The following is a 56,725-nucleotide window of genomic DNA, read 5'->3' as shown; positions in this document are numbered from 1 at the left end:
CGGCAAAGGTTTTTTTGTTGAATCCGGCGATAAAAAGATACGGTTTGTTGGGATTTTTCCCGCCGTCAAGTTTTGCGCAGCCGATATTTTCAAATGTTGCGGTATTGGCTACTTTATCATTGCTTGCCTGTTTCGCCGCGAAAGAAGAATTCACATCCTCAAACTCGACATGCCAATCGCCATATTTCTGGGCTGCGCCCTTTGCCATATAGTTCAGCAGAGAAACGCCAAAGGTAGTGACTGCCGTAATCAGGGCGGCGGACAGGATAACTCCGATCACCGTTACAATCGTTCGTGTGCGGTTTTTTTTCATGCTTTGCAGGGTAACTTTGTGGAAAATGTTCATGATCTCACCCTCTCGTCTCGCACGACTTTGCCGTCAGATATGCCGATAATGCGGTCTGCTTGCAGGGCGATAGTTTCATCGTGGGTGACGACGATAAGGGTCTGCCGATATTTTTGATGGCTTAATTTCAGCAGCTTGATAATTTCATGTCCATTTCGGCTGTCCAAACTGCCCGTGGGTTCGTCGGCAAGCATGACCGCCGGGGCGTTCATCAAAGCGCGTCCTATGGAAACACGCTGTTGCTGACCGCCGGAAAGCTGATTTGGCAAATGAGTTTTGCGGTCTTTTAGCCCAAGCAGCTCCAACAAGTCATTCAACCGTTCCTTGTTGACCTTTCGCTTGTCCATCAGAATCGGCAAGGTGATGTTTTCCACCACATTCAGAGTGGGAATGAGGTTGTGGAACTGGTAAATCAGCCCAACCTGCCGCCTGCGGAAGATGGCGAGCTTTTCATTGTTTTGGGCATAGACATCCTGCCCGTCCAAATAGACTTTTCCGCTTGTCGGCACGTCCACGCCGCCAATGATGTGAAGTAATGTGGATTTGCCGGAGCCGGAGGAGCCGATGATTGCAGTAAACTCCCCCTTATCGATGGTAAGTGAAACATGGTCAAGGGCGGTAACTTGATTGTTGCCCTTGCCGTAGACTTTGCATAAATTTTCAACTTTTAAAAACTCCATTATGTGAGCCTCCTTCGTCACGGTTTACCCATATAATAAAGCTTTCAACTTACATCTCAGTGACGTTCCGGTGAGAGATTCGTCACTTTGGGAAACGGATGGCAAATATCGCGCCGCCCTGCGGGTGATTTTTAGCGGAAATCGTCCCGCCCTGCCGGGTTATAATCATCTTGCAGAGAGCCAAGCCAATCCCGTATCCTGTCGCGCCTGAGTTTTTCCCGCGATAAAACCTGTCAAACAGGCAGGGTAAATCTTCTTTCTCAAAGCCCGCGCCGCTGTCGTGGATGGTAAGCTCGGTAAACAGTGGGTTATCCATGCAGACAATCTCAATTCTCCCATTCTCGCCTGTGCTTTCCAGGCAATTTTTGAGGATGTTTTGAATGGCTTCCGAAAGCCAAGCGGAATCGCCCTGAATCATTACCCCTTTCGGTGCATCTATTTGCCAATCAATATCGTGCAGTTCCATTGGGATTAGGAACGGGCGCAGCGCGGCACCCAGCAAGTTGTTTACTTCAATTGACTCGCTTTGAAACTCCACAATGCCCGCATCCAAGCGGGATAATTTCAATAGAGAAGTAATCAGCCAATCCATCCGTACAAGTAATTCCTCTGTTTCCCGGACAAATGCTTTCCGCTCATTTTCGCCAGGGTTGTTCGCTAACAATGACAGAATAAGGTTCGCGGATGTGAGCGGGGTGCGGAGTTGGTGGGCTATGTTGGCCAGCGAATTGGCAAGATGTTCTTTTTCTTTTTTCAGCGCGTCGTTTTGCTCACGAATACGCAGCATCATTTTTGTGATCTCGCTTTGCAGAATGGAAAGTTCGCCCTCATCCGATTCACCAATATACAGATGGTCAACATTATGCAGCACAAGGTCGATTTGATTTGAAATCCGCGCAAGGCTTTGGTATCGGGCTTTAGTAAAGGCAAAAAACGCTGTGCCAAAGGCGGCGGCAGAAGCAATAGCAAGGATTCCCGCCGCCATATTGATTGCAAATCCCAGCATTACTGCAGCGGCGGTTATTAAGGCGAACAAAATGACTAACTGCCGAAACTCTCTATTCCGTAGCATATTTGCCACCTAATTTATACCCCGTCCCGCGAACGGTCAGAATGATTTGCGGGCTTGCCGGGTCATTTTCAATCTTCTCCCGCAAGCGTTTGATGTACACAGTCAAGGTATTGTCATTGACAAACTCGCCCGCCACGTCCCACAATTCGTCAAGCAGCCTGCCCCTCGTAATAATGCTTTTAGGATTGCTGATAAACATCAGCAACAAGCGGTATTCTAAGGCTGAAAGAGAAACCTCGCTGCCGTTTTTTTTCACAACGCCGCTTGCCATATCGACATGAAGCCCGCTAACTTCAAAATTCGACCCGGAACGGCTGCTTTTGCGCAGGGCGGTTCTTATACGTGCAATCAATTCGCGCGGACGAAAAGGCTTGGTGATATAGTCGTCCGCGCCTATGTTCAGCCCGGTAACAACACTCGCCTCATCGCCGGAAGCTGTCAGAAAGATAACGGGAATATCTTGCGTTTCTTTGATTTCCGTGCAAACTGTAAAGCCATTTCCGTCAGGCAAAGAAATATCAATCAATGCCAAGTCAAATTTATTCCCGGCAAGCGCGGTAAGGGCGTCACCCCGCGTAGGGGCGTGGGTGACCGTAAATCCCTCCGAGTGGAGCAAAAGCATAAGGTTTTTGGCGATTGCCTTATCGTCCTCGACCAAAAATATCCGTGGCATTAGTCAGACCCCCGTTTGCTTATCCATTCTTGTAAGTCGCCTAAATCCTCGTCAGTCAATTCTTTGTCTTGATGAAGATGAGGTTATGACTCTTGCTGCTAATACAAGAGTGTTAGATTGATCGCATAATACATCTTGTATTAAAGGACTGTCAAGTGTTGTCGTTCCTGTTTCAATGTCAATTACCAAAAGAGGTCATTGCGTCACGGACTAATAATTCGTGCGCAATGACCTCTTTTAAAGCAAGAACAAACTTTAAGTATTATTTTTTTGTCAGATACTTTCGTATGTCAAAGGCTACGGCAGCTATGATGATCAAGCCTTTAATAATAAGCTGCCAGTAGGGGCTGACTCCGATATAAGTAAGCCCATAGTTGATGACTCCAAAGATAAGAACTCCTACGAGGACTCCAGGTACAGTACCTATCCCACCGGCAGTGGATACTCCGCCTACAACACAGGCAGCAATGGCATCTAACTCATACATATTTCCGTAATTGTTCGTGGCTCCGCCTGTTCTGGCGGCTTCCATGACTCCGGCCAAGCCATAGAGGGCTCCCGCGATGGCATAAACATAGAGTAAGACTCGTTTGACATTAATGCCGGAAACAATAGCAGCTTGAATATTTCCGCCTATGGCATACATGCTTTTGCCAAGACGGGTTTTGTTGAAGATGACCCACACAATTAAGGCGACGATGAGGGCAATAATAACAATGTAGGGAATGGAGTAAACACCGGTTCCAATATATCCGCTTCCCAAGTCGGTGGTGAAATCCGGTCTTAATCCACCAATGGGCTGGGATTGATTGGGTTTCATATCGAAGTAAAGAGAGTTTAGTCCATACACAGCAACCATTGAACCTAAGGTGGCAATAAAGGGAGGGACACTAAACCATGCAATAATCGCGCCGTTAATTATTCCAACAAGAAGTCCGGCAAAGATAGCAATTAAGACAGGTACTAATAAAGGCAGATTAGGCATTCCGGGGTAAAAACGATGAGAATATTCTTGGATTTGCAGCATCGAAGCGGACAAAACAGCAGCAAATCCAACCATCCGCCCGGCTGAAAGATCAACTCCTCCTGTGATTAGAACAAAAGCCGCGCCTAAAGCAATAATTGCTCGGGTGGAGGACTGTAACAAAATATCTCTAAAGCTGCTGAGGGACAGGAAGCTTGGATCAATGACCGCAATACCTAGAATAAGAATCACAAGGACAAAATAAATTGCATACTGAAAAAAGAAACTACCAATTTTCTTTGAACTGACATCCTTTGTCGTCATTTACAGACCTCCAGTCAAACCATAAACTTTGTTGCGAGGTGCATGATGTCTTCTTCAGTTTTGTTTTCTCCTTCCAAAATGCCGGACATTCGGCCTTCGCACATAACCATGATCCTGTCGGACATGCCTATAAGTTCAGGCATCTCTGAGGAAATCATAATGATGCTTTTCCCTTGTTGAACTAACTCAGTAATAATTGAATAGATTTCAAACTTAGCACCAACGTCAATTCCCCGTGTCGGTTCATCAAGCATGAGAATTTCCGGTTCAGTTAGGAGCCATCTTGCGATCAATACTTTTTGTTGATTTCCCCCTGAGAGGTTCTTGATTTGCGTCTTCGCAGAGGGAGTTTTTATGTGCATCTGGTCAATACTATGCTGGACGTCCTGGCTCATCGCTTGTTGTTTTAGCAAAAAATATGGGCTTATATAGCGATTCATATTGGCCATCACTGTATTTTCTACAATTGGAAGTACGGGGAAAATTCCAGTTGACCGCCGCTCTTCCGTAAGTAAGGCGATTTTGTGTCTTTTGGCATCAATAGGTGATTTTATTTTTACGTGTTTTCCATTGACAAAGATCTTTCCGGAAGAGACCGTTCTTAAGCCAAATAGGGCTTCGATCAATTCTGTGCGTTGGGCTCCGACAAGCCCTCCAATGCCTAAGATTTCTCCTTGACGTAAATCGAAGGACACATCTTTGAATCCTTTGGGAAAGGGCGACGTCAGGCCTTCAACTCGCAGTACTGTTTCTCCCGGGGCATGATGACGTTCAGGATATCGCTGAGCTAAATCTCGTCCCACCATTTTGGAAATAATAAGATTAGTCGTTAACTCAGAGGCAGGCCAAGAGCCAATACGCTGACCATCACGCATGATCGTTACTTCATCAGAAATCTCCAGGATTTCTTCGATTTTATGAGAAATGTAGATGATAGATACTCCTCTTTTCTTCAAAGAACGGATAATCTTAAAGAGTTGTTCTACCTCATTTCCTGTTAATGAGGAAGTGGGTTCATCCATGACAATCACTTTTGCTTGATAGGATACTGCTTTAGCGATCTCTATTGATTGAATTTTGGAGACGGATAAAGATCCCACAAGAACGTGGGGGTCCAAATCCATTTCCAGGTCTTTAAATATGGCCATTGAGTCTTCGTACATTCGCTTATCATCGATTAACTTCAGGGGCCCTATTTTGGTGAGGGGAAAACGGCCGAGCCAGAGATTCTCCATCACACTTCTGCGGGGTACAGGGTGAAGTTCTTGATGAATCATCGAGATTCCATGATCGAGGGCAACTCTGGAATTTTCAATTTCAATGGTTTTTCCGTTTAAGAGGATTTCTCCTGCGTCCGGCTTATAGATCCCAAACAAACATTTCATCAGAGTTGATTTTCCGGCACCGTTTTCACCCATTAAGGAGTGTACCGTCCCGGGGCGAACTTGCAGGGTGACATTGTCTAGCGCCTTTACGCCGGGAAACTCTTTAGAAATATTTTTCATTTGCAGTAAGAATTCATTTTCAGGCATTTTTACCCTCCTGTGATCCGTCCTTCCCAAAGATATATAAGGATACATAACGTAGTTTTGCAGATGGAAAATCTAAAGAAGCAAGGGGGAATCGTGAAACATTGCCCCCTTGCTTTATACAATGTAATAATTGAGCCCAATGGTTTTCGAAGAAGAGCATTATTGGGCGTCTGCCATATTAGCCTTAGTAATTTTCTTGTAAGGAACCCACACATATTTGCCGTCAGTAATATCGTATCCTGTATTTTCTTTGCTGGGAGTCAATCCTTTAGCGAGAGCAGCTGCCAGGTTAAGGGTCGCTGCACCTTGATTCTTGGCATCATTTAAAACAGTTCCTAAAAGAGTTCCGTCTTTCAGTGCCTGCAGGCCGGGAGCTGTTGCATCGACACCGACGACCGGCATATATTTATTATTTGTGAAATAACCTTTGGCTTTCAATGCTTCAATAGCACCTAAAGCCATGTCATCGTTATTAGCAAGAACGGCTTCGATTTTATCTCCTTGAGAACCTAAGAAAGCAGCCATTTTGTCCTGAGCTTTAGAACGATCCCACATTGCGGTGTCCTGAGCAAGTATGTTCACTTTGATTCCGGCATCTTCAATCGCTTTTACCGAATATTTGGTGCGGGCAATGGCATCTTGGTGTCCGGGTTCACCCTGGAGCATAACAATATCCATCACTCCGTCCTTGTTTTTGTCCATTTCCGGATGGGCCTTCCAATAATCTACGAGAATTTGTCCTTGCATGATGCCGGATTCCTCAGCTTTAGCACCAACATAATATACTTTGTCCCATTTATTCATATCATTAGTCTGAGGTTCGCGATTAAAAAAGACAACAGGTGTGTTTGCGGCTTTAGCCTTATCGATAATAACCCCGGCAGCGGTGAGGTCTACCGGATTTATTGCCAGAGCATTGACTTTCTTATTTATAAAGAGGTCTACTTTATCATTTTGCGTAGGCTGGGAGTTTTGACTATCTACGATGTCAACAGTGGCTTTCCCTTGAGCAGCATTGGAAATGGCATTGCGAACACCAGTCATGAACGTGTCATCAAACTTGTAGATAGCGACACCGATCGTTGGCTGTTTGTCCGAGGTGCCTGATGAACTTGAACTTGTCGTTGGGGTTGAGCCTGCACCGCAGCCGGCTAAAAAGAGCATGGCTCCGGCGAGCATCGCTGGAAGAAGTTTTTTCATTAGAATCCTCCCTTTAATTAGTTTTTTCACAAAATTGACTTAGTAAATTTAATTTCTTAAGTCTATTATAGTGTCCTCCATTCTGAGTAGTCAAGGACTTTATTTAGGCAATTAGGCAAGCTTGAAAAGGGATATTGTGCCAATAACCTCTCAAATTAAGCTCTTTCTAAACATTATTAGTTCGTTAAATTAACCAAGTTAGTTACAACTATAGTGTTTGCCCCTCGCTCGTAAGCAAGAGGACCAATGACGTTCTTGTTTACGGAAAACAGTCTTAAATAATTAAATAAAATGCATGTCTTGTTGAAGGAGAATAGTGACGATAAGGCGAATTAAGTGATATCTTGAAAAGAATAATAATAAAATAGACGGAGGATTTTAAATGAAGAGGATCGCACTGGTCACTGACAGTACGGCCGACCTGACCGAAGAACTAACTAAAGAGTATGACATTCACGTCATCCCCTTGAAGGTTAACTTTGGTGATCAAGAATTTTTAGATGATGAACTTTCCAGCGATGAATTTTATCGGCGCTTAACTATAGAAGAAAAGCTTCCCCAAACCTCCCAACCATCACCTGAAGTATTTCGACGAATGTATAGTAGGTTACTGGAAGAATATCAAGAGATTATATCCATACACATCTCTTCCGCTTTAAGTGGGACATTTAACGTGGCAAACCTGGCTAAAGAAAAGTTCAAAGAAAAGATACATCTCGTAGATTCCAAAACTATTAGTCTCGGTATGGGTTTAATGTTAATCGAGGCCGCACGAAACATCAAAGATGGATATGAAACTGGGTGGATTGTAAATAATCTGGAGAAAGTCAGGAAGAATATCGAAACACTTTTTACACTAAATACCTTAGAATATCTACAAAAAGGTGGTAGAATTGGCAGAGTCCAAGGCTTTATGGGATCTCTTTTAAACCTAAAGCCGATTATTCGAGTGGGAGACGATGGAGTCTATCATACTTATGCTAAGGCCCACAGCCAGAAAAAATCTCTTGAATGTGTTGTCCAAGCTTTTCAGGATCTAGCCAAGGGGAGAAAACAAATCCGACTGGCTGTTGCGCATGGAGCGGCTGAACAAGCTGGCCATTACCTAAAAGAAGCCTTAGAAAATGTATGTCAACTTCAAACAACGGTTTTCACACAAGTTGGATCTGTTGTAGGTGTCCATACCGGACCGGGAACAATAGGTGCGGCTGTTCAGTTTGATTAGTCGAGAATTAGGCATTAATTCTGATGAAGATTTCATCTTAAAGGTGATGACTATGAAGTATATAGAGTTGGCAATCGCGATAGGAATTGTTTTGCTTTTTGCTTGTTGGTCGAGATATTCGCGTCGTCGAGCAGAAAGGAAAAAGGTCAAGAAAGCCGCAAAAATATATCCTTTGAAAAGACAAACTAAATTGCGTAGAATTAAATAAGATAGTTCTAAATCTCTCTGTTACAGAGTTTCGGCAAACTTTAGCCTATAACTCCTGAAACGGAGTTTTTTTATCCACTCAATCACAAGCTGAGATAATTTTTTTTGTCACCGTAAAATATCAATAGGAAAATATGATAATTGGTCGAATATTTTAAAATTATCTCTCAATGTTGGTTGGAAGTCGTAAAGGGCGCACGAAAGGAGAGCTGCATTGTGGTAAATTTGTTGACGAATAAAGGGTTTTCTCGAGTCTTCTTTGATGCAATTCCTCAGTTGGCCTTAGTATTAGATTCAAATTTAGAAGTACATGCTATGAACCAAGCAGCATTGTCCAATTGTTCGTTAAAGCAAAGAGATTATCAGGGCGAACGCTGTGGTGAGGTTTTGGGATGTATTCATCATTTAGATGATCAAAAAGGATGTGGATTTGGTCCCTTCTGTCAATCGTGCCTTACCCGAAATATTGCCTTAGAAGCCGTTAAGGTGGGGAAAACCTTGCGTTCAAAGGGTAAATTAGAGTTTCTTTCGGGGGAAATAACTTCAGTATTTGTAAGCGCTTCGCCATTTAAATATAAGCATCGGTCTTACGTTGTGATTATTATCGAAGACATCTCTTTGATCAGCGAATTACAAGGTTTAATCCCGATTTGTGCCTCTTGTAAAAAGATTCGGGATGATAAAGGTTATTGGAACCGCGTTGAAACTTACATCGAAGCTCACTCTGAAGCAGAGTTTACCCATGATATTTGTCCAGAGTGTACTAAACGATTGTACCCTAAATTAAGCTCAAAATTAGGGTGAATTATATAATTTATCAAGATAAAAAGAGGACCTGGACAACTTTCTGGATAGATAGTTGTCCAGGTCCTCTTTTTGATAGATTCGATTTTCATGCAGTAGAGGCATTACTAATGAACGATGGCTATTGATCGTTAGAGATAGTTGTACTTGTCTTTTGGTTTTGCCTGGCTTTAACAATGAGATAGATACCGGACAGGATAAGCAAAATGGGGATTAAACAGCTTTTAAGCATATAGTAATAATCCCAATTTCTAAATAATAGACGTACAAGATAAGAATTTTCTATAACTCGCAATAGGCTGAGAAACCCAAGAACTGTAATAATGATGCCTAAGATGCGACGGTTCTTAAACAGCAACGAGTAATCAAACATTTGCTGCTCAAAGAGATCATGGTCGCACAGTAATTGACCTTCCGTCATTCTTCGTTTTAGACTATGGCTTTCAAAGAAACTAAAGAACCAAGTGGGGATTACGATTAAGGGGATAAAAAAATCTAAATTAATATAATCTGCTATGACGCATACACCCAAGGCGAGGATCATTAACTGCAAACCGCGCCGCATAAGCCCCATTTGCATATGCGCCGCACCAGGAATCAGACTTGAGCAGAAAAAAAGAAATTTCTGGGTAAAGGATGACTTACGTTCTTGACGCAATTCGGAGAAGAGATTTGTTTGAATACATTGATGGCAGAGATTTTGGCCATCTATTTGAAGAGTACACTCTGGACATATGGGGTTTCTGCATTTTTCACAAAGAACTTGGGCTTCTGCATTAGGGTGATACTTACATTTCATTAAAATTAGGCCTCCTTCGGGTTATTGGTTACTTTTATTTTGATTGTCAGTTAAAGCATCAATTTTTATAAGAAGAGTGTGGGCCAGCTGATTCATTTTGGTGAGAGGGAGTATTATTTGCTTACTAAATCCACTATCTAATTGAGTAACTTGAGTGGTCATCAAATTGCGAGATAAAGATGATAGGTTAAAGGCGAAAAGTAGGAATCCGGCTGCCATCATACTAAAGCCCCAATTTCTCAGTTCTAAATGACGTGATGAGGCCGTTTCTTTTTGAGTTGGTTCTTTGTTAGAATCTGCTTGATATCCGCTTCTAGTAATAGACTTCATGATGTTGAGTTTGAGGTTTGGTGGAGGATCGAAATTGATTCTTCCCTTTGCCAAAAGTTCGGCAGTTTCTTGAATTTGCCAAAGGATATTTTGACATTCAGGGCATTGTGTCAGGTGGCTGCTCATCTCATCAAGTTTTTGTCTATCTAAACTTTTCTTATAATAACTGTGCCAATCATCCTTGCTTAGATAACAAGTCATGACCATCACCTCCTAATACTGAGAGCCTTAATTTTTCTTTCAGCATTTTGCGGGCTCGGAACAAGCGGGTTTCAATAGTTCTTTTTGGGGTATCCAATATTTCTGCGATCTGCTGAGGACTAAAGTCTTGGAAGTAGTATAGAATAAGTACAGTTCTGTAGATCTCCTGTAAACTTCTAACCGCGGTCTGAATCTCTTCGGAAGATTCCTGGCGAAGAAGTATTTCTTCCGGACCTACACTTTTAACAAAGCGATTTTCTAAAGAAGCTGGCTCTATAAAGAGCGGCTTTTTTTTTCGGGACCAATCAAGGCAATGGTTAACTGCGATTCGGTAAAGCCATGTAGAAAAAGCCGAGCCTTGTTTAAATTTGGGAAGGCTGTTAAAGGTTTTGATAAAAATATCTTGAGTGATGTCTTGGGCATCCTCTACGCTTTGAGTGTAGTAATAAGCGGTCCGGTATACTCCTGTTTGATAACGTTCAATGAGATCTTCAAATAGCCCTGCATTTCCGTTCAGAATGCCGGTAATTAATTCGTTATCCTGCAAATATTTATCACCGCCTTACTACTGATTAGACGTTCTAAAGCTCAGATATACGTCAACAATCAGAAACAAATTTTCAAAAGAACGGATTGCCCTTGACCAGAAGGGATAGGGGTATGATTTACACGAAATGTGTTTAGCAAGTAAACATAGTGTACCTGAATAAAACAAAGAATTCTCGAACAGATGTTTAAGGACTTGCAAATAAAGAGTTTAAGTCATTTGGTGAAGCTAAACTGTTGGCATATAAATTGCAAGCAATACCATTGTAGATGGTTAATTCGATTAACAGGGGAGGAAATGTGTAGTTTAAGCGAAAAGGGGGATTTCGAAATGTGCTGGGTATGTGAAAAATATGGTAAGGGCGGGAAATGGTATCTTAATCCAGAAAATTACGCTCGCCGCCTTTATAAAATTCGTAAAGAAGGTAAAGAGGCTGCAGGGGCAGATGCAGACCCCCAAGCTGCGGGAATGGGAGCAGGTGTGGTGGCTGAATTAGTGAAAGCGAGGATCAGTGGAGACAGGGAATGGGAAGATGAAATTAAGCGGGAAGCTTTGGAGCAGGCTTATCAAACACATTTTGGACAGGTAGTTACCTTGGACGAATATTTACAGATTTTAGATACGGCCTACCCTTTGGCTAAAATGACTTGTGGATGTCGCCGTGTACAACGAGGTATGCCTGATGAAGAAAACTTTACCTGTATGGGGATAGGCCCCGGTATGTATAAATGGGAGCGTTGGCCTGAAACCTATCGAGGTGGTGTGGAATTTGTTACTCCCGCTGAAGCAAAAGAATGGGCAATGATGAATCACAAAGAAGGACGTGTTCAAACTGTTGACGTTTTTGGTACGCCCTACATTGGCGGATTATGCCAATGTGAATATCCGGGTTGTGTCGCAGTTCGGAATAGAATTGACTACGACTTTAAGTTTTTATTAAAGGGGCATTTTGTAGCCAAGGTTGATCGAGAAAAATGCACGGGATGTAAAAGCTGTTTAGGGCGTTGCCAATTTAAAGCTCTAAACCTGGAAGTCTATACAAGTAAAGCTTATATCGATTTGGACCAATGTTTTGGATGCGGACTTTGTGTGACTGCCTGCCCAAGCGGTGCTATACAATTGTTTGATCGGCAAAGTATGCCCGGATTAGCGGAAAATTGGTAATGGAGGGAGTTAAATGATTGCTCAAATAAATATTGACTATGCTTTATGTCGAGATCCCTTAAATTGTCGCAAGTGTTTAAGTGCCTGCCCTTCTGTTGTTTTTGTCTGTGGGCCTACCAAAGTATGGAAAGGTCGGGAAAGCGATTCTCGTGAGTATAAAATTTTTGGCCGCTATTATGATAAGTGTTCCGGTTGCGGTGATTGTGTAAAGGTATGTCCTGTAAATGCTGTTCAGCTTAACTTTGTCCCTCGTGAACAATTAGCCCGTAAGTTTCGGGAAGAACGAGCAGCTCAATTAAAGGAACGTTAGTTGTACACTAAGCTATTTCAGGATGGAGGAGTAGGGTATGGCTTTGGATTTTAAGGCCTTGCAAAAAATCAAGGGTAACCCCAGTGTCGAGGTGGCACCAAATCGACGTTTGAAGATAAACCCGGGACAAGACTATGTTTATGATATGCCTAAGGAATTGATTTATAAAGTTAATGAAGATTTTTCGATAGAAAATATGCTTAATCAAGTAACTAACGCCGGAGAAGAGTCCTTGTCTAGCCAAGGAACAAAATTCATGACTATTTTAATCAAAGAAGCTGATTCTGAAAGATTTCAGGATCGAACTGCTGCGATGATTGAAAAAGTTGCCCAACAAACCGGTATACGTTTTCCCCATGTATTTGAGAGGTACATTGAATTGGGAATACTTACGCTGCGTCCCCGAGATGCCTGGACGGTCACGGAGGCAACCACCAGGACATTGAACGTGCGCAGTTACGACTGCAGTTTAAGCAAACTTCTTGCTGAGAAAGGAGTTAAAAATTGTGGCATGTTTTGTTTGGCTGCAAGTAAAACTGCAGCCGAAAAAACCGGAATAACATTAGATATAACTTGCACTAATGACAATATGGGGATTTGTGAGTTTACCTATCGGCCGCAGTGAATAAAGGGGGGGACTTAAGTTGCATATTGGACATAACCACGATGACATTGACCCGGAAAGCTTAGCTTTGAGACATTACGGAGAGGGGATTTATCAAGAGTCATTGGGGAATTTCTCAGAGGCCTTAAATGAGTATATGATGGCAAATGTATTAGATCCCAAGTTAATGGCAGTTCAGAACAAACTGATTGGCTTGAGACAAAAATTAAGTCTTTAAATTACCGGGAATATCGATCGTAAGAAGGAAGGTAGAAGGCTTTTGCTAAGAAAAGAATTAATTGGCAGAGAGAGTGAGTCGGTTGTAGTAAAGATTAAGCCCGAAGAAGTGCGCCGTTTTGCCGAGGCTACGGGAGTTCCTTATAATGATCGAGTTCCGCCAACATTCGTAGGTACACTGTTGCATGCTTCCATCGCCGGAGTTGAATTGCCAATTGTCGGGATGATTCACGGTGAACAAAAAATAACCTATTATCGTCAACTTCGAATTGGCGAAGCTATTTCCTATAAAAAACGAGTTAAAGATATTTATGATCGAAGCGGTAAACTCGGGAAAATGACGTTTATTATCCTTGAGACGATTGGGTATGACTTAACCGGAGAATTAGTCTTTTCCAGTAGTTCTATAATTATTGCACCGGTAAAGGAGGAAGCTCAATGAAACGTTTGTCTGATCGTCAGGTATCAGAAAGGCTGCCTGTGCGTAAGTGGATACCCACTCCCATGCAAATCCGTCAGTATGCCGAAGCTTCCGGGGATTTTAATCCTATCCACTTAGATGACAATTATGCTCGTCAAGCCGGTCTTGGAGGGGTCATCGCCCATGGCATGCTATTAATGGCCCAAATGGCGGCAATGCTGACGGATTGGATTGGAGATGAAGGAATAATTTCGAAAATCGATGTTCGTTTTGAACAAATGGTGCGTCCAGGAGATACTATCCTGTGCTCCGGTTTTATAAGGGCACGTTCGGAAAAGGTTTTAGTCTGTGATTTAGCGGCCTTTAATGAGCGTGACGAAAGAGTATTGTCAGGCTTAGCACATATAACATTAAAACAGAGTTTAGAGTAATTCAAAAAGGAAGCAGTAACCGGAGAAAGTGTTCTTTACAGTTCCTGGTTGATAATTGTCTGGTGTATGAATTCCATACATTTTGTATCCCCCTTAAGAGTGTTAACCACCCTTAAGGGGGCTTTTTTATAAAAATATATGCTGGCATGTATTTTGCAAATAGATATTGATATAAGAGATTTTCGTTAAAATTCCTGATTTGATTTGAAGGAGGAAAACCAGATGAGAACAAGAGCTCAGTATTTAGAAAGGCTAAGCAAAATGAACAGAAATCTCTATTCAAACGGAGAAAAAATTGACAGGCTTGATCCGCGCCAAGAAGGCGCTCTGAATGTAATGGGATTGACCTTTGATTCTGCTTGGGATCCTGTCAGCAAAGACCTTTGTACGGCAACCTCCCATATTACAGGGGAAACTATTAACCGTTTTAACCATATTCATCAAAATGCCGAAGACCTGCATAAAAAGCAAGATATGACTCGTTTGTTATGCAATAAGGTTGGAGGATGTATTCAACGTTGTATGGGAATTGATGCGGCCAACGCCATCAACGCTGTTTCTTATGAGGCTCAAAAGTCACCTAAAGCGAAAACAGCCTATCATGATAATTTCCTCAAGTGGTTGGAAATGTTCCAGAGGGAAGACCTTGTGGCAAGCTGCGCGCAGACTGATGTCAAAGGAGAACGGCTCAAGCGCCCAGCGGAACAAATCGATCCCGACATGTATGTTCATGTTGTGGAAGAACGCAGTGATGGGATCATCGTTCGTGGCTCAAAGGTTCATATTTCAGAGGCCTCAATTTCGGATGAAATCTTAGTTGTTCCGAACAGAGCTCTGCAAAAAGGTGAAGAGTCTTATGCAGTGTGTTTTGCGGTGCCTTCAGATTATGAGGGGATTAAGCAAGTTGTTCATTATCATCTGAATCGTAAACGAGATTTTTTTCAAAAGGGAATTGAAACAGGGTATACAGACTCCTATATTATTTTTGATGATTGTTTTATTCCTTGGGAGCGGGTTTTTCTGTGCGGGGAGATTCAACACGGGGGTATTGCGGCCTTGCTTTTTGCCTTATTTCATCGTCATTCTTATTCAGGCTGTAAACCGGCAGCATTAGATTATGTTATTGGCATGGCAGGCCTGGCAGCAGACATTAATGGTATTGACAAGACTCATCACGTGCGCGAAATGCTCTCCAGATTAATCATGACAGGTGAACTTGGCTATGCAGCCGGGTACACGGCTTCGGCTTTGGCTAAGCCAGAGGTTTACATGCCCGGTATGGGAATGGTTCCTTATGGACCGGGGAGTTACATTCCAAATTCAATTTATGCTAATGTTGGGCGCTGTCTAACTGGTGAGGCGGTGTTTCATGAACAGGAAATCTTATGCAATATAGCGGGCGGAATGCCGGCAACCTTCCCATTTGAAAAAGATTTGATGAATCCGGAAACAAAGGCTCTACTGGAAAAATACTTAAATCGCAATCCAAAAATTCCTATTGAGGATCAAATTAAATTCTGGCTTAATTTCATCGATTTTGGGCTTTCGGGTTATGCAGGCACTTCGCAATATGGCAATTATCACGGGGGAGGGTCTCCTATCATGGAGCAGATTGCCATTACCACTCAATACGATTTAGAGTCAAAGAAGGACATTGTTCGTGAGATCGCCGGAATGTCACTGAGGAAGAAATAAAGGCAAAGAAGAGCTCCCCTGGCGAAAAGTTAGGGGAGAATCTCTTGTTTAAGCAAAATTATTTGTTACAATTGTTAAAAATAGACAATATCCAATTGAGAGGAGTTGACTAAATGTCTTATGCATCAGTTAAAGGAATAAATATCTTCTATGAATCTGCCGGCGGAGATTTTTTGCCTCTCATTGTAATTCACGGTGCCGGAGGCTCAAGCCAAAGCTGGTCAAAGCAAATCTCTGGATTACAAAAGCAAGGAAACCTGATTGTCCTGGATCTGCCCGGGCATGGGAAGTCCGGCGGCAGTTTGCTAGCAGATATTTCATCAATGGCTGATTTTCTAAATGATTTTGTCCAGACTTTAGGTATTGAAAAATTTTCCTTAGCGGGGCATTCCATGGGGGGAGCAATTGCTCAGGAGTTTACTTTACGTTATCCGGGAAAAGTGACTGGGCTGATTCTCCTTGGAACCGGAGCAAGGCTGAGAGTAGGCCAAGGGATCATAGATGCTGCTGCTTCGGGAATGTTTCCGTTTAAGAATGTCGATCATTTATATGGTTCCGCAACGTCAGATGAGGAAAAAGCTAAGGAGATGAAAGAACTGCAGAAGATTCCGGCAAACGTATTTTGGGCTGATTTTCAGGCTTGCAATACCTTTAATCGAATAGATGAGGTAGAAAAAATTCAAGTTCCCACTTTAATTCTCGTCGGAGAGGAAGACGTGATGACCCCGGTGAAATACTCTCAATTTTTGGCCGATAAGCTGACCAATGCGAACTTAAGAATTATCAAGGAATCAGGACATATGTGTATGCAAGAAAAAGCAACTGAAGTCAACGCGGCAATCCGGAATTTTCTTGAGAATTTAACCTCGTATGAAAGTACCGATGTTTAATTATTGCTAAAATAAACTCCATTCATTAGTTTTTTGAAAATCCGTTTAAAAATAAAGGATAAGAGGTGAAAGTCTGGTTATAATACCGGACGCATAATGGAGAGAAAATATGGAGAGATCATTAAATTTGAAAGACAAGATTATTGTGGAGCTATTATTTTAGATAATGCGGAAAAACTAAATGTCGTAGGAGATGATTTTCTTAACGAACTGGGAGCCCTGCAACAGGAAATTCTAACTATGGAGGACTTGCGGGCTTTAGCCATTGTTGCCAATGGTGACAACTTTTCCGCGGGGATCGATCTGAAATTTCTCCAGGAAGTTAGTTCGGAAAAAGTGAAAGCAGCTTTAACCTGGTTACAAGGACTATATGGTTTCTGGCAAACCCTTTCAATACCGGTAGTGATTGGGGTGCAAGGATTTTGTTTTGGTTCGGCAGTAGAATTAATGTTAGGATGTGACATTAGAATTGCCGCAGAAAACCTTAGATTAAGTTTACCGGAGGTCAAACTAGGGTTATCCCCCGATATGGGAGGGACAACGCGCTTAACAAAACTTGTTGGAACAGGGCAGGCTAAGAGACTTATAATGGCTTGTGAGGAGATAGGGGCTCAAGAGGCTCTGCAAATTGGGCTTGTGGAGAAAGTTGTTCCTGTTGAAAAACTGCGTGAGGTTACCATCCGTCTTGCTCAGAGAATGTCTGGATTTCCTCCTTCCAGTATTGCTTTTGCTAAGAAAGGCATTAATCTTGCTGAAGAAAGTAGTGTGGCTGCAGGTCTCTTATTTGAACAAGCCCAATCAACCTATTGCTGCGGGACAAAGGATATTAAAGAGGCAATCTCTGCATTTTTCGATAAAAGAAAACCCAGTTTTACAGGTAACTGATCTTTATCATTTCAATGGTCGATGTACATTATTAGTCACAACAGTGCATTAGTTGTTATTTGCCTAAGTTAAGTTTTTAAAAGAAGAAGACTATGATTGTAAATTGCGACAAAATAAAAAGAATCTTTGGGCGATTCATCGATCCAAGATTCTTTTTAGACATGTTATGTTAATTCTGATTGGTTGGTTAGGTTAAGTTTAAGTTGAGTTGAGATAGATAAACCGAGGTAATTAAAGTAAATTAAAGTATAGTAAGTATGGCTAAGCTAAGCGTGAAGATCGACAGATGTAGTAAGCTTATTTTTTTGGTCACCGACAGCATCCATAAATGTATTCCAACTATTAGAAAGATATTTTATCTCATTTACAATATCGGAGCGAGAAGCACCGTCAGAATCAGGTGTGTAATTTGATAATATGGTTTTATACACAGAATCTAATTGATTCTTTAAGGTGTCGGAATCTGTGACATTAACGCTGTTAAATAGACTCTGATACTGATTTGCCGACGTTTGGAAAGAATAGGAACTATTTTCTAAATCATCTTGCATCTTTGTTCCTTTATCCTTCCAACCAGTTTTAATAAGTACGGGATCGGTTGTATTAGCAAGTTGATCTGCGAAACCTTTTAAAAGGTTTACGTAATTAGTTGACAATTGATTCGTGTAATTATCTACGAATGAATTGAATTGTTGTTGATATTGTTCCGGTATTAGGTTTTGGGATATGTATTTGAATTCCAAATTCGTTTGACTAATGCGCATACCATAAGTACCGCCAACCGTTTGGCTGTTGTTCATCGTTTCAGATGCAGCACTCAATGCGCTTTGTAGTTGAGAAATCTGATCCTTATTTAAACCTTGCATATTATTTAAAAAGGATTCAAAATTACTGCTATCAATGATGTTAGGACTGTCATCCAACAAATTTAAGGTTATCCCATTTGAGTTTTTGGCTGGCAATGATAAGTCGATCTTGTCTGGGTTAAGATGAAAACCTTCTAAGAATTTTTCATGAGAGATATCATTTTGATTAATCGTTGAAGTAGTATCAAGTTTGTTGCGCTGTAACAAAGTATTGGTTTGGTCATAAGAAAGTGGTGGATAAGATTGCAAACTACCGATAGACATATATTTTCCTCCTAAAGAAATAGTTGTCAATTTTAATATCGGCATTTCCAGATTAATGAATTAGTTTTTGGGGCAAACAATATTTATTCTAATTTAGCATAAAAATCCAGAGCATCAAACGCTATTTAACCACATAAGTGGTGGGAGTATGTTCGCATCGAAACTTATTTGGCGAGGCACGCTAGTTTGGCCCGTAATAGTTAGAATGTTTAAAATATTTTGGCATTAATCTTTACTTCACTTGCTTACCTTTAGTATAATGTTTACAAATGATACAAAAATGGGGGAATTTCATGAGTGCAGGAATTCATGCTGTCACTACAATCGATTTTCCACGTTGGGATCAAGAACTGTTGTTCAAAATCCTCGATAATATTCATGACGTGGTATTGGTTATTGATTCCCACACAACAATTGTCTATGTCAATGAAGCCTATGCCAGAATCCTAGGGGTTCCTGTGGAAAAAGTCCTGGGCCGCAGACTGGACAAAATTGAACCCGATTCTGCAGCTATTAAAGCTCTTCACAGTGGAAAATCTATAAAAGGCTCAGAGCATTTGAAGTCTCTTGGCATCGATGTTATAGGCAGCGCGTTTCCTTTGTATAAGGGGAAACAAATTATCGGATGCATTTCAACATTTAAAAATGTTACCGAAGAACTTGAGCTTAACCGTGAATTGCAGCAAACAAAGGGCGTTGCGGATTATTTAAAAGAGCAGTTGGACCAATGGGAACAACTGCCGTTGTCGTTTAAGGAATATGTTGGGCAAAACCGCAATGTGAAAGAAACCTTAATATTGGCAGCGAAGGTAGCTCGAACGGACAGTACGGTCTTGATTCGCGGGGAGAGTGGTGTGGGAAAGGAAGTACTGGCCAAAGCAGTTCATAACGCTAGCCGACGTAAAAACAAACCTCTAATAAAAGTAAATTGCGCAGCAATACCGGAGAGCTTAATAGAAAGCGAATTGTTTGGATATGAAGAAGGAGCATATACGGGTGCCAAAAAGGGGGGCAAACTCGGAAAATTTGAACTAGCTCACAGCGGGACAATTTTTTTGGATGAAATTGGAGATATGAGCTTAACAATGCAAGCCAAATTGCTTAGAGTTCTACAAGAAAAGGAATTCGAAAGAGTTGGAGGATCAGCGACGATTAAGGTTGACATACGAGTAATAGCAGCAACTAATCGTGACTTAGAAACGATGATTGCCGAAAAAACGTTTCGGAAAGATCTTTATTACCGCTTAAATATTGTTCCCCTGAATCTTAACCCACTGCGTGAACGAAAAGATGATTTAATAGCGTTGACCCAAACCTTCCTTGATCAGTTTTCGCGGGAGGTTGGGCATGAGTTAAGCTTGGCTCCTCAGGTATTAAGAATCTTCCAAAATTATAACTGGCCGGGCAATATTCGCGAACTGCAAAATGTTCTGGAACATGCAAGCATTGTGTGCAATGGGTCTACCATTGAAATCCACCACTTACCTGCCAATATTATCCCTATGAATAATCAACCCTCTGATTTAAAGGATAGGACTTATAATTTAAAAGAAATTGTAGCGAGAGTGGAAAAGGAACTTATAGCCTCTGCTCTGGCTAACAATAACAATAATCGAACAAAGACTATGGAAGTCTTAGGGATTTCGAGACGGGCCTTTTATGACAAATTACGCAGGTATGATATTGAGGAAAAGCTATAGGAGTGGCCTCAAAGTTTTACGCTTTAGCTTTAGAATGTGCGCTTTCAATACCTTTGTACTTCGAAAACTGTATAAAATTCATACACAATCCAAACTCGATATTAAAGAGTTTGGATTCTTTATAGATTTTTACTTGAGTCGCAATTGGCACGTATCTTGCAATATTTAGTAAATAAAATATCCCCTTGTGAGGCAACGAAAAAACGATACTATTTTTAAGGAGGATAAGCAGGCACTTTTCCTTCGGCGGAGAGTTTTAATGCTGCTGAAGGTGAGAACTGCGATTAGTATGAATGAAGTGATGTTTATTAATTTACTGCCCCAGTTATATTTTGTTTCAGGTGAGCAAGGGGGACGGTTTCCATACAGTAATGGTCTCTTGATTGATGGGGACAAAAGGGTTCTGGTTGATACTGGCTTTGGACCCAGCCGGCGCAAAAAGATTTTGGAAAAAGGCAGGATCGATATCATCATAAACACTCATTTTCATTTGGACCATGCTTATGGAAATAAGTATTTTCCAGAGGCCGAGATTTGGGCACATGCTTATGATGCTCCCCCAATTCGTTCTCTCAATAAATTTATGGCCTATTCGGGTTATGGTGAACTTTCCGCTTTCCCCAATCCGGATTACTTTCCAGGCGGGCCGGTAAATCAAATTGTGCATAGAGAACTTAAAGACGGTGAGGTCTTGAGGTTTGGAGAGATTTCCTTAAAGGTTATTCATACGCCGGGCCACACTCAAGGGCATATTGCACTCCTTGAGCCTCATTCAAGCCTTTTGTTTTCAGGAGACATAGATCTTTCACCTTTTGGCCCATGGTATGGTAATGTGCTTTCTGATCTCGAGGAATTTGTTGATTCCATTAATCGACTAATCGACTTAAAACCTAAAGTGATAGTATCCAGTCATGAAGGAATTATTTCCGACAATATTACTGAGAGACTAAAGAGTTATGCTGAAATGATTAATCAACGAGACGAAACTATTCTTAAACATCTACAAATTCCAAGAGGAATGACAGATCTTCTGGACAAGAAGATTATTTTTAAACGCTACCCTGAACCCCAAAAAGTATATCGATTTTTTGAGCAGACCATGTTAGAAAAGCATCTGCAGCGTTTAGCCAAGCAAGGAAGGGTTATTATGAATCCTAATGGTAAATATAAGGCCTATGCCTGATGATTTTACTCTATTATGAATTGAGGGAGTTAAATGGATAAACAAGATAAACCGACCGTATCGATTGTCAAAGTAAAGGGTGTTTATGAGTCTCTTCTTGAAAGTATAAATTTGTGTGATGGCCTAGCGGACTTGGATACCAATGATGAGATTTTAATTAAGCCTAATATTGTCAGCTGGGATTTTGACTTGCCATTTCCTCCTTTCGGTGTCGTAACGACAAGTATTGTGATCGAAGCTTTAGTTCGCGTTCTTGCTGAGCATGGGTTCAGTAAACTGACAATTGGCGAAGGTGCTTTGCCCGTATTTAATCCTAAGAGTGAAGCTGTTTTCGAAGCCTTGGGCTATCAAAAATTGGTGCAAAGATATGGGGTAAAGCTTGCAGATTTTAATCAAGAAGCATTTAAAACGATTGACTATGGAGAAGGCTTAACGCTAGATATAGCCAAACAAGCTTTAGAAGCAGATAAAATTATTAACGTACCTGTATTAAAAACGCACAATCAAGCTAAAGTTTCTCTGGGAATTAAGAATTTAAAAGGATGTCTTCATAGAAAGTCAAAACAGCTCTGCCATGGTATCGATAATCAGGAACTCAGCCTTATGTTTCCCCGTATTATAGAAAAACTTCCTGTAGCTTTGACGGTTATTGATGGTCTATACACCTTAGAGAAAGGACCAGGCCCTACAGGAAGAGCCTTCCGCAAAAATTTGCTCATATCTTCGCGTGATCCCTTTGCCAGTGATCTAGTGGGTGCGGCTATTCTCGGTTATCCCGTAAATGAAGTTGAGCATCTAAGTGTTTATGCGAACCGTCATGGGTACAGCATGGATCTAGCTGATTACGATATAAAAGGGGAAGCCCTTGAAAAATATCGGGAATATGTAGAGTATGATTGGGAATGGTCACAAGAAGATACCGGACCGGCAGGATTTGAAAAACGAGGCATTTCAGGTTTAGCGATTCGCAAATACGACAGCACGCTGTGTACAGGATGTTCCGTGCAATACAATCCGATGTTGATTCTCTTTTCTTCAGCCTATAAAGGTCAGCCGTTTCCTAATGTTGAAGTGGTTTCCGGAAAGAAGCAATTGGCATCACCGGGATTTAAAAAGTCTGTCCTTTTCGGCAAATGTGCTTGCCACCTGAATAAAGATAATCCGAATATTAATAAGGCAATTACGATTTGGGGATGTCCGCCTGATCTTAATAGATTTGTTGATATTCTTGCCCAAGAAGGAATTGAATGTGACTATAAGGAATATGTTCGCTTTCGCCATTATTTGATGGATCGTTACAAAAGCGATGCGAATTATCAGCTTTCTGATTGGTCTATAGAATAATACCCTGTGAAATAATTAGTGAACATCTAGTAGTGTTACCTAACAATAGAGGAGCTGTTAGTGCAAAAGAAAGAGCCCGAAAGGACGTTATTAATGCCTTTCGGGCTCTTTTTTAAGCAATTAGGTTTGGGATTTTTGTAACGCGGTTCAGAATTAAGATTTGTATATTATGTATACAATTAGTTGGTCAATATGTTGCGATATTGTAACAATTACTTGTGAATTTTTAACTACTTCATAAAGGTTGGATTCTTTAGCAGTAGATCTTCTGATTATTGGGCTGAGAAAATGTCAGCTTGTCGAGGAAGAAACAGCTAACCTGCAAACGGCGGTGACCAGTTAAGCTTTAAACAACGGACAGGAAAGCACATAAAGAGCATTCCTCGTTCGTTGTTTGGGATTTATTCCTCGGAATAAATCCGTTTTTCTCCCTGGATATGTTGTAACTTCTGGATATCTTGGGTGACTTCAATAGTACCGCGGTAGGTGCCCTTTTCATCCCGTAGGGCAAAATATTGTATGTAAACATACATGTTGTTCATATGTAACCAGAATTCAGCGGTATCGCGCTGACCGCTTTTAAAATCCTGCACGATTTTGTTAACAATGTGCACACTATCCGGTGGATGACAATCTTTAACATTTCGGCCAATAATCGCTTTACTGCGTTGAAAAATACGTTCTTTGCCCAAGGAGAAATAGCGAACAATATCAGATTCATCCACAAAGGTGATATCTACCGGCAGGTGGTTAAAAATAAGACTTATTTGTTCTAAAGACAACCCGCCAGTTGGAAACGAAAGAAGCTGACTAGACACAACGGTCGGTTCAGGAGGTGCGGCTGGAACCCAACCTTTGTCTGGCTGAATCAGCGTATAGCCGATCTCCCCGCTCTGTTCTGCCACTGCCGCCCATTCCGCCTCAGTTAAGGTTTCCATACTCATCGGAAATAAAATATTCTCTTCCTTATAGATCATATCTTCGATAGCTTTTAGAACAGGCAAAGCGGTAGTCTGAACTAAGTCCAGCAAAGACTGTTTATCGGGCAAACGGTCTAACATATTTTGGGAAATATGTTTGAGCTGAGCCCTGATCTCGTCATGGATTCCCCACATTACTTTAGGGGGCCCGCTTACCCCATGCTTTTCGAGATAAGCAAAAAGAATATTCTCTTTACGACTGTAATGCTTTTCAAGTTCAAGCAATTGGTGGTGAAGGACTTGCCATTTATTCAGATCTTCTTCGGGAATAGTTCCTTGGGTTGAATCAAGAAGTTGTTCCAGAAGGGGCCGCAGCTCTTGAATTACGCCTGCAATAGCATGGTTTTCTTTACGAAAGGTTTGAATGGGATGGCCGCCTTGTTCTTGAGATTTCGGTTGTTGGCCAAGACTGTCCTCAAAGACAGATACATGAACATCACAGAGGCTTTGAATTTCCTTTTCCGGTAAGCCTTCCTGGATAAGCTCCTGTTCTAAAGCAGCGATCTCTGTTGCGCCAACGTCAGATAGGAGCTCACGAAATCTCTCTTTCAGTTCCTGGGGATTTTTATTCTGGTGAATGTCACGGATGATTTGCTTGAGGGTTTCTCGCCGTTGTTGATGATTTCCTATGAGTTCGCTCATAGTATCTCTCCTTTCGCCTTAAACCTTATCTCTTAAAGGTTGTGACAATTGAGAGGTTTTCATGCATTCTTCTTCCACCGCTGGCCGACTTTTAGGATAAGCCAATCTCCTAATTTAACCGTACTTAGGGCTAAAAGAATGCCTGCAATGACATCAGTAATCCAATGAATTTCCAGATAGAGTGTTGAGTAGATAATCGAAAGGCAAAAGAACGTCCAAATCCAACGAAAGAGTTTATCTTTTTCTCTCCAAGCTAAGAGCAGCATGGCAAACGCTATTGAGGTGTGCATTGAAGGGAAACAATTTACTACCACGACGGCGGCGTCTGCTGCTGAAAGGTTACGGGCCATGCCGTCGGGCTGTCCTAAGACATACCAAACTTCATTAACGTGAATTGTTAAATAGAAAGGGAAAATTAAGAGAAACTGTAAAACATGGGCCGACAAGCTGTAGCGAATCATTTTTAAAGAGTCTTTAGCCCAAAAGGAGCGATAAATTGGAATGAGTACAGGAAGCGTAAAACCATTAGCGTAAATCCAGCGGAAATAGCTTGTCAGCCATGGAGTTTTAAGAACTCGAAAAATCCAGCCGTTATTTCCGGGAATCGACTTAAAGAAAGCATCTAAGTCCAACAGATGTACGCGAGTTCCCAGTTGCCAATAGACAATGTCATTCCAAACCGGAGGGAAATATTGCCACATCAGAATTGGGAACAATACTAAAGGTATACCGATAACCAAAAACCGCTGCCAAGAAACAGATAAACGATCAGGTTCAATATTCCAGAAAGCTCCGACTAACAAAAGATAGGAATAATGAGCAGGACGATTGGGGGCAATGAAAACGAACAGTATGACAGCCACTAAACAGAAACGCAAAAGGTTTTTTTTGGACCAGTTAACCCAACGCGTTGTTTTTAGATCCATTGAAGAAATCATGGGTATGAATCAGTCCTTTCCCAAACTTATGGTGAAATTGCCAAGTTTACCAGTGCAGTCGGGTTCCGACTGAATAAGTTTTGGTTAAATAACTAGATTTATGCGCTATTCTCCATGCTTGGTATTTAAGATTGAGCGGGTAAAGGATTACAATACCCAGAATCCAGATCACAACTCCCGCTAAGAGAGAAAGGCAATTAAAACGGACCAGAACTGCCGGTATTGCGGCATAAAGCCAGAGGTGAGCGTTATAAAAGAAAAGTGGTGATTGTCCGAACTTTTCCAATACCTGACCTAACTTAGAAGTCTGAGACAATCTGAAAAAGAAATAACTCAACAAGAAGACAAGCCCAAGGTAGAGAAGGAAAAAAGTGATACTTGGCGGGTATTTGGAAAGTCCGAAGAAGCCCTGTAAAGTCCCGTCGGGTCTAAGATAATCACCCACTCCCAGAAAGCGTAAAACAAAGAAAAAAGTTAAACTGCATAAACCCGACAACGCAAACCTTTTTGCCTCATAAGTCAGGCCTCGTTCTTCTTGATAAGTCTGTCCGTACAACCACCCCAGGATCATCGGCAAAAGCCAAGGAATCAAGGGGAAATTATTATTCACTAATAAGGTTGAAGAGAATGGTACGGGAAGAAGCAAAATAGTCTGAAGGGCTTTATAGAGTGCTTGATGGAAAGGAAAGTTTCTTACAACAGACGGCAAAAATAGCTGACTGAATATATAGAGCAAACCGGTTAAGCTAAAGAGTTTCCAAGGTGAAATTCTACGACCCGCCACAAGAACAATAAACCCCAGGCCAATGGCGGATAAGACACTAAAGGAGAAAAAGGTCCCCGGTGTAAGGACGGAGAATAACGATTGTGCTTGAACAAATAGAGGAAGATTGAAAGCTGGGGAAGCAATAAAAAGCTGTAGTCCTATAAGAACAAGTCCCCGTTTCAGTAAATATTTGTCAATACTCCAATTTGAAGCGCCCAAGGTCTGTCGCTTTTTTACAGAAAGGGCTAAAACATATCCGGCGATAAAAAGAAATCCGGGAGCACATAGGCTGGATAAGAACATGACGAGTAAGCCAAGAAGACTTGCACTTCCTATGGGATTAAATGTTACAATCCCGTTCATGAGGAGTGGCAATCCTTCATTATTCACTCGTCCACCGCTCCAAAAATATAAAGCATGATCTAGGGCCATAAAAAGCATAATTAAGCCGCGTGTACGATCTAAAAACCGTAGCCTCATAATTATCATCTCATTTCGTTTTTCCTCAAGGCCTCCGGCTATCAATTATACTCCCCAATAAAATTGAAAATTTACGTAAACAATGAACAAGTTATCAAGAATTGGTGAAGATAAAAATGCTGCGATCTTTTGAGAACTGGGAACTTTTGCTCTTTAAAGGATTCAAAAAGTCTTCGTCGAATTTCAGAGAAGAAGGTTATTTGTCCAATCGTGATACTCCCACTACGCTTCGGTGGGGGTAGAGTCCATCCTTCAGCGCGATAGCATTTGTTATGGGCTAGGCGCTTTCGTCACTGAGGCCCCTACGTTCAGCTTTAGCTGAGCGAGTTCATTTGGAAGGATTATTAAATTGAAGATTGTAAAAGTATCTGTACGAGAATTAGTTGAATTCGTACTTAAGAAGGGAGACTTGAAGCCGGCTGCCATTGGGGCTGCTCGGACTCAAGATGGCATAAAAGCACATCAGTTCGTTCAAAGGCAAAGCGGCACGGACTACCAACCAGAAGTAACGCTGTCCTATCTTTATGTTCCTAAGGAGAAGCAGATCATCAGAGGTGTCGAAGAAGATATCTGCCTGGAAGTAAAGGGGAGAGCGGATGGGATCCTGAAAAGGGAATCTGGAGTTTGTGTCGACGAAATAAAAACAACGGCTATGGATTTAACTTTAATTGATGAATCAATAAGCGACATGCATTGGGCTCAAGCAAAGTGTTATGCCTTTATGTACGCTGCCCAGGAAGGCATAGAAACGATGGAAGTTCAGCTTACTTATTATCAGCTTGACACTGCTGAAATAAGAAAATTTAACAGATCGTTTGCTTTTGAACAACTATCGGAGTTTTTTGTTAATTTGGGAGAGAAATATCTTGTTTGGGCTTGCCGGCTTCAAGATTGGTATAGCCTTCGTAATTCAAGTATTCAGGAACTGCAATTTCCTTTTAGTGTTTATCGGAAGGGACAGCGGGAGTTGGCCGTAGGCGTTTATCAGACGATTAAATCCGGCAAGATACTTTTTGCCCAAGCTCCTACCGGTATCGGCAAAACTATGGGGACTTTATTCCCTGCCATCAAAGCGATGGGGGAAGGTTTAACGGTTCAGATTTTTTATCTGACTGCCAAAACAATTACACGAATTGTGGCGGAAAGGGCTTTGACGGATTTACAGGCCCGAGGATTAAAAATTAAACGGCTTACGCTCACTGCTAAAAAGAAGGTGTGTTTTCTGCCGGAATCTTCGTGTTTGCCGGAGGAATGCCCTTTTGCCAAAGGCTACTATGACCGCCTTCGTGGGGCGGCGGAAGATATTTTTGCTGAAGAATCATGGACTCGTCAAGTGCTTGAGGATTATGCCCGTAAGCATTCCATCTGTCCTTTCGAATTTTCTTTAGAAATGGCAGCTTGGGCTGATGTGGTTATAGGAGACTATAATTATGTGTTCGATCCTCGGGTTTATTTGAAACGATTTTTTCTTGACGGAGGAGATTATACCTTTTTAGTCGATGAGGCCCATAATTTAGTGGAGCGTTCTCGGGAGATGTTCTCGGCAGAGATACGAAAGGAAAATTGGCTCGAGCTTAAACGACTTACCAAAGGGGATGATCCGAAACTGTCTAAAAGTTTAGCACGAGTTAACATGGCTTTAATTAAAGAAAAAAAAGCTTGCTTGGCTGATAATTCGAAAGGAGAGGGCATAGAAAAGGAGCTGCCCAATAACTTAATTAAGGGTTTACGGCATTTTGTTAAAGCGGTTGAACTATTTCTGAAATATAAAGATCAAACGTATGTATGGCAGGAACAGCTTTTGGATCTTTATTTTCAGGCCCTAACCTTCCTCAGAACTGCAGAAAGTTTTGACTCACATTACGTCACCTGTCTGCAATCTCAGGGAGACTTAAGAATTAAGCTGTTTTGCCTCGACCCATCTGTTCGTTTGAGAGAAGCCTTAGAAAGAGGAAGGGCCTCAATTTTATTTTCAGCCACTCTGAGCCCGATGGATTATTTTATGAATGTTTTGGGCGGAGAGGAGACCTCGTTTAAATTGAGATTATCGTCACCCTTTCCTGCTGAGAATTTGCACGTAATGATTCACAAAAGCATCTCTACCAAGTATCGGCAGCGAGCGTTTAGTTATGAACAAATTGCCGAAACCATCGCCGCTGTCACCTTGCCTAAAGAGGGGAACTATCTTGTTTTCTTTCCTTCTTATGATTATTTGCAAGAGGTCTATCTGAGATTTCAAGCGCAAAATCCTTTAGTTAAGGTAATTCAGCAAAGGTTAGGAATGCCGGAGGAGGAACGGGAGGAATTTTTGGCAAGTTTTAGTGAACATCCCCAAGAAACACTGGTAGGCTTTGCCTTGATGGGCGGAATCTTCGGCGAAGGTATAGATTTAATGGGTGACCGTCTCTCAGGTGCCATAGTGGTGGGAGTTGGCCTGCCCCAGGTTGGATTTGAACGAGAGATAATACGCAACTATTATGAAAAAGTAAGTCATGAAGGCTTTGAATTTTCCTATATATATCCCGGAATCAACAAGGTGCTGCAGGCAGTCGGCCGAGTTATCCGTACGGAAGAGGATAGAGGCGTCGTTGTATTAATTGATGAACGTTTTGCTCAGCCGAAGTACAAAAGATTGCTCCCATCCGAATGGAAGAATATTCGATACGTGACCGATATTCAGGCTATTCAACAATCAATCGGGAACTTTTGGCTTCCAATGGTTCCTATAAAGGACAATGAAACGTTATAATTGAAATCAATTGTAAGGATTTGAGATAAGTTGTAGGATTCAAGGTTTATCTAATCTTGAGACTCCCACTTCAAATGGGAGTGGCCCCAATGTTCATCTGTAGCTGAACGAGTTCACTTCTTAAAGAACGTCGATTAAGGGATGTACCGTAAATTAACATGTTAGTATAGAAATGAGGCTTAGTTATGTTGGAATATATACTTCCTATAGTTCTTATTGTACTCTCAAATGTCGTTTATAATTTAGTTCAAAAAACTACCCCTCAGAATGTCAACCCTTTTTCAGCGCTGCTGATCACCTATACAACGGCTGCTTTATTAACGGTCGCAGCAGGCTTCATTTATAAATCCGATAAGGGATTTCTGGAGTCGTTTTCAAAATTGAATTGGACCAGCTTTGCATTAGGAATTGCGATTGTTGGGCTAGAGGTAGGGTATTTGATTGCTTATCGTGTCGGTTGGGATATTGGGCTTGGCTCATTAGTTGCCAACATTATTCTGGCCGTTATCCTTATCCCTATTGGTATACTGTTCTTTCAGGAAGGGTTTTCGTTGTATAAACTTTTAGGAGCTTTTTTGTGCATTGCCGGATTGATCCTGATTAACATCTAGGAACATTTGAAATGGAAGCAGAAAGAACTATGATGCAAGATAAATTAACAGATTTTAGTATAGCCGAGTATTTATTGCCTTGGTTTCATACAACAAAAAGAGATTTGCCTTGGCGTAAGACAAAAGATCCTTATGTGATCTGGGTGTCTGAAGTGATGCTGCAGCAAACGCAGGTGAAAACAGTAATTCCTTATTTCGAACGATTTCTCCAACGCTTTCCTAATTTAAAAAACCTGGGCGAGTCCAGCTTTGAAGAGGTCCTGACGGAATGGAGAGGATTAGGCTATTATTCAAGAGCTAAACGGATGTGGGAGGGAGCTCAATATCTCCTCACTCAAAGAGAGGGTGAAATGCCCGACAATTATAAACAACTCTTGAAAGTGCCTGGTATTGGAAAGTATACTGCCGGAGCTGTAGCCAGTATTGCCTTTGGTGAGAAGGTTTCAGCCATTGATGGTAATGTGTTAAGAGTAATGTCCCGTTTATTGGCTTGGCCGGAGCCGGTAGAATCTATCAAAAGTTATCGCCGATTTGATCAGTCTATTACTCTTTGGCAAGCAACATCTGATCCGGGGGATTTTAATCAAGCTTTGATGGAACTCGGGGCTATGGTATGTACTTTCAAAAAGCCAAGCTGCGGTGAATGTCCCTTGTTTAAACTATGCCTTGGAAGAGAAGGAGGGAATGTTCTTCTTTACCCTGTAAAAAGGCCTAAAGCTCAGCGCCAAGAGGTGACACGTTTAACGTTTGTAATGAGGAGAGGGGATGAGGTATACCTGCAAAAGCGTCCGTCTGATGGTTTGATGGCGAGTCTCTGGGAACTTCCTGGTGTGGAAATTTTGCAGGAAAATCGCCAAAAGGATTTTCTGCTGTCCTTTTCTCAAAATGAATTGTTTCATCTTTATTATGAGGCGGTCAACGACCGCTCCTTTGATAAAGATGTTGCCAAAAGGTTGTCCCAAGCTGTCTCTCTTCAGGGCCCCTTATGGTATAATTTCAGTCATCGACGTTGGAAAATTTTCTGGATTGTTTTCGATATAAACGAAACTCCCCGGACTCAGCAACCATCTTTGCCGATGTTGGTACGTGAACAATATGAAACTGAAGACAAACAACACCTGTTTGGAGAAAACAGGTGCTGGGTTTCACTTAATAAGATAAGTTCTATTCCTCTTCCCGTGGCATTTCGAGGAATTCTTCGCGAACTCTTAAAAGATAATAATCATACCAGTGTTTAAGAAATTAAATCATTGACGCTGAACAATTGTCGTCGTTCGGGGAATCCTGCGTCAGGGAAGAAAGCGAGCTGTCCCCTAATTGTGCTCGTTCAAGCCATTTTTTAGAAACCTTGCATTTAACGATATTTCCTTTTTCATCAGGTCCTTGGAGAATAATCTTCTCTCCAAAAAGTGAATCCAATAACCCTATTGAAAAACGCATATTCAAAACTCCTTTCCACTAACGGCAGTATGGTATTTATAAAGAAATCGGCGGTACACTGCAACTTTACAACACAAACCTTAAAATACCCTTAAGATTTCTTTATTTTTTCCTTTAAGGGATCATGCTATACAAAAGTCAATAACGAATAATTTTCTAATATACACAGTTGACAAATATCATGTTTCTGTTATAATACTATTAAATAAATCCTTAAAAGCAACGACGGAGAAAAGTAGGCTATATATTACCGTCCAGGGAGGAAGAGTCATGACTGTAAGCTCTTCTATGAGTGGTAATAGCTGAAGTTCCCTCCTGAGCTTCCGGCTGAACAGAAAAAAGTAGGCTAGGACGGTTCTTCCCCGTTAAATGGAAGGGGGTATCGGATATCATTCCCGTACCTTGTCGAGTGGCTTTATAGCCAAAGTTGGGTGGTAACACGAGATAATGTTTCTCGTCCCGTCAGGGATGAGAAACTTTTTATTTTGCTGAACCTCCAGAACTCAACAAAGACGAGTTTGAAGACAAGTACCTTTTTGAGAGGACCATTTTGGTCAAATTGGGTGGTAACGCGGAAGTCCACGGCTTTCGTCCCTGGTGGGATGAGCCGTGGACTTTTTTATTTAAACGCAAGGAGGAATTAATATGAAAGACTTAAAATTAGCCGGGGATAAGTCCCAAAAAAGTGTTATTAAGGTTGGTGACGTTTGTCTAGGCGGCAAAGAAATTGTTCTCATAGGCGGTCCTTGTGCCGTAGAATCGAGTATCCAAATGGAGAAAGCCGCTGCCTCAGTCAGACGTTCGGGAGGAAAAATTTTGCGTGGCGGCGTATTCAAACCGCGCACATCTCCCTATAGTTTTCAGGGGCTGGGGCTTGAAGGAGTCAACTATCTGGTACAGGCCGCAAGAGAAGAAGGCCTTTTATGTGTTACCGAAGTTATTGATCTCAGAAGTTTGGAAATGGTCGTCGATAAAGTTGATTTACTGCAAATTGGTGCCCGTAACATGCAAAATTTCGAACTCTTAAAATTAGCGGGCAAAGTAAATAAGCCGATTATTCTTAAACGCGGATTGTCTGCGACTATTGAAGAGTGGTTGTTGGCTGCCGAATATATCATGGCGGCGGGTAATTCTCAAGTTATCCTATGTGAGCGCGGAATCCGAACGTTTGAACCTAGTACAAGAAATACGCTGGATTTAAGCGCTGTTGGGGTTGCCAAAGAACTGTCCCATCTACCCGTAATCGTCGATCCCAGCCATGCAGCAGGAAGACGTGATTTAATCGCCTCCTTGTCCAAAGCGGCAGTAGCAAGCGGTGCCGATGGTTTGCTTATCGAAATGCATCCTAATCCTGAGGAGGCCTTGAGTGATGGCCCTCAGTCTCTTACCCCAGAGCAATTTATGACCTTAGCTCAAGACTTGGAGCTCGTCGCTCAATCTGTAGGGAGAAATTTTGTTAGTAGAGAAACGAGGGAAACTTTAGAAACCTTGCGCTCTGAAATTGATCTCATCGATCATACGATTGTGGAACGTCTTTCTAAACGAATGCAGATCGTCAGAAAGATTGGTGACCAAAAACGACTGGATAAAGTTAAGGATGTTGGCCGTGAAAGAGATATTCTCCAACGTTTAGTTCCTTTGGCAGAAGAATTGCAGCTTTCTCCCGAATTTATAAAAAGGATATATTCCTATGTATTTGAGTTTTCGGTGCAATCCCAAATCAAGAGCAAACTTACTGGGGATGATCAGCTGGAATCCCTCTGTCCGATGGGAGGCAAGTAAAGGTTATGGAGATCTTCTTTGCCGTTAAGGTGAGGAGGTCTCTTTTTCTTTTGAATATTGATTTTTTCCCCTTAATAAGGGTATTCTTAATTATAGGGTCATGAAATTTTTACAAATGCTTGAAAGGGGTAATTAAGATGTTAGATCTATTATATAAGCGTCGCAGTATTAGAAAATATACAGAAACAAAGATAGATCCGGAAACTGTTAAAATCTTGTTACAAGCGGCTTTACTTAGCCCCTCCTCTCGGGGCTTTAAACCTTGTCAATTCTTGGTGGTCGACGATCCGAAGTTATTGTCCCAATTAGCATCAGCTAAGAAAGGGGCCGGGCATTTAAAGGGCGCGGCTTTAGCCGTAGTGATACTGGCTGATCCTGAACGAAGCGATGTCTGGGTTGAAGACGCTGCTATTGCTGCTGCTATTCTTCATCTAACGGCAGAATCTTTAGGTTTGGGATCATGTTGGATTCAACTTAGGAAACGACAACATACGGATACTGTGACGGCAGAAGACTATGTGCGAGGGATATTGGCAATTCCTGAAAGGTTAAAGGTACCTATAATTATGGCTCTTGGATACCCTGCAGAGTCAAAATCTCCCTATACAGAGGGAGATATTAATTACGAAAATGTATATTCAAATACCTATGGAGTTCATTTATAGAAGTTGCATCTTATACTAAAATATTGCTAAATGGATTCAGGCAGCAATTTGGATGAAAGAATGAAGACGAAAAATAGGGATAGGATAGTAAGGGGGAGAGTTATGGTGGATTGTGTATTCTGTGGATTGCCTCCGGAAGCCACAATTATGGAAGACAATTACTTTAGAGTTATTTACGACAGAAATCCGGTTAGCAAAGGTCATTCTTTAATTATTTCCAAGCGTCATATGAGGAATATTTTTGAAGCCAGTGCTGAGGAAATGGCAGCAATGGGGGAACTGTTGAAACAGGTGAAGGGGAAACTGGATGATGAGTATCATCCTGATGGTTATAACATAATGGTGAATATTGAAGCTGTAGCCGGTCAGTCTGTTTTTCACATGCATCTTCACGTTATTCCTCGCTATCTGGGGGATAATGATGTTCTTAAACGTATTCAGTAAGTAATAAACTTATAGTCGATCTAGTAGATCTACTAGATTCAAAAAGCAAACTCTGCCATGCTAGTAAGATCTAAGAGCAAAACAAGGGTTTCCTTGATCTTTTTACTAAAGAATAACCCAGTCGTTTCTGAGGGTAGAAGCTAATCGCTTTCTTAGCTTTGTCATTAAATTTAAGGTTAGTAATTAGGTACTCTTGATCCTTCTGATTTAATGGGCGCAATCTGAATCGATCCTTTTTGCTGAATAATTCCTCAAGCACCGTCTCCCGAAACACTTCAAGATCGCGCCGATAAACAAAATATCGCAGGCCGTGGGAAAATTGTATGAACAAAATTTTAGGATCTTGATTATGGATCCCTATAAGTTTAATAGTTTCTTCTCTGTTAATTCTTGCCCAGCCTATAAACATCTCACGTATTTCTTTAACTCTTTGCGGAAAACACTTTGGACAAGATAAATACTCTGCAATTTGATTTTGATTCAAGGCAGGATCGGGATTATGAAGGAAGTGGTCCTGTTCATAGACCTTAGTAATAAATAAATTATTAGAACTTAATTGGGAAACGATGATTAACGCTTCGGTGTTTAATAACATGTTCGTGATTGTCACTGTTAATAACGCCTCGATCCCTTTATTTAATCTTAAAAATAGTTCCCAAATAGTTGTTCCCAAAAGCCCCTTTTTGCATTCTTTTGAATTGCAACTCAATAGCATGGACAGATTGTTTGATGGATATAGTTGGTGTTTGTTGAAAATCACCAATTATAGTTTCTTATTGCTTTAGATGTGTATTTTCTTCTCAGAAAATTTCTGGGGTTTTTATAGAATTTTTATAATTGCTTAAAGGAGAGTTTAAAGCCTTCAATTATAATGACCACTGTAGTTAAGAAACAAGGAGGTCATTTTGATGAGCGGATTTAAACTTTTGTATGATGTAATTAATACCATGAAAGATAAGGAGGTTATAAACGGGACGTTAAAAGTGGTAGGGACAAAAGATCAAACCAAAATAGTCGATTTTAAGAATGAGTTTGAAAAAAGCTTATCCAGCGGAGAGACAAAAGTAAAAATTAATTCGGAACTGGACTATAATGGCAAGAAGTTCAAACATGAAAGCCAAACGGAGTTCACGATTCCGGAGTGCCATGGACATATGCGTCGTGGTTTTATGAAACATCATCATCACCATTTTTATAATCAACGCGGATGTGGTATTGAAGATCAGGAGGACCTCAGAACCATAGGAATTCGTGAAAAGTTAACTAGATTAGCCTATATCCTTAATGTTATTAATCAGATTAAGGTGGAAGAGAACGAGGATCAATCGTTTAAGCTTTCTCTAAGCTTAAAAGAGCTTCCTGAAGAAATGAAAAAGGTTTTTCAAGAAAGAATAAGCCAACACAAGCTCTCTGAGCATCATCAGCATCATGATTTAATGAACGAGTTTTTTGCTCTTCAAGATTCTGACTTTCAATTTAACCTCTGGATCAATAATGCGAAAGAAATAGAACGAATTTTGTTAACCGTCAAGGGTAAGCAAATTCAAGAAACGGATGAGCTGCATAATCTTCAGCTTACAGCAGAATTGCTGCTGTCTTAATGCTCCAATCAAGCTGCGAACGTTCAGGGCACAGAACAATTGAATTGTTTTGGCCCTGATTCTCAGTTAATGGATAGGAATCTGAGGTATCAGTTACAAAATGGAAGAAAACGGTGATTTAAGTGCTTAGGAGCCTATTGAAACGTATGTCGTTAATTATGAAGAAGCATAAGATAGCACATCTAAAAAAGCATCAGGAATCTCATCAACGTCATATGGATTTTTATAAGCAGCATGGAGAGCTGTTGCAGCAGCGGGAATTCCAGAAAAAACACCGGCAATTCATTCAAGATCATAGGTCTCTGCGCTTTTTTCGGCCTATGAGTATCATCTTCAACTTGATCATCCTCTATTTGCTTTTTAAATGGCTGGGGATACGTTCAATTAGTCTTTTTTTTGCAGTATTTATCGTCGTGAAAGAAATTTTACAGTTCTCTTTCCTTAGGAGATTAGAACAGAGAATTTTTAGACCAATTCGTAAACTGCAAAACGGAGTAGAAGAAATTGCTCAAGGAAATTATAATGTTCAAGTCGAGAGCGATAAGACTTGTGATCTAGGTTTTATCGGGTTATTAGTGGATTCATTTAACGGCATGGCTCTTAAACTGCAAGCCAGTGAGAAAATGAAGCAGGAGTACGAAGAGAACCGCAAGACTTTAATCGCCAATATATCCCATGACCTTAAGACTCCTATTACCTCTGTCCAAGGATATCTCGAAGCAATATTGGACGGCGTTGGCAATTCACCGGAGAAAGTCGATAAATATCTTAGAACGATATATCAAAACACCGTTTATATCGATAAGCTGATCGATGATCTCTTTTTGTTTTCCAAATTGGATATGCAAAAATTAGAGTTTAACTTTGAAGTTATTCCAATTCGGGCATTTATGGAAGATCTAATGGAAGAATTTAAATTCGAGATAGAAGAAAGAAACATTGATTTTTACTATCAGAACAAGATGGAAGATGACTGTGATCTTAATCTCGATAGGAAACGAATAAATCAGGCCTTCAAAAACATTATCGGAAATGCCGTTAAATATGGTTCGAAAAAAGATTTAGCCATTGGTATTACTATGAAAAGAAATGATAACGTTATTGCAATCGACATTGAAGATAATGGGCCGGGAATTCCTGGAGATAAACTTCCCTATATCTTTAATCGATTTTACAGAATAGATAACGAGCGTACGAAAGACTTAATGAGTACTGGGCTTGGCCTCGCCATTGCCAAGGAGCTTATCCAGGCTCATGGAGGTTCGATTACCGTTTCCAGCATTGAACAGAAAGGCACCTGTTTTTCGCTAGAACTTCCGATAATGAAGGAAACGAAAGAAGGAGGCAACGAATGAAACGGATATTAATTATTGAAGATGATTTAAATATTGCGGAACTTGAACGCGATTATCTTCTCCTAAATGGTTATGACGCTGAAATCGTTCAAGATGGCATTCAGGGCTTAAAAAATGCTCTAACCGGGCGATACGATGTAATTATTGTTGATCTAATGCTGCCCAGTAAAGATGGCTACCAGATTACCAAGGAAATACGCGAAAAGTATGAGATCCCGGTAATTATTGTATCTGCGAAAAATGAAGATATCGATAAAATCAGAGGGCTGGGATTTGGAGCCGATGATTATTTAACGAAACCTTTCAGTCCCGCCGAACTGGCGGCAAGGGTTAAATCGCATATTGCAAGATATGAACGGCTCAAAGGTAAAATAGTTGCTCCTGAAGTGATAAACCATCGAGGATTGGAAATAAATACGGCTTCCCATAAAGTTTTTGTTAATGGCAAAGAGGTTTGGCTAACGACCACAGAATATGAGCTTTTGGTTTTTTTTGCCGCGAATCCCAACATTGTTTTCAGTAAAGAACATATCCTCGCTACAATTTGGGGAGATACATACTTTGGAGATACGGCCACCGTTTCTGTTCACATACAGAAGATCAGAAAAAAGATTGAAAGAGACCCGTCTAATCCTGAGTATATAGAAACTTTATGGGGTGCGGGATATCGCTTTAATGGCTGATATTTTGGCAGAAGGGTTAGTGGTCCCCATACCTTGTTGAAGAGTTCACTTCTCTTTGAATTTGGAAACGTTTTAAAAGCTTAAATTAAGGAATCTTGGCCTTAAATCAAAGAGGATTGTTATAGATCAGGAGACCTTTTTGGGGTGGAATTCTAAAAAAGACTTGACATTTATATGAAGTAGTGTCAATATAATAAAAAATGCTAAAACGACGATGAGAGGAACTATTACAATTCAGATTTCCATTTCAGCGAGCTGCCGGATGGTGCAAGGCAGTTTTGGGATAGAATTAGAACTCTTCCTCGAGTAGCCGACCGAAATTGATTGTTAAAGTAGGCTCGGACGGATCTTCCACCGTTACAAGGAAGAGGATATCGGATCATCGAAGTCATGTTAAAAACCTCGAAAAGGTCCCGTATCTGGCAGAGAAGACAACTTATGTTGTCAACTTGAGTGGTACCGCGAATTAACCCTTCGTCTCAATTAGAGACGAAGGGTTTGATTATTTTAAGGAGGTCTTTGTTAATGAAGAAATTATATGTTTTTGATACGACGCTTCGTGATGGAGAGCAATCTCTAGGAATAACCCTTAATGTAAAGGAAAAACTTGAAATTGGGCACCAGTTAGTAAAACTTGGTGTTGATATTATTGAAGCTGGTTTCCCGGCCTCTTCTCCGGGAGACTTTGAATCTGTTCAAACAATGGCTCAAGAGATAAAAGGAGTTACTATCTGTGGTTTAACTCGAGCGGTAGCCCAGGATATTGACATCTGCGCCGATGCCTTGCGCAAAGCCGAATATCCCAGAATTCATACCGGAATCGGAGTTTCTCCTGTTCATATGGCCAAAAAGTTAAACCTAACCCCTGATCGAGTTATTGAGCAGGCGGTTTCCGCGGTTAAATACGCCAAAAAATATGTCAGTGACGTCGAATTTTATGCTGAAGACGCTTTTCGCGGTGAACCAGTATTTTTGGCCAAAGTTATTGAAGCAGTAATTTCTGCAGGAGCAACCGTGGTCAACCTGCCAGATACTGTGGGGTATGCAAGTCCTTGGGAATATGGCGACCTCATAAGTTTTGTCATCCAAAATGTTAAAAATATTGATCAAGCTATCGTTAGTGTCCATTGTCATAATGATTTAGGAATGGCTACAGCTAATTCCCTGGCAGGAATCAAAGCAGGTGCACGTCAAGTTGAGGGAACCATAAATGGAATTGGAGAACGAGCCGGGAATACCTCATTAGAAGAAGTTATAATGGCTATTTTTACTCAGCGCGATGGATACGGTGTAGAAAGCAGTATTAATCACCGTGAAATTTCCGCGACAAGCAGATTGGTTTCCCGGATAACCGGAGTGACAATTCCAGATCATAAAGCAATAGTTGGGGCAAATGCTTTTAATCATGCTTCAGGTATTCATCAAGATGGAGTCTTGAAAGACAGGGAAACCTATGAAATTATCCAGCCTGAAACTATTGGGGTGCCTAAGAATAATATTAATTTGACTGCCCGGTCTGGAAGACATGCTTTGCAATTTCGGCTTGAGGAACTAGGCTATAAAGTGGAAGGGGCACAATTAGATGATGTTTATCAGAGGTTCTTACTTTTAGCCGATCAGAAAAAAGAGATTTTTGATCAAGATCTCTATGTTTTAATGGGTGATTCAGATGACAAGGAGAACAGCATTATTTTTCATAGTATGTCTATTGCAACCTCAGGTGTCGGAATGGCAACTGCTACAGTAACTTTGGAGTTTGCAGGAAAAGTAACCACTGATGCTGCTTGCGGCAATGGCCCTGTTAACGCTCTTTTTAATACCATTGACAGGATAACAGGCAATAAAGCAACACTCGAATACTATGACGTTAAATCAGTTACGCGAAGCAGCGAAGCGCTTGGAGAGGCTACTATTAAACTGCGTTACGAGGATGGGCATTCAGTCGTCGGCAAAGGATTTTCCACAGACGTTATAGAAGCTAGCGCCAAAGCCTATATTAATGCTTTAGTTAAAAGGACTCCTGCAGCAGAGTCTTCTATTGCCATATAGTATAATTTCAAAATTATTTGTGAGATAGAAGCTTTATCAAATCGTAGACTCTCTCTTCTACAAGTGGGAGTTGTTCCTTTAAAAGATCAAATAGAATTCATAACCACAAGTTTACAAATATAATAGATAGCCTTCGACATTTATCCATTTTAAGACCCCCACTTCTATAAGTGGGGGTAGGTCCTTCGTAAACTTCAGGTGGGGTAGATTCCTCCTTCGCCGCTAAGTATTCCTATTGGGAAAGGCGGCTTGGCAATAATGTCCACTGGACATTATTGTATCTGAAGCCCCGATGTTCAGCTTCAGCTGACGAGTTCACTTGCTGAAGGATTTCAAAAGAGACAGTCTTAACCAAGGTTTTGATTGTCTCTTTTTTACCCTTAAAGATAATTCCTCCTAATATTTCGGGATTGAGGGAAGGAAAAATAAGAAGTTCAGCGAAATGAATTGATATAATGAACTCAGGGATCATGAAGGGAGATACTGCATCATGGAACAACACTTTCTTGTATTTAAAGAAGTGGCCGAAACAAAAAATATAACTTTGTCCTCTAAAAACCTTCATATGAGTCAGCCTAGTATTAGTTTGCAGATTCAAAATTTAGAAAACCATTATGGGGCTCGTTTTTTTGATCGAACTAATAAAGGCGTTACCTTAACCAAAGAAGGTGAAATATTTTATAAACATGTACGGAGTGTCTTAGGGATTTTAGCAAATGCCAGGGAACAGATTTGTGCTTTGGCTAAAGACCAAAGAAGACTCATTACTCTCGGTGCAACTTTAACTATTGGGGAATATATTCTTCCTAATATCTTAGCTTTTTTGTTTAGAACTCACCCTGGAGTTGATTTTAAAGTAAAAATTGCGAATACCGGCTCTATAACTCAAGATGTTTTGGAAAAGAAAATTCATATTGGCTTAATAGAAGGACCTGCTCCGCATCATAAGGATCTTAACGTGGAGAGCTTTTGGGAAGATGAACTGGTTGTCGTTTTACCATATTTTCACCCTTGGGCAACAAGAAAAAGTATTGCTCTCTCAGAACTGCCCTATGAGCGGCTGGTTGCCAGAGAGGTTGGTTCCGGGACACGGAAAGTCATGGAAAATGCGATTAAAGAGAGAGGGCTTGATCCTGCGCAGTTAAATATCACCATGGAGTTAGGAAGTACTATGGCTATCAAACAAGTCGTTGCCGCAGGATTAGGTATTACAATCATTTCGTCCTTGACCGTTCGAAAAGATTATGATCAAAGAATTTTTAAGACCTTGAAAATCCAGGATGCCCCAGTTTATCGCCCTTTAAGCATTTTGACCAATGCTCATTCAACCCAAACAAAAGATGAACGCCGCTTAACTGATTTGCTTCATGATCGCGAATTACTATCAGAAATATTGAGTAAAGATTATAATGAATTAGAGGATAATAATAAATTAGGACTTAATGCCAAGTAAAAGTGATTGAATAATAGAATGATAAGTGGCATAGCACTAATGTTCTCTTTCACTAATGATTCTTTTATAAAGAATAACGAGATACGACAAAAGCCTTCTGAAAATAAGAAGGCTTTTATATTTGGAGTTTTTGGGTATTAAAGTATGGTTTCTTCAAATAATAATCCCTCTGGCCCGGGTAAAGTGAACCAGAGGGATTCAATAGTATCAGTTACTGAGATGGAGTAGAAGAGGTTGAGGCTGATGATGGTCCATGACCTACATTTCCGTGACACGATATACAGTTAACATTACCCGAAATCATGGGCTGGTGGCTGATTGGCGGGGCATTCGGTGCAGAACCAGGGGCTAGAGTTATGTTCTTGGCATTTGGGTAGGCACTATCTTTTCCGCTATGACAATATAAGCAAGCGTCGATATGGGGGGTCCATTGAATTTGAGACGGAACCTGATGAGTGAAATGGAGATACAGTTCTTTGTAACTACTCACTTTACGAACTATGTAACCTATATTTCCTGGTGCAGCATGACAATTCAGGCACTCCACTGTTTTGTGAGGCCCCTTTTCCCAAGAAGCAACTTGGGGGGCGATTTCATGGCAAGAAGTACAGAATTGTGGACGGGATGTATAATGCATCCCTGCATATGCTCCAACGAGTAATACTACAAGTACAAGTAATCCAATAAGCACAGTTCTTTGGGCCTTGCTGGCTTTGGCTGGTTGCCCTTCGTTCGGTGCCATCGTCATCATCCCCTTTTTGAAATCCTTTTTGTTTGCATTTACTACTTCATTATTCGGTCTTATTGTTGCAGAAACTCTCGAAAAATATGTAATGCAATTGAAGGAAACATTCGTTTCGGTGGAGTATAAAAGAATCTTTTTTCGGTAAACTATGGATGTTTAAGGAACCAGTGAAGGAGGTAATTTTTAGTGCGTCGGCTTAGAATTTTTGTTTTATCAATTTTGACATTAGTCATTATCACTCTCGTAGCAGCCTGCAATACCCAGACACCCGCACCTGCGCCAACACCACAAACTTCGACACCCAATGTAACCCAAACGGCGAGTACCAATCTAACCTATGTGGGCGAACAAACTTGTCAATCATGTCATAAAAAGGCAAATTATGATAAGACGCCCCATCATCAATCCTTTAAACCGCTGTCGGCCTACAAATTCGACAAAACGTATGGGACAGTTACTGTTTATGATGGTGCTGCCAATGATGCAAAATCTACCTCAATTGATTTAAGCAAAGCCCTCGGAGTACAAATGGATACTTATGTGATTGCTGAAATTCCTAAAACAGCTGGTTTTGCCAAGCAGTTCTATCGAGTTGGACGTGTTACGAAAAACCCGGACGGAACGTATAAGATCCAAAGTGCCGGTTTAGTTAAAGGAACTCAGAACTGGTCTGCTGAAGATTACAGTTGCCTTGAATGTCACAGTCCTGGCATGGGGAAAGCCGGTTCAGCAGATTTAACGATTACCTGCGAATCATGTCATGGTCCCGGTAGTGCACATATTGCAGCTACTTCGGACGATCAAAGGAAAGCAACAATGCCGCTGCCAACATCTCAGACTTGCCTGAAGTGTCATAAGAGCGATCCGACTAAGGATACCAAAGCCGGAGCTACCCCAGGGGCTATTATTACAACAAACCACTATGGTACACGTGACTATACCTTCAGTAAGCATAACACGACCGGTATGATCAACGGATGCCTAACTTGTCACCAAGCACATGCTCCAGATACCAACGGCGGTTTATTAAGGAATGCCAATCCAAATGAAATTTGCGCCACTTGCCATGCAGGTAAAAATTACGACGTCAAAACGATTATGTGGGATAACAAGTCCGACCCTTACGGTCATATAACTGCCGACCACAGCTTTACCGCTGTTCCCGAGTCTGCTACAAAAGTCAACCCAACGACAAAGAACGTAGAAATCACAGATCCTACTGTGCTCAACATGATCAAGAAAGCATTACCTAATCTAGCAAAATAAAAATTCTTCTTCAAAACGAAGAGGCTTGACCTTCACAGGTCAAGCCTTTTTATGGTAAGCAGGGGGACAGTCATTTTCTTTTTGCATATTTTTGAAGTGCAAGGTATCAGTGTGCAAGACGTGTTATCAGGACCGTCCCCCTAACACACCCCTAACACAGATGGCTTTCCATATATGACAGAGTGTGATACGTTATAGGAGAAACGATATGGACAATTGTTTTTCAGGGGGGAACAAGTGTGAAGGTATTAGTGATTGGTTTGGGTGCGTTAGGAACTGTTTATTCTTGTTTTTTAAGTCTGGCAGGACACAAAGTGACAGGAGTAGGAAGACCTGCAGCTATAAATAAGATTAGACGTGATGGTGTTAAGGTTACAGGCATTTGGGGAGAACATAGGGCAGAACTTAATTGTGTTATATCCGAGATCTCAGAACTCGATCGTGATCAATTTGACATGATTATTGTTACTGTAAAATCTTTTTCTACAGAGGAAATTGCTCAAGATATTTCTCGTTTTGTAGGTGAAAAGACTCATGTGTTTCTCCTCCAAAACGGTTATGGAAATTTTGAATCCGCAGCAAATTATATTTCTGAAGATAAAATTCTCTTAGGTCGAGTAATTTTTGGGGCAGAGCTGGTTGCCGCGGGAGAATCTATGGTTACAGTAATAGCTGATGATGTAGTTTTGGGGTCACCGAAAAATCTTATATCTTACGAGCTATTAGAAGAGTATGCAGTAATTTTTAACAAAGCGGGTATCCCCACTAAGGCATCTCATGAAATTATGAAATATATTTGGGGGAAAATTATTTATAACTCAGCTCTTAACTCTCTTGGTGCCATTTTTGAAGTGAGTTATGGTCAATTGGCTGAGGAACCCTTTACTCGGGATCTTATAAATAAGATTATTCGAGAAATTTTTAACGTGTTAGCTGCTAGACATATTGAAACCTTTTGGCCCGATGCCCAAAGCTACTTAGAAAACTTCTATGATAATTTGATACCACCGACATCCGCTCATCATGCCTCAATGCTTCAAGACATTCAAAGTGGCCGCCGGACAGAAATCGAATACCTGAATGGTGCCGTGGTAAAACTCGCTCGAGAATCAGGTATACCTGTTCCAGTTAATGAGGTTATTGTTTCTATGGTAATGGCTAAAGAACACTTTAATTATCAGCGATAAATACCTGCAACATAAGACAACCTCATTAAGTCCCACTTTCGCTTGCCTAATCTATCAATCAATAAAGGCGTTCTCGCTCCACTGTCATACTAGTTAAGCGAGAACGCCTTTAGCTATCTGCTACTCACTTCGGATTTTAGAGTTAAGTTTTCCTACAGCTCCTTATCCCATGTAGGACTTCCACTTCTAAAAGCTGGAATGATTACCATATCATGCTTTGGGGTAGATTCTATCCTTCAGCGCGATTAGAGCTCGTTATGGGCTAGGCGCTTTCGGAGAAAGCGTCCACAGGACACTTTCGTCAGCGAAGTCCCGGTGTTCCGCTTTAGCCGAACGAGTTCACTTAGGGAGTACGAGGTTTCTTAACGAACTTGTTTTAAAAGCTTCGCCATATTCTGACCAAGAACTTGGAAAGTCTGAATCCCTTCCTCGTCCTTTTGCACATCCCCCGGATCACGAGATAACGTCATATTCCAGTAGCTAGAAGAACAGATAATCATTTCAGCTATACCGAAAAAGAAGTTAATGGCAGAGTATGTAAAGGTAGATCCTGCTCTGCGGACGGAAACCACTGCAGTTCCGACTTTTCCTCTTAACAATGCCCCTCCATTGGCTTTCGCGACATATCCGCAACGGTCGATAAGAGCTTTTACTTCTGTACTCACATTACTAAAGTAGGTGGGTGAACCAATAATTACCCCATCTGCTTGCTCTATTTTTTCGATAAATGTATTCATCTCATCGTCCTTACGGGCACAGCGGTTATCTTGATTATTTCCACATTGGCCACAGGCCAGACAACCAAAGACCTTACGTCCCCCTAATTGAACGATTTCAGTCTCGATTCCCTCTTTCTCTAATTCAGCCAAGACCATTTTAAGGCTTTGTGCAGTATTGCCATTAACTCGAGGGCTGCCATTAAATGCAACAACTTTCATAATCTAACGCTCCCATTCTATATTTTTAAAATCTTATCTGGTATAATAATAAACAATATGTGCTGGGTTAACAAGTACGTACTTTTATGTGTTATAGTATCCGATTATATACTTAACTTGGTCTATAAGTTTTATTAATGTAAAAACAGATTCGATGAAGTCAAACTTAGGCCAGAAGTAATTTCTAAGGGGAGTTTGAAATATGATTAAGTTCAAGAATAATGAGTATCAATGTTCTATGGAATTGACTCTAGCGCTTATCGGAGGAAAATGGAAAGCATTAATACTTTGGCATTTAGGCGATAAAACCTTAAGATATAATGAAATGAGAAAAATATTACCTAATGTTACACCCAAAATGCTGACGCAGCAGCTTAGAGAATTAGAAGACTGTGGATTAGTCAAGAGATTTATTTATACTCAAATACCTCCAAAAGTTGAATATTCCCTTACGGATGCAGGAAAAAGTCTTCTGCCCATTCTTGATACCCTCTGTAAATGGGGATTAAATTACGCCAGTGAATCTGAGCAGGTGGAAGAAAGCAAAGAGATTGAATAAAAATAAGAGGCCAATGCTTGCGAACCATTCAGCTCGTTTTGCATTGGCCCCTTCTTTGTATTTTCGATATTATATTACCATTGCCTGCCGGGGTCGTCGGCCATATAGTTTACAGTTCCTCGTGGATAAAGAACAGAATAGTGATCCATTATGGGGTTAGGGTTGCTTGCCGTCGGCTGCGGAAATACCATTTCAATTTTGAAATCAGAACTAGCTGTATAGCCGATAATTTCTTGGCTATTGTAGTTCGTATCATAGGCGGGTGTTCCTAAAACTGCTTTGACACTATTAAGAGATAGACTTGATAATCGATTGTCAAAGGATCTTGCCTCAAAAATTTGCTCACCTTTGTTAATGCCAAAAACAAGTTTATGACTTGAGAAGGTGGCGTAGCGTCCTTTAGCAGCACCCACATAATTAGTTGAGTCAGCGGGTCCCAATACTTTCTCAATATCTTCAATGGTCGTGGTTTTTACTGGAAAATCACTATTAAGGATTTTTCCTTGGCGAGCCAACTGCATCATATTGAGCAATAGGGCCTTACTTGACGAATCGGCATTAAGAGAAGGAGTGGCTTGTGAAGAAGCAGGTGGTGTTGAAGTATTCGGAGTTGAAGTTTGAGTTTCAGTTTCTGTACTGGTATTTTGCTGATTGTTCGTTGCGGAGGTAGTGCCTTGACTCTGAGTGTTTCCTGCTGGCTTTAAGGGAGTGGTCAAGCTTGAACATCCTACGATAAGTGTCATGGCCAGAGCGGCAGCGGTCCATTTTAGACTGCTTTTTTTAAATGACGAAATCATGATAATCCTCCTTGTGTTGAATTTATTGACAAATCCAATCGTACCAGGAATCCAGAAGGGCTCAGACATGAGTTGTATCAGTTCAATAATTGTTTGGGCATATTTTTTATGTTCCTCTGGTTTAATAGCGGCAAGAGCAGTGGCATCACAAGCAATTTCGCAATCCCGTTTCATTTGATGCAGTGCGTACCAAATCAGAGGGTTAAACCAGTAAACAACTTGAAGCAGAGTAACAAAGGTATTGACTAAAAGGTCACGTCTTTTTAGATGACTCAGTTCATGTAAAAAGACAAAGTTTAGTTCTTCTGAAGATAATTTGTCAATAATGTGCTGAGAAATAATAATTTTAGGGTTTCTCCAGCCGAAAAGTGCCGGTGACTTAAAACCAGTATCGTAAACAACCGTTATCTTCGATGTTATATTGAGGCGTGTTTTGCATTCTTTAAGAATGTTAAGGACCTCTTGATTCTCGCAGGCAGGTAGTTTTTTGATTTTGACTAATAACCATCGATTTATCACAAAGATATAGAATAATATGAGGACAGCACCGGTTAGCCACAGATAAGCTAGGGGCGAATTGGCAACTTCAGTTTTGCTTGGCGAAGAAACTGTGGAATTGAGGCTATTATTACTTGTCAAAGGAGTTGTTAATGAAGATTTAGGGAGGGAACTGTTCTCTTTCGGCGGCGGGGCGAGTGTGTGAATCGTTTGACTAAATGTTCGGCTTAAATCAGATGTTGATGTGGAGTGGGGAATATAATTTAAGATGCTTAGAGAGCTTTGAGGTGAGAAAGGTACAATAAGCCTTAGAACTAAAACAAACCAGAGTAAATAATGGACGTTAGCATTTAGCTTTTGCTTGAATAAAAACTTGATTAACAATAGACCTAAAGCCATAATACTGCCGCTCAGAGACAAGGTGACAAGTAAACGAAAAAGTTCAGCTATAAGCACGTTCTCACTCCCATCTCTTAATTGACTTTTTCATCAAGCAGTTTGCGAAGCCTTTCAATTTCTTGAGGTGACAGGCTCTCATTTTTGACGAAGTTTGCAACCAGCAGATGGATTGAACCGTCGTAGACTTTGTGAAGAAAGGACTTCGTTTCTTCGCGCATGCATTCTTCCTTCGATACTATGGGATAGTATTGAAATAAATTCGCATCTTTATTTACAGCCAGGGCTTCTTTTTTTACTAATCGAGCAATCAAGGTATGAATAGTTTTCGGGTTCCATTGGGTCTCCGGTTTCAGGCAACCGATAATTTGAGTTGCAGTTAACGGTGATTTTTCCCAGAGAACTTTCATAACTTGCCATTCTGCTTCGGATATTTTACATGCAGTATGTTTCATCATCGGGGCTCCTTCCTACAGATGTAGTCTAAAACAAGATTACACTTGTAGGAGGGATAAGTCAAATGGATAATTATACCTATAATCTTTTTATCTGGAACCTGGATGATGTATGGATAATGGTTGTAATAGTAATACTATGGTAAATGTAGGATGGGAGGTGTTTGCAATGGGGGATAAAAGTCCCAAAAACAAGGAGAAAATGAAGAAGCGGTCGGAGAAAAAGAATACTTCGAGCCCCTCTATATTACCTTGAAAAATGGTTGATAGAATTTCAATAGTTTTTTAGCCGGCAGTAGCCGGTATTTTTTTGCCCACTTCTACAGGTGGGAGTGGTTCCTATACCTTGCTTCGGTGGGGGTAGATAGTTTTTACTAAAAACAATTTATAATAACAATGTGACTGATCGCACTTTATGGTATAATTAGTTATAAAAATATCTTTTAATTTAAGAATTAGTTTAAGAAAGGTTTGAGTTCAAATGTTGGAGTGGAAAGAGGAGTATTCTATCGGAGTTGAACAGATTGATGAGCAACATAAGCACCTATTTGAGATAGGAAATAAAATATATGATTTACTCGAAAATTATTTATATGTAGATAAATATGATAGAATTGTTGCCATTATCCGAGAATTAAAGGATTATACAAAATATCATTTTCAAGCGGAAGAAGATTACATGATTGAGCTGAAGTATCCAAGATATTTTAGCCAAAAAGTTGAGCATGATGACTTTATTAAAAAAATCGAAGAAATAGATCTCGAGAGTCTCGATAGAGACCAAGACAAACATATTCGAGAAATTCTAACCTTCGTCTTTGACTGGGTGCTCGAACATATATTAAAAAAGGATATGCTTATTGGAGCTTAAAACAAAGATAGAATTATGCAAAAGAGCCTTCCAGCTATGTAGCGGAAGGCTCTAATAATTAAAATTCCTCAGAAAAACAATAGCAAAAATACTTAATTTTTAACTGCTTCGTTAAGGTCTTTGAGTAAACGGGGAACATCAATGCCGTGTGCCAAGGCACCTTGTTCAAGGTTCTCAAAACGTGCAGCCATACACCCAAAACAATGCATGCCATAGCTCAGAAGTATATCTGCAGCTTTTGGATACTTTTCAACAACTTCAGTGATTGACATATCTCCAGTAATCACGAGACGATCAACTCCTCATTTTCTAATTTTCATTTCCCTTTTTAATATGCCTGCATTTAAGCGAATCATTTCTTAATTTAAACGGTAGATTAATCCAGATTTGCACCTCGCCTGCTTATTATAATTTGTCAGGGTTCCTATAAGGTAAGGAATATTATAATGGAAGAACAATTAATTACCTTATGTAAGTATGATACTATAAATCAATGACTACCGTCAAGTAAGTGAATGTGCTAAACTATAATCAAAGCAGAAACGGAGGGTACCCTACCATGGAAGATTATCATCTTTGCCCAAAATTTGAATCTGCCTTTGAATTAATCGGAAAACGGTGGACAGGATTAATTATTCGAGTTTTACAAACAGGGCCGAAACGTTTCAAAGATTTGACTGAAATAATACCCAATGTCAGCGGAAAAGTGTTGACGGAACGATTAAAGGAATTAGAGAGTGAAGGAATCATATGTCGGGAGGTTTATCCTGAAATGCCAGTTCGTATTGAGTATAGCTTAAGTACTAAAGGTGAAGATCTTATCCCTGTGTTTAACGAGTTGCAAAAGTGGTCGATTAAATGGGTCGGACTGCAAAAAGACTTGCAGATTAAGGAGCCAATAAGAAAAGAGTAAGTCATATCAAGATACAAATTTAGCAATCGTAAGGCTCCCACTTTTTCAAGTGGGAGTGGTTCCCATACCTTGCTTCGGTGGGGGTAGAATCCATCTTTCAGTGCGATAGCATTTGTTATGGGCTAGGCACTTTCGTCACCGAAGACCCGATGTACAGCTTTAGCTGAACGAGTTCACTGGCTTTAGAAAAAATCTAAAAGAGTGATTAAAGGAGTTTTTGCGATGACTCAAAGTGATGTCTTGTATTTAACTTCCTGGTTTGAGAACTTTACAAATCGTTATACTTCAAGGGACTTAGAAATCCAAGCTAATCTTCAATATAAGAAAGATCATTCCCAAAGAGTTAGGGACAATATGTTAATGATAGGAGCAGACCTTCGGCTTGATACCGATCAAATGAAGTTAGCTGAAGTGATTGGACTTTTTCATGATGTCGGACGATTTGAACAATACACGAAATATCATACGTTTAAGGATCATTTAAGTGAAGATCATGCGATTTTGGGTGTTTCTATTTTAGAAAGGGAACAGATATTAACGGGTAGAGCAAATAAAACGGAAATAACAATTATTAATGAATCCATAGTCAACCACAATCAGCGAGTAATTCGAGGAACTATTTGCGGAACTACGTTGAAGTTCTGCCAAATGATTCGAGATGCCGACAAATTGGACATTTTTGACCAGATCATTAATTTTTATGAGAATCCGGGGAAGACCCCATATCTAGCCATAGAGAAGGACCGTGAAGATCAACGATATTCTTTAGATATCATTAAAGGCATTTTAAGTGGAAAACAAATTTCCTATTCGATTGTAAAATATCCCCTAGATATTAAGCTGGTTCGATTGTCTTGGCTCTTGGATCTAACATTCCCAATTGCTTTGAAAACCGCTCGACGCAAACAATATTTTGAAAGACTTAAAGAATTTATTCCGACTACTCAGGATACTCTGCAAGTTTTCGGGTACATAGAGCAAAGGCTTTTGCAAAAAGCAGATGCTAATTAACAGTTCCAAAAAAATTGTTGCTTTGATGTGCATCATGTTTGTCGAATCGGGAACCCTAAATCACGCAGGATTTCGATGCGGAAAGGGGAAATATAGTTATGGGAAATAAGAAAACAGATAAATCGAGAACTCATGCTGCTAATTTAAATGATAATCGTCCCAATTCAGATAACGATAAGAAGAAAGTTCCCACGAGTGCTACCAATAATCCTCAGGAAAAGCTTTAAACAAACTGCTGTCATATAGAGACACCCGCCTAGATATGATTTTGGGCGGGTGTCTCGCTCTAAGTGATTTCTATTCCACGAATACCCTTAATACTCTTAAATAACGGAGTATCCCAGGTTATTCGTTTTCGGTATAATTATAATTGAAGAAGGTTATCTGGAAGGAGGAGACTATTCGGCAAATATTGGTATTCAGTTAAGTATAGTTCAAAGAATAAATAAATGGCTTAATGAGAGAAGTCTGCCTTTTAACGGTATAAAGTGTGGGGGAGTTTTCCGATAATGTCTGCTAAACCTGAGTTGCGCAATAGTTCAAGGTTGCCATACAGTACGGAAATTTATTGCTCAAAATGTATCTCTGAAGGAAAAATAACTGTTTATGAATTAGCTTTAGAAATAAAGGTTGTGAATATTTCCAGAGAAGGCTTGTGTATTGTGACCGAAGTAGAATTTAAAGAAGGTGCTTTACTCGAATTTGATATCACGCTGGAGGACAAAGTATATAAATCAATTTCGGCTGTGATTTTATGGATAATAAAAGATCAAAAAAATTATAAATATGGAATGCGAATAAACAACATTACCGGAAAACTTAGCAGGCATATCTATAAACTGGAGAATAGATTTCTTGCGCGGATTTAACTACTAAATTGGTTAATGATCATTGTGTTCCGAGACTAAAGAATAAGCTTTAAGGACTCGTAAATAACTTGAGGGGTAAGGAGCTTCCAGGGAGATAACCCGCTGTTCAAAGGGATGGGGGAAGGATAACGAAACGGCATGTAATGCTTGTCCGGATATGAGGTCTGAACGTTTTCCGTACATTCTGTCCCCGACAATTGGGTGACCTAAATAACTCAGATGAACCCTTATTTGATGAGTCCTGCCGGTTTCGAGTGCAAGTTCTAAAAGAGAGACTTCTGAAGAGGTGCAAATCTCATGATAATGGGTAATCGCCGGATCTCCGGCTTCTGTTACAGCCCGTCGATTTGGCTTGGCAGGATGAGTACCAATCGGCAGGTTGATTGTACCATTTGGAGGATCAATAATTCCGATTACTACAGCATGGTAAGTTCGTTTGATTTTTCCTTCTTTTAGAAGCTTCTCTAAGTATGTTTGGGTACGTCTATCTTTGGCAAAAAGGACACACCCTGAGGTTTCTCGATCTAAGCGATGTATTGGGCGAATAGTGCAAACTGTTCCATGCTGCTGATAATGATAAGCAAGGTGGTTGCTTAAGGTACCGTGAGAAGTTTGCCCAGTTGGATGAACCAATAGGCCGGAGGGTTTATTCAAGACAATTAAATAGTTGTCCTCATACAATATTTCGATTGGACCTTGCTCAGGTTCTACTCCGAAGGTTGTATCTTCGAGGGAGAGGATTTTTAAGACATCTCCTGAGTTAACGTTCTTTTGTAGAAAGGCGTTTTTTTTATTCAATAAAATGCCCTTTTTTCGGGTTAATTTCTGAATTGTTCTGCCGGAATAGTTCAGAACTTGTTTTAAATAAGCCTCAACTGTAAGGCCTTGATGAACATCGGTTACCGTGTAGGAAAGATACGTTTTCATGTCACCAGTTCCAATCCGTAATAATTATTTAAAAATTAAAAAAATGAATTGTTGATAGATTAGGGAAAACCGTTAGTTCAGAATCATAGAGAATCTTTGCAATCAATAATACCATATTATTGGTTGCTACCTTAAGAATAATAAGCATAAGCGAAGATATAAAAACAAGCGATGAGTTTACTGTTATGTGTGAAGCTCTCTCCCTCTGACATCTACAGTTTTTTCAGGATAGGAGTGAAGACTATTATTATCAGTGCTAGCCGAAGGACAGATATCCCGGCATTTTATACGCAATGGTTTTTGAATAGGATTCGAAAAGGATATTGCACAGTGTTTAATCCTTTTAATCGCCGCCAAGTAAGTAGAGTATCTTTGCTGCCTCAAGATGTTGATGTAATCGTATTCTGGACCAAAAATCCTCGTCCCCTAATGGAGCATATAGTGGAATTAGACGCAAGAGGATTTAAGTATTATTTTCAATATACCGTTAATGGATACCCTCCTCAACTTGAGCCTAATATTCCTCAATTAAATACTTCTATTGAGACATTCTCAGAGTTGGCTTCAATGATCGGGGCTGAAAAGGTAATTTGGAGGTATGATCCTATTCTCATCAGCAATATTAGCGATTATGATTATCATTTAAAACGATTTGCCCAAATCGCTGCCTCATTAAAAGGAAAAACAAAGAGAGTCGTAATTAGTCTTGTTGATGAATATCGGAAGGCGACATACAAATTTAAGAAACTTAAGGGCCAAACTATAAATGTCATCCCAAGTAACGAATTAAATTACTTTAAAATTGGTGAATTAATGAAGGCATTCTCAGAGCTCGCCCGGGATAATGGCATGGAAATATACAGCTGTGCCGAAACTGTTGACTTGGAACCCTACAATATCTTACCTGGAAAATGTGTTGATGATCAATATATCCGACGTGTATTTGGCCTTGCGATAACTAATATCAAGGACAAATCTCAACGACCGGAATGTGGTTGTATTCCAAGTAAAGACATAGGAATTTACGATACATGTTTCTATGACTGTGCATACTGCTATGCCGGAACTATAAAATCAGGACAAAAGCGGCGCCATGATATAGATTCCCCTTCTCTTATCGACAGATATGAAACTTCTCCATGAGAGAGCTTTTTGACATCAGTGAACTCGTTCAGTTAAAACCGAACGAGTTTATCTAGCCTGTTTGCTTAATCTCTCGAATAATTACATATGAAATATGAGAGAGGGAAAGATAAAGTCAGATACCGAAATAGACAAAGGAGCAAACAGATGAAAAGGTACCTGGCTTTAATAATGATAAGTATTTTAATTCTCTGTCAGACACTCATTGGTTGCACAGGTTCTAAGAATGTGCCTCAAATATCGCCGCCCTCAGAGGTTAGAGAGGACCAACCTCCGAAGGCTGAAGCTTCACGTCAGGAGACGTCAAATTCGAGCGGCCATGTGGTTTTAGGCTTTTATACAGATTCGCAGCGAGCAAAAGAATCGTTGGTTAACGAGATTAATCATCTCGATGAAGTAGCTTTTTTTTGGTATACTTTTGCTGGATCAGGTTCTGTTAAACCTGCGGCCAATGTCGATTTAAATCTCAAAGGAAGAGCACAAAAAGGTGGAGCGAAAGTCTTTGCTTTAGTGCATAATATGGATGCTAACGGCTTCAATTCCCAATTGGCCCATCAAGTTTTGGCGAATAAAGCAACTCGCTCAAAATTCATAAATAATCTTGTCCTTCTCACGACTAAGGATAATTGGGACGGAGTAGCCATTGATATCGAAAAGATTCTGGCTACTGATCGGAAAAATTACTCCGCATTTTTAGATGAGTTACATACTGCCCTTAAAGCCAAAAATAAAATTCTTAATGTCTCAATTCCTGCCAAATATCAAGATATTCCAAACGACTTATGGTCAGGGGCATTTGACTACGCTTCAATTGGTCAAGCAGCTGATCAAGTTGTACTCATGACCTACGAAGAACATGGTATAGGAACAACGCAAGGCCCGATAGCTTCTCAAGGATGGGTTAATAGGGTAATTGACTTTGCAACCGGTAAAATCCCCAATGAAAAAATTATTATGGGATTACCGGTATATGCCAGTGATTGGGCTTCTAACAGGCCAACTATACCTAACTATTTAACATATGATAAGGCCATTAGTCTGGCTAAAAATCAAAACGTAAATATTTTGTACGATAAGTATCAACAGGTTCCGCATTTTGCTTATACAATTGGTAATGTACGCCATGAAGTTTATTTAGAAGATGTTCGCAGTCTTACAGCGAAACTTGGACTTGCTCAAAAAAGCCAACTGCACGGTGTCGCTATTTGGCGATTAGGCATTGAAGATCCAACATTATGGACAGAAGTTTTAAAAAAGTATAGTTCTGGCTAATTCTATGTAAATCATCTTAGTAGTTCTCTGAGCACACTGAGAGTTGTAAAATGAGGGTGAGATTTTGGGGGTTATAGGAGGTCGGGCACATATAAATGGAGTCACTTTTGCCACAAATACGCATGTTGTTCGCGGAAGATTGTCAAAAGGAATGATTTCCATACGTGTACGTCGATTACCTGGAGTTCGAATTTTTATGCTAATGGACAAAATTCCTTTCGCACGCGGTATTTCTTCTTTGCTAAAATTAGATATAAAGCTATTCCTGTGTGTTATTTTATTTTTCGTCATACCATGGGATTGGCTCTTTCCGGCAACTGATTTTTGGGGTTTTAATTCGGGATGGAAAAGTATTGCTGCTTATTGTTTTGTTTTTCTTATTTTGGTAGTTTCCTTGAGACGGTTGTGGCAGTTCCATGGAGCAGAACATAAAGCTTATAATATTTATGTAAGCGGTGGCGAACTCTCATTAAAATCTGTGCGAGGGGCCAGTCGAATTAGTGAACATTGCGGAACCAATTTGGCTGTCCCTGCAATCCCAATTGTCCTCTTGCTGTCCTTTACAAATTTAGCATTGCCGTTAATAATGATAGCCTTAGCAATCAGTTACGAGATATTTAACCGGAGTTTTCGTAAATTTCGTCTTAGGCCAGTAAAGTTTGTTGCTGGGATGATCCAGAAATATATCGTAACCGTTGAGCCGACTGATGAACAAATACTATTGGCCACGGCTACCTTGAGTAAGGCAATAGAATACAGTTAGAAGCATCATATGTGAAATACGGATCGGCTATGATAAGCATGCGTCAGTCGCCTTTACAGAAAATAACAAAGTGAACTCGTTCAGCAAAAGCTGAAATCGGGGCTTCGGTGACGAAAGGGCTGGTCCATAACAAATGTTATCGCGCAGAAGGATGGACGCTACTACCACCGAAGCAAGGGATGGGAACAATCCCCACTTGTAGAAATGGGAGTCTTACAATTAGATAAAAGAAAAAAGAAATAAAAAGTGTTGACATAGTTAAGGAAGAAGTGGTATTATAACAAAGCGCTCGAGAACAGCGCCTTTTAAATTCACTCAAACCTGTTGCTCTAAGAAAATAGTTGTTGACAGTATTAAGAGAGAATGTTAAAATGAAATTCCGTGGTCTTTGAAAACTAAACAACAAGGACAGCCAATGAGAGAAACTCGGAAGAGTTTCAAACGAATCATGAAATCATGAGCAGATATCATCTTCTTTAAAGAAGTTGAGATAACTTTTTTGGAGAGTTTGATCCTGGCTCAGGACGAACGCTGGCGGCGTGCCTAACACATGCAAGTCGAACGGTCTAATGCTTAACA

Annotated in this window: 58 protein-coding genes, 1 rRNA gene and 2 other annotated features (1 of these 61 cut by a window edge); of the genes, 37 read left to right on the top strand and 22 right to left on the bottom strand. The window is 40.5% G+C overall.

All coding sequences use genetic code 11. The features are described from left to right. From ACPUYX_RS15665 to ACPUYX_RS15635, 7 genes are all read right to left on the bottom strand, one after another. Positions 1–346, bottom strand: the 5' portion of a protein-coding gene (locus ACPUYX_RS15665; RefSeq protein WP_426380570.1) for an ABC transporter permease. The gene continues 2,216 nt to the left of window position 1, outside the view; only the first 346 of its 2,562 coding nucleotides appear in the window; it begins with the start codon at positions 344–346; its stop codon lies off the left edge, out of view. Then, positions 343–1,026 carry an ABC transporter ATP-binding protein gene (locus ACPUYX_RS15660; RefSeq protein WP_426380569.1) on the bottom strand — a complete coding sequence of 228 codons (684 nt, stop codon included), beginning with the start codon at positions 1,024–1,026 and terminating at the stop codon, positions 343–345. The genes ACPUYX_RS15665 and ACPUYX_RS15660 overlap by 4 nt, the downstream gene beginning before the upstream one ends. Positions 1,027–1,108: 82 nt before the next feature. Then, a complete protein-coding gene (locus ACPUYX_RS15655) occupies positions 1,109–2,098 on the bottom strand; it encodes a sensor histidine kinase (protein ID WP_426380568.1) in 990 nt (329 codons plus the stop codon). Beyond that, the gene (locus ACPUYX_RS15650) at positions 2,085–2,771 is read right to left on the bottom strand and encodes a response regulator transcription factor (protein WP_426380567.1); all 687 of its coding nucleotides are present in this window, start codon (positions 2,769–2,771) and stop codon (positions 2,085–2,087) included. The genes ACPUYX_RS15655 and ACPUYX_RS15650 overlap by 14 nt, the downstream gene beginning before the upstream one ends. Positions 2,772–3,033: 262 nt before the next feature. Next, a complete protein-coding gene (mglC, locus tag ACPUYX_RS15645) occupies positions 3,034–4,059 on the bottom strand; it encodes a galactose/methyl galactoside ABC transporter permease MglC (RefSeq protein WP_426380566.1) in 1,026 nt (341 codons plus the stop codon). Positions 4,060–4,073: 14 nt separating this feature from the next. Continuing rightward, positions 4,074–5,591 carry a sugar ABC transporter ATP-binding protein gene (locus tag ACPUYX_RS15640; protein ID WP_426380565.1) on the bottom strand — a complete coding sequence of 506 codons (1,518 nt, stop codon included), beginning with the start codon at positions 5,589–5,591 and terminating at the stop codon, positions 4,074–4,076. 159 nt (positions 5,592–5,750) lie between these two features. Further along, positions 5,751–6,791, bottom strand: a complete 1,041-nt coding sequence (locus ACPUYX_RS15635) for a galactose ABC transporter substrate-binding protein (protein ID WP_426380564.1) — start codon at positions 6,789–6,791, stop codon at positions 5,751–5,753. Positions 6,792–7,173: 382 nt separating this feature from the next. On the opposite strand from ACPUYX_RS15635, the gene ACPUYX_RS15630 reads away from it, so the two are divergent. Both ACPUYX_RS15630 and ACPUYX_RS15625 read left to right on the top strand, forming a co-directional pair. Beyond that, entirely contained in the window at positions 7,174–8,016 is an 843-nt protein-coding gene (locus tag ACPUYX_RS15630; protein ID WP_426380563.1) for a DegV family protein, read from the top strand. 423 nt (positions 8,017–8,439) lie between these two features. Further along, the gene (locus ACPUYX_RS15625) at positions 8,440–9,027 is read left to right on the top strand and encodes a hypothetical protein (protein WP_426380562.1); all 588 of its coding nucleotides are present in this window, start codon (positions 8,440–8,442) and stop codon (positions 9,025–9,027) included. Positions 9,028–9,148: 121 nt separating this feature from the next. Here the strand turns inward: ACPUYX_RS15625 and ACPUYX_RS15620 are convergent, their stop codons facing one another. From ACPUYX_RS15620 to ACPUYX_RS15610, 3 genes are read right to left on the bottom strand one after another with little or no spacing between them, the layout of a single operon-like run. Further along, the gene (locus tag ACPUYX_RS15620) at positions 9,149–9,826 is read right to left on the bottom strand and encodes a hypothetical protein (protein ID WP_426380561.1); all 678 of its coding nucleotides are present in this window, start codon (positions 9,824–9,826) and stop codon (positions 9,149–9,151) included. Between the two features lie 21 nt (positions 9,827–9,847). After that, positions 9,848–10,357, bottom strand: a complete 510-nt coding sequence (locus ACPUYX_RS15615) for an anti-sigma factor family protein (protein ID WP_426380560.1) — start codon at positions 10,355–10,357, stop codon at positions 9,848–9,850. Then, on the bottom strand, positions 10,332–10,904 hold the full coding sequence (locus ACPUYX_RS15610) for an RNA polymerase sigma factor (protein ID WP_426380559.1): 573 nt from the start codon (positions 10,902–10,904) through the stop codon (positions 10,332–10,334). The genes ACPUYX_RS15615 and ACPUYX_RS15610 overlap by 26 nt, the downstream gene beginning before the upstream one ends. A gap of 330 nt (positions 10,905–11,234) precedes the next feature. Here ACPUYX_RS15610 and ACPUYX_RS15605 point away from each other — a divergent pair, with 330 nt between their 5' ends. From ACPUYX_RS15605 to ACPUYX_RS15565, 9 genes are all read left to right on the top strand, one after another. Continuing rightward, complete coding sequence (locus tag ACPUYX_RS15605) at positions 11,235–12,068, top strand: 4Fe-4S binding protein (protein ID WP_426380558.1); 834 nt, start codon at positions 11,235–11,237, stop codon at positions 12,066–12,068. 13 nt (positions 12,069–12,081) lie between these two features. Beyond that, complete coding sequence (locus ACPUYX_RS15600) at positions 12,082–12,378, top strand: 4Fe-4S dicluster domain-containing protein (protein WP_426380557.1); 297 nt, start codon at positions 12,082–12,084, stop codon at positions 12,376–12,378. A gap of 37 nt (positions 12,379–12,415) precedes the next feature. Next, positions 12,416–13,003: a hypothetical protein gene (locus ACPUYX_RS15595; protein ID WP_426380556.1), complete on the top strand. Its 588-nt coding sequence runs from the start codon at positions 12,416–12,418 to the stop codon at positions 13,001–13,003. A gap of 19 nt (positions 13,004–13,022) precedes the next feature. Beyond that, positions 13,023–13,220 (top strand): hypothetical protein, encoded by a 198-nt coding sequence (locus tag ACPUYX_RS15590; RefSeq protein WP_426380555.1) that lies wholly within the window; start codon positions 13,023–13,025, stop codon positions 13,218–13,220. A 42-nt stretch (positions 13,221–13,262) separates the two neighbouring features. Then, the gene (locus ACPUYX_RS15585) at positions 13,263–13,661 is read left to right on the top strand and encodes an FAS1-like dehydratase domain-containing protein (RefSeq protein ID WP_426380554.1); all 399 of its coding nucleotides are present in this window, start codon (positions 13,263–13,265) and stop codon (positions 13,659–13,661) included. Beyond that, positions 13,658–14,071 (top strand): MaoC family dehydratase, encoded by a 414-nt coding sequence (locus tag ACPUYX_RS15580; RefSeq protein WP_426380553.1) that lies wholly within the window; start codon positions 13,658–13,660, stop codon positions 14,069–14,071. The genes ACPUYX_RS15585 and ACPUYX_RS15580 overlap by 4 nt, the downstream gene beginning before the upstream one ends. A gap of 222 nt (positions 14,072–14,293) precedes the next feature. Continuing rightward, positions 14,294–15,766: a 4-hydroxyphenylacetate 3-hydroxylase family protein gene (locus ACPUYX_RS15575; protein ID WP_426380552.1), complete on the top strand. Its 1,473-nt coding sequence runs from the start codon at positions 14,294–14,296 to the stop codon at positions 15,764–15,766. A gap of 113 nt (positions 15,767–15,879) precedes the next feature. Then, positions 15,880–16,656, top strand: a complete 777-nt coding sequence (locus ACPUYX_RS15570) for an alpha/beta fold hydrolase (protein WP_426380551.1) — start codon at positions 15,880–15,882, stop codon at positions 16,654–16,656. A gap of 96 nt (positions 16,657–16,752) precedes the next feature. Next, complete coding sequence (locus tag ACPUYX_RS15565; RefSeq protein WP_426380550.1) at positions 16,753–17,541, top strand: enoyl-CoA hydratase/isomerase family protein; 789 nt, start codon at positions 16,753–16,755, stop codon at positions 17,539–17,541. Between the two features lie 266 nt (positions 17,542–17,807). Here ACPUYX_RS15565 and ACPUYX_RS15560 read toward each other — a convergent pair whose 3' ends face one another. Continuing rightward, a complete protein-coding gene (locus tag ACPUYX_RS15560) occupies positions 17,808–18,671 on the bottom strand; it encodes a hypothetical protein (RefSeq protein ID WP_426380549.1) in 864 nt (287 codons plus the stop codon). A 293-nt stretch (positions 18,672–18,964) separates the two neighbouring features. Between ACPUYX_RS15560 and ACPUYX_RS15555 the strand changes: the two genes are divergently transcribed. The 3 genes from ACPUYX_RS15555 to ACPUYX_RS15545 all read left to right on the top strand — a co-directional run bounded on the left by ACPUYX_RS15555 (position 18,965) and on the right by ACPUYX_RS15545 (position 22,898). Continuing rightward, complete coding sequence (locus ACPUYX_RS15555; protein WP_426380548.1) at positions 18,965–20,371, top strand: sigma-54 interaction domain-containing protein; 1,407 nt, start codon at positions 18,965–18,967, stop codon at positions 20,369–20,371. 259 nt (positions 20,372–20,630) lie between these two features. Then, complete coding sequence (locus ACPUYX_RS15550) at positions 20,631–21,554, top strand: MBL fold metallo-hydrolase (RefSeq protein ID WP_426380547.1); 924 nt, start codon at positions 20,631–20,633, stop codon at positions 21,552–21,554. A gap of 33 nt (positions 21,555–21,587) precedes the next feature. After that, entirely contained in the window at positions 21,588–22,898 is a 1,311-nt protein-coding gene (locus tag ACPUYX_RS15545; protein WP_426380546.1) for a DUF362 domain-containing protein, read from the top strand. 401 nt (positions 22,899–23,299) lie between these two features. On the opposite strand, the gene ACPUYX_RS15540 is transcribed toward ACPUYX_RS15545, so the two are convergent. From ACPUYX_RS15540 to ACPUYX_RS15530, 3 genes are read right to left on the bottom strand one after another with little or no spacing between them, the layout of a single operon-like run. Beyond that, a complete protein-coding gene (locus ACPUYX_RS15540; protein WP_426380545.1) occupies positions 23,300–24,520 on the bottom strand; it encodes a DUF438 domain-containing protein in 1,221 nt (406 codons plus the stop codon). A 59-nt stretch (positions 24,521–24,579) separates the two neighbouring features. Next, positions 24,580–25,458, bottom strand: a complete 879-nt coding sequence (locus ACPUYX_RS15535) for a phosphatase PAP2 family protein (RefSeq protein WP_426380544.1) — start codon at positions 25,456–25,458, stop codon at positions 24,580–24,582. A 46-nt stretch (positions 25,459–25,504) separates the two neighbouring features. Beyond that, positions 25,505–26,704 carry a heparan-alpha-glucosaminide N-acetyltransferase domain-containing protein gene (locus ACPUYX_RS15530; protein ID WP_426380543.1) on the bottom strand — a complete coding sequence of 400 codons (1,200 nt, stop codon included), beginning with the start codon at positions 26,702–26,704 and terminating at the stop codon, positions 25,505–25,507. A 349-nt stretch (positions 26,705–27,053) separates the two neighbouring features. On the opposite strand from ACPUYX_RS15530, the gene ACPUYX_RS15525 reads away from it, so the two are divergent. The 3 genes from ACPUYX_RS15525 to mutY all read left to right on the top strand — a co-directional run bounded on the left by ACPUYX_RS15525 (position 27,054) and on the right by mutY (position 31,302). Beyond that, complete coding sequence (locus tag ACPUYX_RS15525) at positions 27,054–29,453, top strand: ATP-dependent DNA helicase (protein ID WP_426380542.1); 2,400 nt, start codon at positions 27,054–27,056, stop codon at positions 29,451–29,453. Between the two features lie 185 nt (positions 29,454–29,638). Beyond that, positions 29,639–30,064: an EamA family transporter gene (locus tag ACPUYX_RS15520; protein WP_426380540.1), complete on the top strand. Its 426-nt coding sequence runs from the start codon at positions 29,639–29,641 to the stop codon at positions 30,062–30,064. A gap of 11 nt (positions 30,065–30,075) precedes the next feature. Then, a complete protein-coding gene (gene mutY, locus ACPUYX_RS15515; RefSeq protein ID WP_426380539.1) occupies positions 30,076–31,302 on the top strand; it encodes an A/G-specific adenine glycosylase in 1,227 nt (408 codons plus the stop codon). A gap of 4 nt (positions 31,303–31,306) precedes the next feature. On the opposite strand, the gene ACPUYX_RS15510 is transcribed toward mutY, so the two are convergent. After that, positions 31,307–31,504: a hypothetical protein gene (locus tag ACPUYX_RS15510; RefSeq protein ID WP_426380538.1), complete on the bottom strand. Its 198-nt coding sequence runs from the start codon at positions 31,502–31,504 to the stop codon at positions 31,307–31,309. A 213-nt stretch (positions 31,505–31,717) separates the two neighbouring features. After that, positions 31,718–31,969, top strand: a binding site (T-box leader). 180 nt (positions 31,970–32,149) lie between these two features. On the opposite strand from ACPUYX_RS15510, the gene ACPUYX_RS15505 reads away from it, so the two are divergent. The 3 genes from ACPUYX_RS15505 (at position 32,150) to ACPUYX_RS15495 (ending at position 34,395) form a co-directional block, all read left to right on the top strand. Then, positions 32,150–33,286, top strand: a complete 1,137-nt coding sequence (locus ACPUYX_RS15505) for a bifunctional 3-deoxy-7-phosphoheptulonate synthase/chorismate mutase (protein WP_426380537.1) — start codon at positions 32,150–32,152, stop codon at positions 33,284–33,286. A 137-nt stretch (positions 33,287–33,423) separates the two neighbouring features. Further along, on the top strand, positions 33,424–33,951 hold the full coding sequence (locus ACPUYX_RS15500; protein WP_426380536.1) for a nitroreductase family protein: 528 nt from the start codon (positions 33,424–33,426) through the stop codon (positions 33,949–33,951). A gap of 102 nt (positions 33,952–34,053) precedes the next feature. Then, a complete protein-coding gene (locus ACPUYX_RS15495) occupies positions 34,054–34,395 on the top strand; it encodes an HIT family protein (protein WP_426380535.1) in 342 nt (113 codons plus the stop codon). A 70-nt stretch (positions 34,396–34,465) separates the two neighbouring features. On the opposite strand, the gene ACPUYX_RS15490 is transcribed toward ACPUYX_RS15495, so the two are convergent. Then, positions 34,466–35,005 carry a hypothetical protein gene (locus ACPUYX_RS15490; RefSeq protein ID WP_426380534.1) on the bottom strand — a complete coding sequence of 180 codons (540 nt, stop codon included), beginning with the start codon at positions 35,003–35,005 and terminating at the stop codon, positions 34,466–34,468. A 298-nt stretch (positions 35,006–35,303) separates the two neighbouring features. On the opposite strand from ACPUYX_RS15490, the gene ACPUYX_RS15485 reads away from it, so the two are divergent. From ACPUYX_RS15485 to ACPUYX_RS15465, 5 genes are all read left to right on the top strand, one after another. Beyond that, positions 35,304–35,996, top strand: a complete 693-nt coding sequence (locus tag ACPUYX_RS15485) for a hypothetical protein (RefSeq protein WP_426380533.1) — start codon at positions 35,304–35,306, stop codon at positions 35,994–35,996. 146 nt (positions 35,997–36,142) lie between these two features. Continuing rightward, the gene (locus tag ACPUYX_RS15480; RefSeq protein WP_426380532.1) at positions 36,143–37,351 is read left to right on the top strand and encodes a sensor histidine kinase; all 1,209 of its coding nucleotides are present in this window, start codon (positions 36,143–36,145) and stop codon (positions 37,349–37,351) included. Next, complete coding sequence (locus ACPUYX_RS15475; protein WP_426380531.1) at positions 37,348–38,034, top strand: response regulator transcription factor; 687 nt, start codon at positions 37,348–37,350, stop codon at positions 38,032–38,034. Before ACPUYX_RS15480 ends, ACPUYX_RS15475 begins: the two co-directional genes overlap by 4 nt. Positions 38,035–38,239: 205 nt before the next feature. Then, positions 38,240–38,519, top strand: a binding site (T-box leader). Positions 38,520–38,559: 40 nt separating this feature from the next. Further along, a complete protein-coding gene (locus ACPUYX_RS15470) occupies positions 38,560–40,083 on the top strand; it encodes a 2-isopropylmalate synthase (RefSeq protein WP_426380530.1) in 1,524 nt (507 codons plus the stop codon). Positions 40,084–40,573: 490 nt separating this feature from the next. Continuing rightward, positions 40,574–41,536, top strand: coding sequence for a LysR family transcriptional regulator (locus ACPUYX_RS15465; protein WP_088226920.1), 963 nt, complete (start codon positions 40,574–40,576; stop codon positions 41,534–41,536). 211 nt (positions 41,537–41,747) lie between these two features. On the opposite strand, the gene ACPUYX_RS15460 is transcribed toward ACPUYX_RS15465, so the two are convergent. Further along, positions 41,748–42,278, bottom strand: a complete 531-nt coding sequence (locus ACPUYX_RS15460; protein WP_088226919.1) for a cytochrome c3 family protein — start codon at positions 42,276–42,278, stop codon at positions 41,748–41,750. Positions 42,279–42,467: 189 nt separating this feature from the next. On the opposite strand from ACPUYX_RS15460, the gene ACPUYX_RS15455 reads away from it, so the two are divergent. Then, positions 42,468–43,547, top strand: coding sequence for a cytochrome c3 family protein (locus ACPUYX_RS15455; RefSeq protein WP_426380529.1), 1,080 nt, complete (start codon positions 42,468–42,470; stop codon positions 43,545–43,547). A gap of 239 nt (positions 43,548–43,786) precedes the next feature. After that, entirely contained in the window at positions 43,787–44,734 is a 948-nt protein-coding gene (locus ACPUYX_RS15450; protein WP_426380528.1) for a ketopantoate reductase family protein, read from the top strand. Between the two features lie 362 nt (positions 44,735–45,096). Here the strand turns inward: ACPUYX_RS15450 and ACPUYX_RS15445 are convergent, their stop codons facing one another. Continuing rightward, positions 45,097–45,672 (bottom strand): flavodoxin family protein, encoded by a 576-nt coding sequence (locus ACPUYX_RS15445; RefSeq protein ID WP_088226916.1) that lies wholly within the window; start codon positions 45,670–45,672, stop codon positions 45,097–45,099. Between the two features lie 202 nt (positions 45,673–45,874). On the opposite strand from ACPUYX_RS15445, the gene ACPUYX_RS15440 reads away from it, so the two are divergent. Continuing rightward, a complete protein-coding gene (locus tag ACPUYX_RS15440; RefSeq protein WP_426380527.1) occupies positions 45,875–46,231 on the top strand; it encodes a winged helix-turn-helix transcriptional regulator in 357 nt (118 codons plus the stop codon). A gap of 74 nt (positions 46,232–46,305) precedes the next feature. Here ACPUYX_RS15440 and ACPUYX_RS15435 read toward each other — a convergent pair whose 3' ends face one another. Together ACPUYX_RS15435 and ACPUYX_RS15430 are read right to left on the bottom strand one after the other, a co-directional pair. Next, positions 46,306–47,982: a M56 family metallopeptidase gene (locus tag ACPUYX_RS15435; RefSeq protein ID WP_426380526.1), complete on the bottom strand. Its 1,677-nt coding sequence runs from the start codon at positions 47,980–47,982 to the stop codon at positions 46,306–46,308. Positions 47,983–47,999: 17 nt separating this feature from the next. Beyond that, a complete protein-coding gene (locus ACPUYX_RS15430) occupies positions 48,000–48,377 on the bottom strand; it encodes a BlaI/MecI/CopY family transcriptional regulator (RefSeq protein ID WP_426380686.1) in 378 nt (125 codons plus the stop codon). Between the two features lie 481 nt (positions 48,378–48,858). Here ACPUYX_RS15430 and ACPUYX_RS15425 point away from each other — a divergent pair, with 481 nt between their 5' ends. Then, complete coding sequence (locus tag ACPUYX_RS15425) at positions 48,859–49,248, top strand: bacteriohemerythrin (protein ID WP_426380525.1); 390 nt, start codon at positions 48,859–48,861, stop codon at positions 49,246–49,248. Between the two features lie 92 nt (positions 49,249–49,340). On the opposite strand, the gene ACPUYX_RS15420 is transcribed toward ACPUYX_RS15425, so the two are convergent. Next, positions 49,341–49,535 (bottom strand): DUF1858 domain-containing protein, encoded by a 195-nt coding sequence (locus ACPUYX_RS15420; RefSeq protein ID WP_426380524.1) that lies wholly within the window; start codon positions 49,533–49,535, stop codon positions 49,341–49,343. A 272-nt stretch (positions 49,536–49,807) separates the two neighbouring features. On the opposite strand from ACPUYX_RS15420, the gene ACPUYX_RS15415 reads away from it, so the two are divergent. The 4 genes from ACPUYX_RS15415 (at position 49,808) to ACPUYX_RS15400 (ending at position 52,041) form a co-directional block, all read left to right on the top strand. Further along, positions 49,808–50,161, top strand: coding sequence for a winged helix-turn-helix transcriptional regulator (locus ACPUYX_RS15415; RefSeq protein WP_426380523.1), 354 nt, complete (start codon positions 49,808–49,810; stop codon positions 50,159–50,161). A 222-nt stretch (positions 50,162–50,383) separates the two neighbouring features. Next, entirely contained in the window at positions 50,384–51,172 is a 789-nt protein-coding gene (locus ACPUYX_RS15410) for an HD domain-containing protein (RefSeq protein ID WP_426380522.1), read from the top strand. A 98-nt stretch (positions 51,173–51,270) separates the two neighbouring features. After that, a complete protein-coding gene (locus tag ACPUYX_RS15405; RefSeq protein WP_282432779.1) occupies positions 51,271–51,399 on the top strand; it encodes a hypothetical protein in 129 nt (42 codons plus the stop codon). A gap of 282 nt (positions 51,400–51,681) precedes the next feature. After that, positions 51,682–52,041 carry a PilZ domain-containing protein gene (locus ACPUYX_RS15400; RefSeq protein ID WP_426380521.1) on the top strand — a complete coding sequence of 120 codons (360 nt, stop codon included), beginning with the start codon at positions 51,682–51,684 and terminating at the stop codon, positions 52,039–52,041. Between the two features lie 12 nt (positions 52,042–52,053). Here the strand turns inward: ACPUYX_RS15400 and ACPUYX_RS15395 are convergent, their stop codons facing one another. Continuing rightward, positions 52,054–52,968: an RluA family pseudouridine synthase gene (locus ACPUYX_RS15395; protein WP_426380520.1), complete on the bottom strand. Its 915-nt coding sequence runs from the start codon at positions 52,966–52,968 to the stop codon at positions 52,054–52,056. A gap of 171 nt (positions 52,969–53,139) precedes the next feature. Between ACPUYX_RS15395 and ACPUYX_RS15390 the strand changes: the two genes are divergently transcribed. From ACPUYX_RS15390 to ACPUYX_RS15375, 4 genes are all read left to right on the top strand, one after another. Then, the gene (locus ACPUYX_RS15390; RefSeq protein WP_426380519.1) at positions 53,140–54,111 is read left to right on the top strand and encodes a DUF1848 domain-containing protein; all 972 of its coding nucleotides are present in this window, start codon (positions 53,140–53,142) and stop codon (positions 54,109–54,111) included. A 147-nt stretch (positions 54,112–54,258) separates the two neighbouring features. Beyond that, the gene (locus ACPUYX_RS15385; protein ID WP_426380518.1) at positions 54,259–55,383 is read left to right on the top strand and encodes a glycosyl hydrolase family 18 protein; all 1,125 of its coding nucleotides are present in this window, start codon (positions 54,259–54,261) and stop codon (positions 55,381–55,383) included. A 64-nt stretch (positions 55,384–55,447) separates the two neighbouring features. Beyond that, entirely contained in the window at positions 55,448–56,146 is a 699-nt protein-coding gene (locus ACPUYX_RS15380; RefSeq protein ID WP_426380517.1) for a DUF1385 domain-containing protein, read from the top strand. A gap of 496 nt (positions 56,147–56,642) precedes the next feature. Next, a 16S ribosomal RNA gene (locus ACPUYX_RS15375) occupies positions 56,643–56,725 on the top strand; the annotation flags it as partial.

The organism is Desulfosporosinus sp. SYSU MS00001, from assembly GCF_049943955.1.
Taxonomy (GTDB): Bacteria; Bacillota; Desulfitobacteriia; order Desulfitobacteriales; family Desulfitobacteriaceae; genus Desulfosporosinus.
This window is presented reverse-complemented; position numbering and strand designations above follow the sequence as displayed.

What these genes read in the sequence shown, in the direction of transcription:
- ACPUYX_RS15445 (WP_088226916.1), bottom strand. Translation starts at nt 45,672, where the DNA reads ATGAAAGTTGTTGCATTTAATGGCAGCCCTCGAGTTAATGGCAATACT.
- ACPUYX_RS15565 (WP_426380550.1), top strand. Translation starts at nt 16,753, where the DNA reads ATGGAGAGAAAATATGGAGAGATCATTAAATTTGAAAGACAAGATTAT.
- ACPUYX_RS15640 (WP_426380565.1), bottom strand. Translation starts at nt 5,591, where the DNA reads ATGCCTGAAAATGAATTCTTACTGCAAATGAAAAATATTTCTAAAGAG.
- ACPUYX_RS15440 (WP_426380527.1), top strand. Translation starts at nt 45,875, where the DNA reads ATGATTAAGTTCAAGAATAATGAGTATCAATGTTCTATGGAATTGACT.
- ACPUYX_RS15505 (WP_426380537.1), top strand. Translation starts at nt 32,150, where the DNA reads ATGAAAGACTTAAAATTAGCCGGGGATAAGTCCCAAAAAAGTGTTATT.
- ACPUYX_RS15660 (WP_426380569.1), bottom strand. Translation starts at nt 1,026, where the DNA reads ATGGAGTTTTTAAAAGTTGAAAATTTATGCAAAGTCTACGGCAAGGGC.
- ACPUYX_RS15560 (WP_426380549.1), bottom strand. Translation starts at nt 18,671, where the DNA reads ATGTCTATCGGTAGTTTGCAATCTTATCCACCACTTTCTTATGACCAA.
- ACPUYX_RS15545 (WP_426380546.1), top strand. Translation starts at nt 21,588, where the DNA reads ATGGATAAACAAGATAAACCGACCGTATCGATTGTCAAAGTAAAGGGT.
- ACPUYX_RS15495 (WP_426380535.1), top strand. Translation starts at nt 34,054, where the DNA reads ATGGTGGATTGTGTATTCTGTGGATTGCCTCCGGAAGCCACAATTATG.
- ACPUYX_RS15620 (WP_426380561.1), bottom strand. Translation starts at nt 9,826, where the DNA reads ATGAAATGTAAGTATCACCCTAATGCAGAAGCCCAAGTTCTTTGTGAA.
- ACPUYX_RS15580 (WP_426380553.1), top strand. Translation starts at nt 13,658, where the DNA reads ATGAAACGTTTGTCTGATCGTCAGGTATCAGAAAGGCTGCCTGTGCGT.
- ACPUYX_RS15470 (WP_426380530.1), top strand. Translation starts at nt 38,560, where the DNA reads ATGAAGAAATTATATGTTTTTGATACGACGCTTCGTGATGGAGAGCAA.
- ACPUYX_RS15430 (WP_426380686.1), bottom strand. Translation starts at nt 48,377, where the DNA reads ATGAAACATACTGCATGTAAAATATCCGAAGCAGAATGGCAAGTTATG.
- ACPUYX_RS15510 (WP_426380538.1), bottom strand. Translation starts at nt 31,504, where the DNA reads ATGCGTTTTTCAATAGGGTTATTGGATTCACTTTTTGGAGAGAAGATT.
- ACPUYX_RS15615 (WP_426380560.1), bottom strand. Translation starts at nt 10,357, where the DNA reads ATGACTTGTTATCTAAGCAAGGATGATTGGCACAGTTATTATAAGAAA.
- ACPUYX_RS15480 (WP_426380532.1), top strand. Translation starts at nt 36,143, where the DNA reads ATGTCGTTAATTATGAAGAAGCATAAGATAGCACATCTAAAAAAGCAT.
- ACPUYX_RS15530 (WP_426380543.1), bottom strand. Translation starts at nt 26,704, where the DNA reads ATGAGGCTACGGTTTTTAGATCGTACACGCGGCTTAATTATGCTTTTT.
- ACPUYX_RS15500 (WP_426380536.1), top strand. Translation starts at nt 33,424, where the DNA reads ATGTTAGATCTATTATATAAGCGTCGCAGTATTAGAAAATATACAGAA.
- ACPUYX_RS15555 (WP_426380548.1), top strand. Translation starts at nt 18,965, where the DNA reads ATGAGTGCAGGAATTCATGCTGTCACTACAATCGATTTTCCACGTTGG.
- ACPUYX_RS15655 (WP_426380568.1), bottom strand. Translation starts at nt 2,098, where the DNA reads ATGCTACGGAATAGAGAGTTTCGGCAGTTAGTCATTTTGTTCGCCTTA.
- ACPUYX_RS15550 (WP_426380547.1), top strand. Translation starts at nt 20,631, where the DNA reads ATGCTGCTGAAGGTGAGAACTGCGATTAGTATGAATGAAGTGATGTTT.
- ACPUYX_RS15465 (WP_088226920.1), top strand. Translation starts at nt 40,574, where the DNA reads ATGGAACAACACTTTCTTGTATTTAAAGAAGTGGCCGAAACAAAAAAT.
- ACPUYX_RS15600 (WP_426380557.1), top strand. Translation starts at nt 12,082, where the DNA reads ATGATTGCTCAAATAAATATTGACTATGCTTTATGTCGAGATCCCTTA.
- ACPUYX_RS15405 (WP_282432779.1), top strand. Translation starts at nt 51,271, where the DNA reads ATGGGAAATAAGAAAACAGATAAATCGAGAACTCATGCTGCTAATTTA.
- ACPUYX_RS15400 (WP_426380521.1), top strand. Translation starts at nt 51,682, where the DNA reads ATGTCTGCTAAACCTGAGTTGCGCAATAGTTCAAGGTTGCCATACAGT.
- ACPUYX_RS15385 (WP_426380518.1), top strand. Translation starts at nt 54,259, where the DNA reads ATGAAAAGGTACCTGGCTTTAATAATGATAAGTATTTTAATTCTCTGT.
- ACPUYX_RS15460 (WP_088226919.1), bottom strand. Translation starts at nt 42,278, where the DNA reads ATGGCACCGAACGAAGGGCAACCAGCCAAAGCCAGCAAGGCCCAAAGA.
- ACPUYX_RS15520 (WP_426380540.1), top strand. Translation starts at nt 29,639, where the DNA reads ATGTTGGAATATATACTTCCTATAGTTCTTATTGTACTCTCAAATGTC.
- mglC (WP_426380566.1), bottom strand. Translation starts at nt 4,059, where the DNA reads ATGACGACAAAGGATGTCAGTTCAAAGAAAATTGGTAGTTTCTTTTTT.
- ACPUYX_RS15595 (WP_426380556.1), top strand. Translation starts at nt 12,416, where the DNA reads ATGGCTTTGGATTTTAAGGCCTTGCAAAAAATCAAGGGTAACCCCAGT.
- mutY (WP_426380539.1), top strand. Translation starts at nt 30,076, where the DNA reads ATGGAAGCAGAAAGAACTATGATGCAAGATAAATTAACAGATTTTAGT.
- ACPUYX_RS15650 (WP_426380567.1), bottom strand. Translation starts at nt 2,771, where the DNA reads ATGCCACGGATATTTTTGGTCGAGGACGATAAGGCAATCGCCAAAAAC.
- ACPUYX_RS15570 (WP_426380551.1), top strand. Translation starts at nt 15,880, where the DNA reads ATGTCTTATGCATCAGTTAAAGGAATAAATATCTTCTATGAATCTGCC.
- ACPUYX_RS15605 (WP_426380558.1), top strand. Translation starts at nt 11,235, where the DNA reads ATGTGCTGGGTATGTGAAAAATATGGTAAGGGCGGGAAATGGTATCTT.
- ACPUYX_RS15635 (WP_426380564.1), bottom strand. Translation starts at nt 6,791, where the DNA reads ATGAAAAAACTTCTTCCAGCGATGCTCGCCGGAGCCATGCTCTTTTTA.
- ACPUYX_RS15485 (WP_426380533.1), top strand. Translation starts at nt 35,304, where the DNA reads ATGAGCGGATTTAAACTTTTGTATGATGTAATTAATACCATGAAAGAT.
- ACPUYX_RS15415 (WP_426380523.1), top strand. Translation starts at nt 49,808, where the DNA reads ATGGAAGATTATCATCTTTGCCCAAAATTTGAATCTGCCTTTGAATTA.
- ACPUYX_RS15390 (WP_426380519.1), top strand. Translation starts at nt 53,140, where the DNA reads ATGAGTTTACTGTTATGTGTGAAGCTCTCTCCCTCTGACATCTACAGT.
- ACPUYX_RS15540 (WP_426380545.1), bottom strand. Translation starts at nt 24,520, where the DNA reads ATGAGCGAACTCATAGGAAATCATCAACAACGGCGAGAAACCCTCAAG.
- ACPUYX_RS15630 (WP_426380563.1), top strand. Translation starts at nt 7,174, where the DNA reads ATGAAGAGGATCGCACTGGTCACTGACAGTACGGCCGACCTGACCGAA.
- ACPUYX_RS15535 (WP_426380544.1), bottom strand. Translation starts at nt 25,458, where the DNA reads ATGATTTCTTCAATGGATCTAAAAACAACGCGTTGGGTTAACTGGTCC.
- ACPUYX_RS15425 (WP_426380525.1), top strand. Translation starts at nt 48,859, where the DNA reads ATGTTGGAGTGGAAAGAGGAGTATTCTATCGGAGTTGAACAGATTGAT.
- ACPUYX_RS15475 (WP_426380531.1), top strand. Translation starts at nt 37,348, where the DNA reads ATGAAACGGATATTAATTATTGAAGATGATTTAAATATTGCGGAACTT.
- ACPUYX_RS15395 (WP_426380520.1), bottom strand. Translation starts at nt 52,968, where the DNA reads ATGAAAACGTATCTTTCCTACACGGTAACCGATGTTCATCAAGGCCTT.
- ACPUYX_RS15410 (WP_426380522.1), top strand. Translation starts at nt 50,384, where the DNA reads ATGACTCAAAGTGATGTCTTGTATTTAACTTCCTGGTTTGAGAACTTT.
- ACPUYX_RS15575 (WP_426380552.1), top strand. Translation starts at nt 14,294, where the DNA reads ATGAGAACAAGAGCTCAGTATTTAGAAAGGCTAAGCAAAATGAACAGA.